General features: G+C 59.7%; 51 protein-coding genes and 7 pseudogenes (1 of these 58 running past the window's edge). 34 read left to right on the top strand and 24 right to left on the bottom strand.

What is annotated here, in order from left to right:
* The 6 genes from P3T23_RS11525 to P3T23_RS11500 all read right to left on the bottom strand — a co-directional run.
* Window positions 1-755: the 5' portion of a 3D domain-containing protein gene (locus P3T23_RS11525; RefSeq protein WP_429316296.1), read on the bottom strand. The gene continues 181 nt to the left of window position 1, outside the view; only the first 755 of its 936 coding nucleotides appear in the window; it begins with the start codon at window positions 753-755; its stop codon lies beyond the left edge, outside the window.
* On the bottom strand, window positions 752-1,276 hold the full coding sequence (locus P3T23_RS11520; protein WP_429316295.1) for a PAAR domain-containing protein: 525 nt from the start codon (window positions 1,274-1,276) through the stop codon (window positions 752-754). Before P3T23_RS11520 ends, P3T23_RS11525 begins: the two co-directional genes overlap by 4 nt.
* Window positions 1,276-1,776, bottom strand: a complete 501-nt coding sequence (locus P3T23_RS11515; RefSeq protein ID WP_429316294.1) for a PAAR domain-containing protein — start codon at window positions 1,774-1,776, stop codon at window positions 1,276-1,278. The genes P3T23_RS11520 and P3T23_RS11515 overlap by 1 nt, the downstream gene beginning before the upstream one ends.
* Window positions 1,777-1,789: 13 nt before the next feature.
* Window positions 1,790-2,305 carry a PAAR domain-containing protein gene (locus P3T23_RS11510; RefSeq protein ID WP_429316665.1) on the bottom strand — a complete coding sequence of 172 codons (516 nt, stop codon included), beginning with the start codon at window positions 2,303-2,305 and terminating at the stop codon, window positions 1,790-1,792.
* A 5-nt stretch (window positions 2,306-2,310) separates the two neighbouring features.
* Complete coding sequence (locus tag P3T23_RS11505; RefSeq protein WP_429316293.1) at window positions 2,311-2,874, bottom strand: hypothetical protein; 564 nt, start codon at window positions 2,872-2,874, stop codon at window positions 2,311-2,313.
* Window positions 2,875-2,952: 78 nt separating this feature from the next.
* Entirely contained in the window at window positions 2,953-3,648 is a 696-nt protein-coding gene (locus P3T23_RS11500; RefSeq protein ID WP_429316292.1) for a hypothetical protein, read from the bottom strand.
* Between the two features lie 285 nt (window positions 3,649-3,933).
* On the opposite strand from P3T23_RS11500, the gene P3T23_RS11495 reads away from it, so the two are divergent.
* Together P3T23_RS11495 and P3T23_RS11490 are read left to right on the top strand one after the other, a co-directional pair.
* Window positions 3,934-5,259, top strand: coding sequence for an integrase (locus tag P3T23_RS11495; protein WP_429316291.1), 1,326 nt, complete (start codon window positions 3,934-3,936; stop codon window positions 5,257-5,259).
* Between the two features lie 586 nt (window positions 5,260-5,845).
* A pseudogene (locus P3T23_RS11490) lies at window positions 5,846-5,929 on the top strand (GntR family transcriptional regulator); the annotation flags it as partial.
* 280 nt (window positions 5,930-6,209) lie between these two features.
* Here P3T23_RS11490 and P3T23_RS11485 read toward each other — a convergent pair.
* Complete coding sequence (locus P3T23_RS11485; protein WP_429316290.1) at window positions 6,210-8,099, bottom strand: putative bifunctional diguanylate cyclase/phosphodiesterase; 1,890 nt, start codon at window positions 8,097-8,099, stop codon at window positions 6,210-6,212.
* Window positions 8,100-8,230: 131 nt separating this feature from the next.
* Between P3T23_RS11485 and P3T23_RS11480 the strand changes: the two are divergent.
* A pseudogene (locus P3T23_RS11480) lies at window positions 8,231-8,404 on the top strand (SGNH/GDSL hydrolase family protein); the annotation flags it as partial.
* A gap of 409 nt (window positions 8,405-8,813) precedes the next feature.
* Here the strand turns inward: P3T23_RS11480 and P3T23_RS11475 are convergent.
* A complete protein-coding gene (locus P3T23_RS11475) occupies window positions 8,814-9,005 on the bottom strand; it encodes a hypothetical protein (RefSeq protein WP_429316289.1) in 192 nt (63 codons plus the stop codon).
* An 890-nt stretch (window positions 9,006-9,895) separates the two neighbouring features.
* Here P3T23_RS11475 and P3T23_RS11470 point away from each other — a divergent pair.
* Window positions 9,896-11,809, top strand: a complete 1,914-nt coding sequence (locus tag P3T23_RS11470) for an SMP-30/gluconolactonase/LRE family protein (RefSeq protein ID WP_429316288.1) — start codon at window positions 9,896-9,898, stop codon at window positions 11,807-11,809.
* Window positions 11,810-12,389: 580 nt separating this feature from the next.
* On the opposite strand, the gene P3T23_RS11465 is transcribed toward P3T23_RS11470, so the two are convergent.
* The 3 genes and pseudogenes from P3T23_RS11465 to P3T23_RS11455 form a co-directional block, all read right to left on the bottom strand.
* The gene (locus P3T23_RS11465) at window positions 12,390-13,484 is read right to left on the bottom strand and encodes an SDR family oxidoreductase (protein WP_429316287.1); all 1,095 of its coding nucleotides are present in this window, start codon (window positions 13,482-13,484) and stop codon (window positions 12,390-12,392) included.
* Window positions 13,485-13,679: 195 nt separating this feature from the next.
* Window positions 13,680-13,808 (bottom strand): annotated as a pseudogene (locus P3T23_RS11460) (LysR family transcriptional regulator); the annotation flags it as partial.
* A gap of 56 nt (window positions 13,809-13,864) precedes the next feature.
* On the bottom strand, window positions 13,865-14,701 hold the full coding sequence (locus tag P3T23_RS11455; protein ID WP_429316286.1) for a hypothetical protein: 837 nt from the start codon (window positions 14,699-14,701) through the stop codon (window positions 13,865-13,867).
* Between the two features lie 307 nt (window positions 14,702-15,008).
* Between P3T23_RS11455 and P3T23_RS11450 the strand changes: the two genes are divergently transcribed.
* A complete protein-coding gene (locus P3T23_RS11450; RefSeq protein WP_429316285.1) occupies window positions 15,009-15,488 on the top strand; it encodes a hypothetical protein in 480 nt (159 codons plus the stop codon).
* A gap of 104 nt (window positions 15,489-15,592) precedes the next feature.
* Window positions 15,593-16,342 carry an SDR family NAD(P)-dependent oxidoreductase gene (locus tag P3T23_RS11445; protein ID WP_429316284.1) on the top strand — a complete coding sequence of 250 codons (750 nt, stop codon included), beginning with the start codon at window positions 15,593-15,595 and terminating at the stop codon, window positions 16,340-16,342.
* A 168-nt stretch (window positions 16,343-16,510) separates the two neighbouring features.
* Here P3T23_RS11445 and P3T23_RS11440 read toward each other — a convergent pair whose 3' ends face one another.
* Entirely contained in the window at window positions 16,511-18,259 is a 1,749-nt protein-coding gene (locus tag P3T23_RS11440) for an FAD-dependent oxidoreductase (RefSeq protein ID WP_429316283.1), read from the bottom strand.
* Between the two features lie 188 nt (window positions 18,260-18,447).
* Here P3T23_RS11440 and P3T23_RS11435 point away from each other — a divergent pair, with 188 nt between their 5' ends.
* Window positions 18,448-18,609, top strand: coding sequence for a hypothetical protein (locus P3T23_RS11435; RefSeq protein WP_429316282.1), 162 nt, complete (start codon window positions 18,448-18,450; stop codon window positions 18,607-18,609).
* A gap of 23 nt (window positions 18,610-18,632) precedes the next feature.
* Window positions 18,633-19,523, top strand: a complete 891-nt coding sequence (locus P3T23_RS11430) for a hypothetical protein (RefSeq protein ID WP_429316281.1) — start codon at window positions 18,633-18,635, stop codon at window positions 19,521-19,523.
* A gap of 269 nt (window positions 19,524-19,792) precedes the next feature.
* Here P3T23_RS11430 and P3T23_RS11425 read toward each other — a convergent pair whose 3' ends face one another.
* On the bottom strand, window positions 19,793-20,095 hold the full coding sequence (locus P3T23_RS11425; RefSeq protein ID WP_429316280.1) for a hypothetical protein: 303 nt from the start codon (window positions 20,093-20,095) through the stop codon (window positions 19,793-19,795).
* 37 nt (window positions 20,096-20,132) lie between these two features.
* Here P3T23_RS11425 and P3T23_RS11420 point away from each other — a divergent pair, with 37 nt between their 5' ends.
* Window positions 20,133-20,612: a hypothetical protein gene (locus P3T23_RS11420; RefSeq protein WP_429316279.1), complete on the top strand. Its 480-nt coding sequence runs from the start codon at window positions 20,133-20,135 to the stop codon at window positions 20,610-20,612.
* A gap of 38 nt (window positions 20,613-20,650) precedes the next feature.
* Here P3T23_RS11420 and P3T23_RS11415 read toward each other — a convergent pair whose 3' ends face one another.
* The 3 genes from P3T23_RS11415 to P3T23_RS11405 all read right to left on the bottom strand — a co-directional run bounded on the left by P3T23_RS11415 (window position 20,651) and on the right by P3T23_RS11405 (window position 24,576).
* Window positions 20,651-21,013: a hypothetical protein gene (locus P3T23_RS11415; RefSeq protein WP_429316278.1), complete on the bottom strand. Its 363-nt coding sequence runs from the start codon at window positions 21,011-21,013 to the stop codon at window positions 20,651-20,653.
* Window positions 21,014-21,618: 605 nt separating this feature from the next.
* Window positions 21,619-22,356: a GNAT family N-acetyltransferase gene (locus P3T23_RS11410; protein WP_429316277.1), complete on the bottom strand. Its 738-nt coding sequence runs from the start codon at window positions 22,354-22,356 to the stop codon at window positions 21,619-21,621.
* A 1,110-nt stretch (window positions 22,357-23,466) separates the two neighbouring features.
* A complete protein-coding gene (locus tag P3T23_RS11405; protein WP_429316276.1) occupies window positions 23,467-24,576 on the bottom strand; it encodes a TQO small subunit DoxD in 1,110 nt (369 codons plus the stop codon).
* 345 nt (window positions 24,577-24,921) lie between these two features.
* Between P3T23_RS11405 and P3T23_RS11400 the strand changes: the two genes are divergently transcribed.
* The 5 genes and pseudogenes from P3T23_RS11400 to P3T23_RS11380 form a co-directional block, all read left to right on the top strand.
* Complete coding sequence (locus P3T23_RS11400; RefSeq protein ID WP_429316275.1) at window positions 24,922-25,176, top strand: hypothetical protein; 255 nt, start codon at window positions 24,922-24,924, stop codon at window positions 25,174-25,176.
* Window positions 25,177-25,353: 177 nt separating this feature from the next.
* Complete coding sequence (locus tag P3T23_RS11395; RefSeq protein WP_429316274.1) at window positions 25,354-26,118, top strand: ferredoxin--NADP reductase; 765 nt, start codon at window positions 25,354-25,356, stop codon at window positions 26,116-26,118.
* A gap of 58 nt (window positions 26,119-26,176) precedes the next feature.
* Window positions 26,177-26,737 carry a DsrE family protein gene (locus P3T23_RS11390; protein WP_266260651.1) on the top strand — a complete coding sequence of 187 codons (561 nt, stop codon included), beginning with the start codon at window positions 26,177-26,179 and terminating at the stop codon, window positions 26,735-26,737.
* 80 nt (window positions 26,738-26,817) lie between these two features.
* Window positions 26,818-27,831 (top strand): substrate-binding domain-containing protein, encoded by a 1,014-nt coding sequence (locus P3T23_RS11385; protein ID WP_429316273.1) that lies wholly within the window; start codon window positions 26,818-26,820, stop codon window positions 27,829-27,831.
* Window positions 27,832-27,915: 84 nt separating this feature from the next.
* A pseudogene (locus tag P3T23_RS11380) lies at window positions 27,916-28,832 on the top strand (LysR substrate-binding domain-containing protein); the annotation flags it as partial.
* Window positions 28,833-28,857: 25 nt separating this feature from the next.
* On the opposite strand, the gene P3T23_RS11375 reads toward P3T23_RS11380, so the two are convergent.
* The gene (locus P3T23_RS11375; RefSeq protein WP_429316272.1) at window positions 28,858-29,757 is read right to left on the bottom strand and encodes a LysR family transcriptional regulator; all 900 of its coding nucleotides are present in this window, start codon (window positions 29,755-29,757) and stop codon (window positions 28,858-28,860) included.
* A gap of 413 nt (window positions 29,758-30,170) precedes the next feature.
* Between P3T23_RS11375 and P3T23_RS11370 the strand changes: the two genes are divergently transcribed.
* From P3T23_RS11370 to P3T23_RS11360, 3 genes are all read left to right on the top strand, one after another.
* Window positions 30,171-30,530 (top strand): DUF4148 domain-containing protein, encoded by a 360-nt coding sequence (locus P3T23_RS11370; protein WP_429316271.1) that lies wholly within the window; start codon window positions 30,171-30,173, stop codon window positions 30,528-30,530.
* Between the two features lie 70 nt (window positions 30,531-30,600).
* A complete protein-coding gene (locus tag P3T23_RS11365) occupies window positions 30,601-30,924 on the top strand; it encodes a DUF4148 domain-containing protein (protein ID WP_429316270.1) in 324 nt (107 codons plus the stop codon).
* Window positions 30,925-31,128: 204 nt separating this feature from the next.
* Window positions 31,129-31,323: a hypothetical protein gene (locus tag P3T23_RS11360; RefSeq protein WP_429316269.1), complete on the top strand. Its 195-nt coding sequence runs from the start codon at window positions 31,129-31,131 to the stop codon at window positions 31,321-31,323.
* Here P3T23_RS11360 and P3T23_RS11355 read toward each other — a convergent pair.
* From P3T23_RS11355 to P3T23_RS11345, 3 genes are all read right to left on the bottom strand, one after another.
* Window positions 31,279-31,578 (bottom strand): ADP-ribosylglycohydrolase family protein, encoded by a 300-nt coding sequence (locus P3T23_RS11355; protein ID WP_429316268.1) that lies wholly within the window; start codon window positions 31,576-31,578, stop codon window positions 31,279-31,281. The genes P3T23_RS11360 and P3T23_RS11355 overlap by 45 nt on opposite strands.
* A 409-nt stretch (window positions 31,579-31,987) precedes the next feature.
* Window positions 31,988-32,257: an ADP-ribosylglycohydrolase family protein gene (locus P3T23_RS11350; RefSeq protein WP_429316664.1), complete on the bottom strand. Its 270-nt coding sequence runs from the start codon at window positions 32,255-32,257 to the stop codon at window positions 31,988-31,990.
* A gap of 1,107 nt (window positions 32,258-33,364) precedes the next feature.
* Window positions 33,365-34,102, bottom strand: a complete 738-nt coding sequence (locus P3T23_RS11345; protein ID WP_429316267.1) for a hypothetical protein — start codon at window positions 34,100-34,102, stop codon at window positions 33,365-33,367.
* Between P3T23_RS11345 and P3T23_RS11340 the strand changes: the two genes are divergently transcribed.
* Window positions 34,101-34,415, top strand: coding sequence for a hypothetical protein (locus tag P3T23_RS11340; protein WP_429316266.1), 315 nt, complete (start codon window positions 34,101-34,103; stop codon window positions 34,413-34,415). The two genes, P3T23_RS11345 and P3T23_RS11340, sit on opposite strands and share 2 nt — an antisense overlap.
* A gap of 985 nt (window positions 34,416-35,400) precedes the next feature.
* Window positions 35,401-36,480: an SAM-dependent methyltransferase gene (locus P3T23_RS11335; protein ID WP_429316265.1), complete on the top strand. Its 1,080-nt coding sequence runs from the start codon at window positions 35,401-35,403 to the stop codon at window positions 36,478-36,480.
* A gap of 399 nt (window positions 36,481-36,879) precedes the next feature.
* On the opposite strand, the gene P3T23_RS11330 is transcribed toward P3T23_RS11335, so the two are convergent.
* Window positions 36,880-38,262, bottom strand: a complete 1,383-nt coding sequence (locus P3T23_RS11330) for an MFS transporter (protein ID WP_429316264.1) — start codon at window positions 38,260-38,262, stop codon at window positions 36,880-36,882.
* 1,035 nt (window positions 38,263-39,297) lie between these two features.
* Window positions 39,298-40,881 carry a hypothetical protein gene (locus tag P3T23_RS11325; RefSeq protein ID WP_429316263.1) on the bottom strand — a complete coding sequence of 528 codons (1,584 nt, stop codon included), beginning with the start codon at window positions 40,879-40,881 and terminating at the stop codon, window positions 39,298-39,300.
* A gap of 1,058 nt (window positions 40,882-41,939) precedes the next feature.
* Between P3T23_RS11325 and P3T23_RS11320 the strand changes: the two genes are divergently transcribed.
* The 4 genes from P3T23_RS11320 (at window position 41,940) to P3T23_RS11305 (ending at window position 47,242) form a co-directional block, all read left to right on the top strand.
* On the top strand, window positions 41,940-42,680 hold the full coding sequence (locus tag P3T23_RS11320; RefSeq protein WP_429316262.1) for a cysteine hydrolase family protein: 741 nt from the start codon (window positions 41,940-41,942) through the stop codon (window positions 42,678-42,680).
* Between the two features lie 385 nt (window positions 42,681-43,065).
* Window positions 43,066-44,472, top strand: coding sequence for a cysteine--tRNA ligase (gene cysS, locus P3T23_RS11315; RefSeq protein ID WP_429316261.1), 1,407 nt, complete (start codon window positions 43,066-43,068; stop codon window positions 44,470-44,472).
* Between the two features lie 202 nt (window positions 44,473-44,674).
* Window positions 44,675-45,106: a hypothetical protein gene (locus P3T23_RS11310; protein ID WP_429316260.1), complete on the top strand. Its 432-nt coding sequence runs from the start codon at window positions 44,675-44,677 to the stop codon at window positions 45,104-45,106.
* 375 nt (window positions 45,107-45,481) lie between these two features.
* Entirely contained in the window at window positions 45,482-47,242 is a 1,761-nt protein-coding gene (locus tag P3T23_RS11305; RefSeq protein WP_429316259.1) for a pyrroloquinoline quinone-dependent dehydrogenase, read from the top strand.
* 560 nt (window positions 47,243-47,802) lie between these two features.
* On the opposite strand, the gene P3T23_RS11300 is transcribed toward P3T23_RS11305, so the two are convergent.
* Entirely contained in the window at window positions 47,803-48,165 is a 363-nt protein-coding gene (locus P3T23_RS11300) for a winged helix-turn-helix transcriptional regulator (protein WP_429316258.1), read from the bottom strand.
* 112 nt (window positions 48,166-48,277) lie between these two features.
* On the opposite strand from P3T23_RS11300, the gene P3T23_RS11295 reads away from it, so the two are divergent.
* Together P3T23_RS11295 and P3T23_RS11290 are read left to right on the top strand one after the other, a co-directional pair.
* Entirely contained in the window at window positions 48,278-49,012 is a 735-nt protein-coding gene (locus tag P3T23_RS11295) for an SDR family NAD(P)-dependent oxidoreductase (protein ID WP_429316257.1), read from the top strand.
* A gap of 56 nt (window positions 49,013-49,068) precedes the next feature.
* A pseudogene (locus P3T23_RS11290) lies at window positions 49,069-49,533 on the top strand (NADPH-dependent F420 reductase); the annotation flags it as partial.
* 30 nt (window positions 49,534-49,563) lie between these two features.
* On the opposite strand, the gene P3T23_RS11285 reads toward P3T23_RS11290, so the two are convergent.
* On the bottom strand, window positions 49,564-50,157 hold the full coding sequence (locus P3T23_RS11285) for a TetR/AcrR family transcriptional regulator (protein ID WP_429316256.1): 594 nt from the start codon (window positions 50,155-50,157) through the stop codon (window positions 49,564-49,566).
* Window positions 50,158-50,314: 157 nt separating this feature from the next.
* Here P3T23_RS11285 and P3T23_RS11280 point away from each other — a divergent pair, with 157 nt between their 5' ends.
* The 9 genes and pseudogenes from P3T23_RS11280 (at window position 50,315) to P3T23_RS11240 (ending at window position 57,157) form a co-directional block, all read left to right on the top strand.
* Entirely contained in the window at window positions 50,315-51,067 is a 753-nt protein-coding gene (locus tag P3T23_RS11280) for an SDR family NAD(P)-dependent oxidoreductase (RefSeq protein WP_429316255.1), read from the top strand.
* Window positions 51,068-51,325: 258 nt separating this feature from the next.
* The gene (locus P3T23_RS11275) at window positions 51,326-51,739 is read left to right on the top strand and encodes a nuclear transport factor 2 family protein (protein ID WP_429316254.1); all 414 of its coding nucleotides are present in this window, start codon (window positions 51,326-51,328) and stop codon (window positions 51,737-51,739) included.
* 107 nt (window positions 51,740-51,846) lie between these two features.
* The gene (locus P3T23_RS11270; protein ID WP_429316253.1) at window positions 51,847-52,479 is read left to right on the top strand and encodes a class I SAM-dependent methyltransferase; all 633 of its coding nucleotides are present in this window, start codon (window positions 51,847-51,849) and stop codon (window positions 52,477-52,479) included.
* Window positions 52,480-52,649: 170 nt separating this feature from the next.
* Window positions 52,650-53,322: pseudogene (locus tag P3T23_RS11265) on the top strand (LysR family transcriptional regulator); the annotation flags it as partial.
* Window positions 53,318-53,491: pseudogene (locus P3T23_RS11260) on the top strand (NAD(P)-dependent oxidoreductase); the annotation flags it as partial. The pseudogenes P3T23_RS11265 and P3T23_RS11260, both read left to right, overlap by 5 nt.
* A 366-nt stretch (window positions 53,492-53,857) precedes the next feature.
* Window positions 53,858-54,202, top strand: a complete 345-nt coding sequence (locus tag P3T23_RS11255; protein WP_429316252.1) for a DMT family transporter — start codon at window positions 53,858-53,860, stop codon at window positions 54,200-54,202.
* Window positions 54,203-54,385: 183 nt separating this feature from the next.
* On the top strand, window positions 54,386-55,141 hold the full coding sequence (locus P3T23_RS11250; protein WP_429316251.1) for a hypothetical protein: 756 nt from the start codon (window positions 54,386-54,388) through the stop codon (window positions 55,139-55,141).
* A gap of 313 nt (window positions 55,142-55,454) precedes the next feature.
* Window positions 55,455-56,213 carry an adenylate/guanylate cyclase domain-containing protein gene (locus P3T23_RS11245; protein ID WP_429316250.1) on the top strand — a complete coding sequence of 253 codons (759 nt, stop codon included), beginning with the start codon at window positions 55,455-55,457 and terminating at the stop codon, window positions 56,211-56,213.
* A 335-nt stretch (window positions 56,214-56,548) separates the two neighbouring features.
* Entirely contained in the window at window positions 56,549-57,157 is a 609-nt protein-coding gene (locus P3T23_RS11240; protein ID WP_429316249.1) for a DUF5625 family protein, read from the top strand.
* Window positions 57,158-57,671 lie beyond the last annotated feature (514 nt).

Raw genomic sequence — 57,671 nt, 5'->3', positions numbered from 1 at the left:
TTCGGGATCACATTGGGATCAACGGCAATTGAATGATTCTCTGTGACGAGACCATACGCGCCTTGCACTGAGTCCGTATAAGAAAATGCCACACCGTCTGGGTTGTCTAAATAATCGCGATTGCCACGATTGTTGCGATGCCAGCCTGAATTTACCTGAGTTGGTCGAATATATCGACCATTTGACGCTTTCCCTGTGCCTTGCATAACTACGCCGCGTGCGCTGTATAGAAAATCTTTCTTGTGGTAATCATTCGTGCCGCGTGCAAGTGCTGGCTCTCCTGTAAAATCGCTTTCAAAGCAAACATGATATCCAGTAATGAGGAAAGTGCTTTCATACCATGCCTCTTTCAGCGTTACACGCAAAGGCGCCGCCGTTATATTATCGTCCACCACTGATAACGACAAATCACCCGGCTCGCGCGATTCGAGTATCACCATTGCGCAACCGTCTGAATCAGTCGGGCCTGAAACCCGTACGGTATCATTTGCACGATTGCTCTTGATGGATAGCGTACGACCAGAAATGGGAATGTCACGGCTTCTTAGCGTAGCTTTGATCGGCAGGTGGTACAGAATCTTTCCATGCTGCACATGCGAGGATGATGGAATCAAAGGCAACTTGTCGCCGTATTTGTTATCGGGGAGGTCCCACGACAACAGGTTGGCGGAAATTCGAACTTCAACGCATGAATTAGGGTTGGTGTTTGTACATGCGGTGTCGTGAACCGTTACCCATTGTGTAGAGTCCGTCATTTTAATTGTTTCTCCAGTTGAAGTTTTAGCGCTGACGACCCTTGCGTCAATACGCGTTGCGTTTGGCCCGCTCCGTTTGTCGTCCCAATGAAGACTTGCCCGCTATCCGTGACGATGCGATAACGCACATTAGAAAGTGGGCGGCGTGCGTCATCAAGCAAGGTGAATTGCTCGTCATGCTGTGCAGCGGGCGCAGGTTCGCGCAAGGACTCGGCGGTTGTTGCGGTATTCGAACCGCCAGGGTCTTTGTGAATAAAGCACCCGACATCCTCACCCGCGATAACGCGATTCTTGCCACACGGGCATAGCACTCGATCGCCCTGGATAACCACCTGGGTTCCGTGCTCGCTCATCCCTTCGCCGGTGCCGAACATTGGCCACGAACCTTTGCAGTTACCACACGTTGCATGTTCGCCGTGGAGTGCAATTTTTTTCGTGTTGTCGTGAATGTTCGCTCTTACCGCCAGAACTTTCCCCCCTGTGGTCGTGGGGTCGCCAAATCTGACTACAGGAATACGCATCAGGTGCCTCCGCTGATTTCGAGGGTTAGCCGCCGCGCGTCTTCGGTGTTGATTCGCTGCGTGCGCCCCCCGGCATCTGTGACGCCACTTGCTACGACGTTCGAGCCGATGCGCACGCGATAGCGCACATTCGCGAGCGGTTGGCCATCGCTATCTTTGAGCGTGTATTGCTGGTCACGGATAAGAGCCTTTGACAGCGGCGCGGCTGTTGCCTCGCCTTTGCTCTCGGAATAGAACGCCGAAGATGAACCGGCCGCGAGGACAAAATTCTTGCCGCAGGGGCATAGAACGCGGTCATAGTCTTTCACTAGCGGAAAGCCGTCATCCATCCAATCGCCTGCGGTGCCGTATATCGGCCACCCGCCTTTGCAGTTTCCGCACGTCGCATGATTTTCTTTTCGCGCGTATGCCTTACCTTGTTCGTTATAGCTTCCGCTACGCGCAATCACAAACCCGCCGGTTGTGGTGCGGTCCCCATCCGCTACAAGTCGATCAAACATGCTTGCCTCCTGTTCAATGCGCTACTTCGAGCCTTAGCCGTTGGCTTCCGTCCGTCGTGATACGTCCCGTTCGCCCGTTCGTATCAGTGACCCCGCTTGCTACGACGTTCGAGCCAGTACGCACGCGATAGCGCACGCCGCGCATCGGTTGCCCGTCATCATCGGTAAGTGAGAACTGTTCGTCGTGCGTGGTTTGCGCCGCGATACCGGGTGCACCGACGGCGGTACGTGTTGTCGCACTATCATCGACCCATGACCTCTTTTGCGTCGTCGCGATCATGCGCGGTGGATTCGGGCATTTGCATTGCAGAATGTCGCCATCAAGTGCGATTTCATGACCACAGACGTAACTGCGACGTGGGCCGCCAGCCTTGGCGATTTGTCCCATGCACTTGCAGGCTTCGCAATACGCTTGTCCGCCTATGTACGCCACGTGAATGCCCAAAATCGTGCGCGTTACGCTTAGCAAAAGCGGGACAATGTGACCGCCCGTCTCAGGTTGATCGCCTACACCGAGAATCAGACGCATCATCTCTATACCCCTCGTACTTCCAGTCGAAGCGCATGCGCATTTTCGGAACTGACACGCTCCGTTCGGCCCTGTGCGTCTGTGACACCCGCGTACACCTTGCCAAAGGCAACGTGTACGCGGTACCGCACGCCGCTAAGCGGTTGGCCGGTATATGAATCCAGGAGAGTGAACTGCTCGTCATACACAGACGGGGCGCTCCGTGGTGCATTGCGACTAAGAACCTTCGCGCCGTCACCATCGACCGTGATCGTGAACTTGCGCCCATTAACCGCGATGATTCGCGGGTGCTGTTCGCATTTGCATACGACCATATCGCCGCCCACGGCCTGGCGTCTCATGCCGTTCACGACATCCAGCAGCCGCCGTCTATCCGGGACAGGTGCCCCACCGGTGATCACACCCATCGTCTTGCACCGCTCGCACCAGGCACTGTCACCGACGAACACCAGCCTTCGATCTCTGCCGTCCTCGCCCTTGACCGTTCCAACGCGAACGCTGGCGAGAACGTAGCTTCCCTTGCCGCTGTCCAGAGGATCGTCCTCTACTGCCGCATAAAAAATCGCCATGCGCTCAGTCTCCTGTATGTCGCGTGATAACCACGCCGCCCGCTGTTGTCTTGTCACCAAACACAATCAGAAAACGTTTCACCTATGCGGCTCCTTTGCCTGGTCGAAATCCACGAACAGCCAGTCACACGACTCCGGGTCATAGATCGCGCACTGGTCCATGGATGTTTTGCCGATCTCTTCAAAGAGGACCGTGGGCGGCATTCTCGCAATCGCCTGTTCGGCTGCATCAGCAATCTCTGCGGAGGACCAGCTATCCATCGCTTCCAGCGTTTCAGAGAAATTCGGCAGGCCCGCTTTTACGAGGGTGTCTTCAATCAGGTCAACGACTCGCCCCGAAAACTGGATGGAAAAGTGGTCCCACAGATCACGTGGTATCTCGAACGAATCACCCGTATAGACCATGATGGGTTGAGCGCGTTTGCCGATGACAATCCGGCCCCGGTCTGCCGCGAAAGCGTAATTGACGGAGACGTTCAGGCTTCCGTTCTGCTCCAGAAAATGACGGGTATCGACACATCTGAAGTCAATCGGCCAGAAGTGATCGTCGCCGTCGTGCAGATCCGTCGACCCCATGACGGCATCGAGCGGACTGAGATAGGTGCAGATCATGCGTCCGTGGTCTGTACGGTGACAAAGCATCTGCATGTCCCCGCAGTAATTCAAACCGGGAGGCACCGAGGGCGCATCAAGCGGCTTGTGCACCATCGCGTAGAGGTGCAGTGAAGAGTGCAACTGGTAGGGACAGCTTTCGTGTTCAACGTCACTCAACATCTGTACTCCTAATCTTAAAATACCTGTTTCGCATAAACGTTTTACTTGCCGCTTATGTCTGGCAGATTAAAGGCGAAGCAAGCTGATACTGCAATAGGGTATCGTGGTCGGGTCGGCCAAAGTGTCAACCTTTGTCAAGGCTCTTGCGCTAGCGCTGTCTAACCGCACGCGAGCCTGAACGGGTGCTACGGATGCGTTTGCGAGCAGCTTCTGGCGCGTTTCCAACGGCAAATGGGCCTGTTGCCGGCCCGACACGCCTGAGTTGACCGGCGCCTGGGAACGGGGATGGGTGATCATCACCGGATGATCGTCAACTTGAATGAATCACAGATCCGCGCCCTGGACCAGGTGCGAGCCGTCCTGGACGGCACGCAGACGCTCGACTTTGCTCCCGCCGCAAGCCCCAGCAAACGTCGCGAGTGGGTCGGCTCGGTGCTGCGCCGCTTCCGTTATAACCAGCTCAAGCGGCCTCATCGTGGGCTCGTCCTGCGCTATCTGCGGCGCTTCAGTGGCTTCAGTCGGACTCACATGACACGGCTGGTGCAACTCTGGATGCTCGGGCACAGGCTCGCGTGGGTGAAGGGCACGCCCGCGAATGCCTTTGCCCGCCGCTACACGGATGAGGACGTGTTCACGCTCGCCGAGACCGAGCGCGAATACGGCAGGCTTTCCGGCCCGGCAATGGTCGTGGTGTTGCGCCGGATGTATCAGGTCTACGGCGACGAGCGGTTCGAGCGCCTGCAGCACCTTTCAGCATCTCACCTGTACAACCTGCGCCGCTCGCAGGCTTATCGCCTGCATCACACGACCTACACGAAGACCCGGGCGAACCCCAAGGGCGCGGCTATCGCCGTGCGCCGGGCTCCTGCGCCAGAGAACCGCCCCGGTTTCATCCGCATCGACAGCGTTCATCAGGGCAACACCGAGGATCAGCGCGGCGTGTACCACATCAATGCCGTCGACTGCGTCACGCAATGGGAGGTCGTTGCTACCGTGCCGACACTGGAGCGCGAACACCTGCTCCCGGTACTGCGCGACATGATTGACCAGTCTCCATTCCGCATCCTTGGCTTTCACAGCGATGGTGGTTCGGAGTACATCAACCACGAGGTCGCCAGGATGCTCAAGGAGCAACTCATCGATTTCACCCGCTCACGCCCACGGCACTGCAACGTCAACGCACTGGCCGAATCCAGGAACGGCAATGTCGTGCGCAGACAGTTTGGCTATGCGTACATACCGGCCGAGTGGGCGAAGCAGTTCAATGCCTTCTGCGTTGATCTGCTCAATCCTTTTTTGAACATGCACCGGCCCTGTCTGTTCGGCACCGAGGTCCCTGATCCGAAGAAGCCGGGCCGCACCCGTCGGGTCCATCGGCACGAGGACGTCATGACGCCCCTCGAAAAGCTCGCCAGCCTGCCAGACGCGGGCCGCTTCCTGCGCGAGGGCATCACGCTCGATCAACTGCAGCAGCAGGCGCGCAGCCAGACCGATGTCGAAGCCGCCCGTCAGGTTCGCGAGGCTCGGGAACGTCTGATGGGCAAGGTTGCTGGCCAGACCCAGCCCCGGTATGCCGACGTGTGGAGCTTTGCCCGATCCCGCAGCGCATAGTCTGCGTCACTCTGCTCGCGAGGGGGAAGCCACTACGGGCTACGCCCTTCGCGGCTTCCCCCTCGCAACCGACGTCCCCGTACCATAGAATGCAGCTCCCTTTAACGATCACCCAACCCCACGTCCTCCGACCTTTACAGGCTCCTTTGAGTTTTGGAAAGTACTCCGGCCAAGCTCAAAAACCGGCTCGGTCTTGCCCGACAAGGGCTTCAAGCTTGCGCAATAATTGTGCCACTAGCGAGGCTGGGTACCCCCGCAGACAAGAGAGATTGAGCGGACCGCGGCGCCCGTGAGCGCGTGGGGCAGCGAGCGGCCATGACGGGGCGTTCGTTTCCATGTCGCTGGCGCCATTCGAATGACGCGTCCGTCCCATTGGTCTCAGAAAAATCAAACAGGCGCTAATGGCCCCTTAGCCGCCTTAGCCGCCAGTGCAAGCAAGAGCGCGAATGCCAATGGCATCTTGATTGCGCAGGTCAATCGCGCTCCGACGTGCAGCCGGACTGCTACGAAATTCGCCAGGCGGCGCTCAGGTGTTGATCCAGACGCGCGCCTGCTCCAGCTCGTTGACGCGGAACGCCTTGACTTCGGCCTTCGCAAGCATCTGTCGGGTACGCTGAATCAGGTCGATCAGATCCGCGCGAGTCATCCGAACTTCCTGACAGACGTCTGAAATTCGCTGCACCTACGGCAGCTTTGCGGCGTCGTAGCTCAGTGAGTGCAACCGTTTAGGGTTGGTCGATGCCTGCCATCGCCCACAGGAATGTGAGTGCGCCGCCGTGCGTTGCTGGCAGGCATCGACCAACCCTTAACGCACTGAGACCTTGCCGCTCCGAGGCCCGGCAACCCACGGGAATCTCTTGCGCCGGTGACACAATCATTTCGATGACTTCTGTGGCAGGCGGTGCGCGACACTGAAACCGTTAAAAATGGTGCGGCCAGCCGCGTGCGGCTCAGACGATGACCTTAGCGCCACGCGTTGCGAGCGGCGGTCGCGGCAACGGGCCGCCGTCGGCGAGCAAACGCGTGATGCTCTCGGCATCGAGCGGCTTGCTGAAACGAAACCCCTGCGCTTCCATACAGCCGAGAGCTAGCAGGAACTCCTGCTGCGCGAGCGTCTCGACGCCTTCGGCGATGACGGATAATCCCAGCGCCTTTGCGACCGTGACGATCGCCGTCACGATCGCACCAGGGTCGCTTTCCCCGACGCCATGCAGGAACGCCCGATCGATCTTGATGCGATCGAGTGGCAGCGCGCGCAATTGACTGAGGCTCGAGTAGCCCATGCCGAAATCGTCGATCGCCACGCTGATACCGGCGCGGCGAAACTCGTGAAGGCGGCGCACGGCGATCTCGGGTTGCTTCATCAGCGCGGTCTCGGTGACCTCGAACTCGAGTTTCGTTGGATCGACGCCCGTCTGGCGGATGATGGTCTGAAACGTCTTGACGATATTCGCGCGCTGCAACTGCAGCGGCGAAAGATTGATCGACATGCGCATCGGTGCGAGACCCATGCGCCGCCAATGGACTGACTGACGGCAAGCCTCGCGCAGTACCCACTCGCCGAGGTCCGCGACGAGCCCCGACGTTTCCGCAATCGAGACGAATTCCTCTGGGGCGATCTCGCCGTAAACCTCGTCGTACCAGCGCACGAGCGCTTCGACGCCAAGCACGCGACCACTGCGCATGTCGACTTGCGGCTGGTAATGCAGCCGCAGGGCACCTCGTCCGATCCCCCTTCTGAGGCGTGCCGAGAGGATAAGCTTCGCATCGGCCGCCGCACGCATTTCAGGCCGATAGCGTTCCCAGCAGTTGCGGCCGCGGCTCTTGGCAGCGTACATCGCCATGTCCGCGCACCGGATCAACGTTTCCGCATCGCTTCCATCCATCGGAAATACACTGACGCCGACGCTCGCACTGACGACGAGCTCATGCCCGCCGACGAGCGCCGGCTTCGCCATCGCCGCGAGCACGGCATCGGGCAGATCGAAGCTTGCCGCCTCGTCTCGCCCACCCGGAGCAATGGCGATGAACTCGTCGCCGCCATAGCGACCGACGACGGCGCCTGGACCCGCGCAGGCCTGCAGACGCTCGGCAACTTCGACGAGCAACAGATCGCCGACGCTGTGCCCGAGCGCATCGTTGACGGTCTTGAAGGCATCGAGGTCGAGGAAAACGACACAGACAGATCGGCTGTCCCAGCCCGGCTCGGAGAGCAGGGCGTGCAATCGTGCGGCGACCGCCGCTCGATTCGCGAGCCCGGTCAGGTGGTCGCACTCGCTCAGCTCGCGCAGACGTCGTGAGCGATCGAGAAGCTTCACCGAGACGTCATGGGTCGTTTTGGCGAAGACGAGCGGATAGACGCAGATGACGGGCAGCCAAAGCGGCGCGATCCGTGCATCCAGTGGATATAAGGCGATACCTAAGGTTGCCATCCCGACGAGAACACCTGCGGCACTTGCGCCCACCCCAGCGACGAAGAGAGGCCACCCGCCGACCGCCATGTTGTCGAGCGCAAACATCAACAGGATGACGACCGTCGCGACGGGCTCGAAATGAACGGCCGCGACGAGCCAGCCGCCGAGTGCCGAATCGAAGAGCATATTCCATCGCTCTTTGCGGGGCGCATCTGCGACGACAGGGCGCACGCGCCGGTAGGCGACATGCGGCCAGATAAGGCAGACGGCAAAAACGCCGAAGAGGAGCCACACCGACGCATGCTGCACGTGCAGCAGGAACAGCACGGGTAGAAAGCCCATCGCATAGCCGAGAATCCGGAGCACGTAGATGCGCCGCACAAGGCCAGCGGTCCAGACTGCGTCGCCCTTGGCAGACGTGAGCACGGGTCTCCTCGATCAGTTCATACGATCTAACGAGAGTAGACCAGATCGGCCGATCGAGCGAGTGCGGTCAAAAATTGGGGCGCGTTCGGAGGGTTCCGAATGCGGACAGTCTCGGCGACATGCTGTTGTGTCCGGCGAAAACGCCCGATGAGACGGCCTTGCTGTGCTCGCAGGCTACCTACGTCACGGCCAATGCCGATCAGACGTACATGTTCGCCGACGAGCTTCATCCGACGACGCGTCTGCATGCACTGTTTGCCCAGTTCGTGGAGCAGCAGATCGCCGGGAGCGGTCTTGGTCACTGAGCCTGGGAAAATGGCGACTCGTCCACAGAATCGTCGGGATCTCGCACGTTCCGTCCGACCTCGTCTTGCTATCGCATTGAGCGGCGAGTGATTTTTAGCCGATTTTCAGGAATGTCGAGTCATGCGGTAACGGACGACGACGAAGTTAGCGACGCCGAATGGCTTGCATAAGCGCTGAAAGCGATTCCGCATGTAAAAAAGGCCGCAGACATCGCCGCGGCCCGAAACACACACGTCGCGCAAGGGGCGCTGACGAAGGTTCCATCGTACACATCCGCGTTTCTGAAGCAATCAGGTATCTCGTCTGAATTTATGCGAAAGGCCGCATTGGCGCATCTACCGTGGGGCGGGCTTCTGTCAATCGCGGCCGCAGACGTTGCAGAATGGCCACAGGGCCACTCGTCCGGCATCAGGATCGCGAATCCGGACTTTTGTTTGGCCGGGCCTGCGCCGGGAAATCGTAGTACTGCGTCGATGAACCAGCGTCCGGGCTGGCGATATTACCTTCGCGTTTGTCGATCCACTCAATCGCCCAGTGGCGCGCAACCTGGATCGCCTCGTCTTCGCTATCAAACCAGGCAAGCTTGCGCTCGATATGCATTTCAGTGTCCACATCATCGTCAGGCGACGCTCGGATGATTCGCGCGTGCGCGAAGAACCGACCAAGCGAGAAATCCGGGGTCGCGTCAATGACCCAGCCGCGGTACTCGTACTCCATGATTACCTCCGATACCTGGCTAATCGAGATTCGAACAGGCAAAGCATGGACTCATCAGGCTGTATCCGCTAAACCTCCGAGGTTGAATTGCCGACGTCGGGGCCGGCGAGCAGGCAGCACGTTGTCTTCAGGCTGCAATACTGTTATAGATCCGCGCCAGTGCTTCTGCACATCGACAATCAAAAGATGCCCTTGCAGCCATGCTGCCGCCTGCTCGCTTGACATTGGCCCGCTAATGGGTGTGGGTCGTCTTCTGCCAAAAACATTTCGACGAAGCGGCCATTCGCCGACCGCAATCCGGAGGACACCTGTATGACCGGAAAGGTCGACATGGCGCAGTTTGAAAGAGTCGCTCGCCGGTGGATCTGGTCTCGCCGACAGTTGCAAGCGCTGCTCGGGCTGAGGTCTGGCATGTCTACCTTTACCGGAAACGCGAACAACTCAACTTTTCCCCCACCTCGCCGATATACCGTTCGAACGCTGTATCAGGTTGGACAGACGCGACACGTGTCGGAGCGGCGAGGGACGGAGATGATTTCCTGCGAAACGCCGCTCGCCGAATGGGCGAGCCACGCCGGGCACGCGTCGAAGAAGACCCTTCCAGATCGAAGAATCGTCCAGCCCCCTGGCGGGCATGTCGGCACGACAAAGTAGGCAGCCACATGAGCCATCAGTCGGCGTCCACGTAGACCACACCAGGTTGTCAGCGCTGCGAGCACGGGCGAAACCACAATCCCCAGTTTAGATGCCTGAGGAGGGCATCCTTCACGATCATGAAACGAATCTATGCGTCATTTCTTGCCGCAGTGCTGATCGCTACGATTGCGCCAGCGTGCCAGGCGCAATCCGGCACCGACTGGGTGGCGAACACATTTGGGACCAATACCACCCGCGTGGGTAACGCCGCCCGTTCCATGTGGATAGCGCCCGAGGGCGTCATCTATACGGCGTCCATGTGGGACGAAAACGAAGGCGGTATCGCGATATACCAGAATGGTCAAAGCATCGGGTCCATAGGGAGACAAAGCGAGTTTCAGGGTGGCGCCATTACCGGTAATGCAACTTCAATCTTCGCCGCTTTGCAATTTAACGCCACTTACGGCAGCGGCGCGGTGGGGCGATACGACCGAACCAGTCGCACTCGCGATCTACTCATCTCCGTCAGCGCGACAACGACTGAGCGGCGGGCTGATGTCATCACCGGACTTGCGACGTCGGGCTCGCTCCTGTATGCGAGTGACTTTCCTGGTAATCGTGTCCGGGTCTACACCACCGGCGGCGTCTGGCAGCAGGATATCGCCGTCTCAGCCCCTGGCGCGCTGGCCGTGGACAGCGCAGGAAATATCTGGGTTGCTCAGAAGAGCGCGGGCGCGATCGTCGAATTCAGTCCGGCCGGCGTGCCGCTGAACACCATCCAGATGTCCGTCGCCTCTCGACCGTCCGCGCTGTATTTCGATTCGGCGACAGCGCAACTCATGATCGGCGACGAGGGCCCCGACATGAACATCAAGACCTACAACATCTCGAGCACTCCATTTCTGGCCAGTACGTTTGGCATTCGGGGCGGATATCTCGACACCACGGCTGGAATCAAAGGTCAGGTGGGTGACAAGCGGTTCACCCGCATCACCGGCATCGGCAAAGACTCAGCCGGCAACCTGTACGTGCTCAACAACCCATGGGGCGGAACCTGGGACCTCGGCCGCGACGGCGGCACCGACATTCACGCTTACGACCGCTTCGGTAATCGGCAATGGACGCTTCAGTCCCTCAACTTCGAGGGGATTGCCGCTCCGGACCCCGGTACAGACGGCGCCTACCTGTACGGAGGCACCAACATCTACACTGGCACCGCCGGAGGAACCTTCGTAGCGAACACCGTCGATCCGATCGACTATCCATCCGATCCACGCATCAACATCAACGACCCGGGACGCGGTGAGCACTTCGGTCAACTCGCCGCCGTCGGAGCTAACCGGATCCTTGTGGCGGCCGGCCAGAATCCCGATATCTTCTACTTCTTCCACTTCAACGCTGCGAATGGCTACATCGCCATACCGGACGCGTCGATTCCGGGCACCGCGTTCAATACGGCCGCAAGGATCAGGGATGGATTCTGCCTTGACAGCAAGGGAGACGTCTGGGCGGGTTTGGACAAGACGAATGCCATCTGGCACTACCCGCTGACCGGCTTTGATGCGAACGGTAAGCCGAATTGGGGAGCCGGAATTTCAACGCCGATTCCGGGCACTATCGCACCCCTGACGCGAATCATCTACCTGCCGGGTAGCGACACCATGATCCTGGCGCAAGGAATTGTTGGGAGCACAGACTGGACGTCAATCGGAACGCGGGTCGAGGTTTATCACGGCTGGCTCGCAGGCAACACCACCGTTCCCAATCCGGTGATCAACATCACCAGCGCCAATCCCAAGTCAATCACGGCAGCCGGCAACTATCTCTTCGTCGGATACGTACACACCGTGCCCAACATCGACGCCTTCAATCTGACCACAGGCAGCCTGGACACCACGTTGATCAACAGCAGCCCCAATACCGTGTACGTCGGCAATGACGTCGATTCGATGTACGGCCTCAGAGCGTACCTTCGGTCGACCGGGGAGTACGTCATCACAAAGGACAACTACAACGGCTCCAGCATCATTGTTTATCGTTGGACACCCTGATCAACCATGCTCGTCGCGCCTTTGGCCCCGTTGATTGCCTCACGTCATGTCACCTTATACACATTGTTTCTTTCCGCACACAATCGGACTCCTACCCAGCAAGTTGGAGTCTGCCACGGAAGCCAGGCAAACCCGCGAGGCTTGGAATAAAGGCAAGCTGACTGGTCAAAAGCTGCCGCTGAAGCCGAACGATGCATACGCTCAGGATACGGACCTTCCTGCACGCGACAACATATGGTCGGCGATGCGCGAACATCGTTCTGGCGATGCGCCTGGGCGCCAGGCTTGGACGCGAACCCAGGTAACGTCGCCGTCTCGCAAGCCTGCTCGAGTCCGACACCCAATCGGCGATCGTTGTTTGTCGACTTGCGCAGCGCATTGTTGCGAATGTAAAAACCCAAACACCCGGGAAGCGTTTGACGCGTACCATGCTGACGCATGGTCACGGAAAACTGTCAGAGCCGGCATGCTCGTGACACACTTCGCCGATTTCACGATACGCGCGGCGAGTCTCGAAGCCACTACGCCCGATCCTCGCCGTGCCAACGATTCAACCTGGCGATCTGTCCGCCTCGACTTATCACAGTGCGGGCGGCAGGAGCTTCCGGTCTATGAAAGACTGGAGCGCGTCGCAAAATGCATCCCGGGTGTCGACGGCCGCATTGAATCCCGCTTTGCGAAGCTTGATGGTGCTGACGAAAGCAACCGGGCCCGCCGGTGCGCCGTATGCAAACGCAAAGTCCGCATGCTGATCGCCCTGTCCGACGAACGCATGAAGATCGCCACTCGCAAGGCCGTACTTGTCGACGATCTTCGCCCACACGTCGGCGTTGTCGCGAATGTACTGCGCGATACTGACAGGCTCATCTGCTCCGACGTTCGCGCCCAGCGTCTTCGCCATCGCCGGCCACACGCTCCGCCATTCGAAGACATCGCCGTTGGTGACGTTGAAGATCTCGTTCTCCGCTTGTGGAGATTGCGCCGCCCAAACCATCACCTGGCCGACGAGATCGGCGTCGGCCATTTCCCACACGAACGATGGGCCGCCAGGAAAGCCGAATGCTTCGCCCTTTTCGCGGCGGATAGCTGCGTAGACGCCAATGGCCGGCAGCACGTTGAGCGCGCCAGCTGTCTTCCCGGTGACGAGTTGCGGGCGCAGCACAGTGTATGTGAAGCCGTGCTTTTGACCCTCGTCGTGGACGTAATCCTGTTGGTCGAAGAAGAAGTTCGCGTGATTGTCGCGGGGATCGCTCTCGCGTGCAGGGATAGCGATAGGGTGAAGGTGGACGCCGTATGCCTTCGTCCCCTGCAGGATGGATACGTGCTTGAGTGTCGACTTCCCTGAAACCAGAGGCTCGATGACGTTGCGCAGCATCGTATTGTTGATTTCGATCTGATCGGCGTTCGACCAGCCGCTCACCAGATCATCCGCGTTCTCGTAGATTGCTGCATACGCAACATGCGTGATGCCGTCAAGCGCAGACAGCGCTTCACGGGCGGCGTTCTCGTTGCGCAAGTCCACCGGGATAAATTCGAAGTCGCGGCCACTCGGCAGCTCCGGCTTGCGCCTGGAAATGCCGACAACATCCCAACCTGCTGAGAGGAAGCCTTCGATAGCGGCTACGCCAATGAGTCCGCTCGCACCCGCCACCAGAACCTTGCTGCTGTTGCCCATTCCATTTCTCCAATTCGATCATTTCTGTACCAGCTCAAAGCTCTCGCGCCGCATATCGCGCGATATATTTGAGTGACCTTCCGACGTCTCAGTCGGTTGAACGAAATTTAGTCTCTAACAGGAGTTGGCAGTAGTAGATGGTGCGGAATTCCGGTTATTCCATTGAGTAATGGGTTCGGTCGATACGACTCGCTATTACGCCCGAGCGAGTGCCTCTTCGACGAATTCAACGAATGCGCGCGCTTTCGCCGGCACCAGCCGCCCTGATGGAAAGACGGCCCACAGATCGAGCGCGGGCAAAGTCCAGTCGGTCCATACTGCGCGTCTCCCGCTTTGTTCGAGGTAGTCATTTTGCGGGCGCCGGCGTGCGCAACGACGATTCAGTCGCCGAAAAACTCGATTGCCTGCCCGTTCAGCCGAGGATGATCGACGACCACACCGAGGCAGCGCCCGCTTTCATAGTCGAATGCGATCACGCCATCCTGCGCCGTGCAATACAGATGGCCATCAGGTCCGAACCGCAAACCGCGCGGACGGCGAAACGGCACCCCGTCCGGAGGAGAGAAGACGCGCACCAGCGCCCCGCTGCTTGCGTCGTATTCTCTAACAGATGTCGCGGCTGCGGGCGAATCGAACGGAAACTCGCTCGACACCAGTACATTGCCCCCGGGCGCGATTGAGAGATCCAGCGGACTCATTGTGTCGGTGGCTGCGAACGTGCAGTTCCTGAGTGCGCCGCTCAACGTGAACTGCAGAATCGCATTTTCGCCCCGCCCATCCGGTCCGACGCCTGACGCGAGAAACAGCCCGCCATCATCGGCGAACGCGAAGCCGCGCGGAAACGGGGCGATGCCGCGCTGCAGTATGGGCGTGCCGATGCCATCGAGATCGGGCGGGAATGCGGCGATGGTCCTTTCCGTCCGCAATCCCACGTAGTAGCGTCCGTCCGGTCCGAGGTTGCCGCCGCCGGCATTTAGGCCCGGGATATGGCACGTGTCGTATTGAACTTCGCCCCGCGAGTCGAGCGCGAGAATGCGGTCGTCGCCGCTGTTGACGTAGAGCAACTGCTGGTTCGCGCTCACGCGAAGTCCACGCGGATCGACGATACGTAAGTCGTTGCTGAAAGCGCCTTGCGCCGTCCCATCCATCGAGAACGCCAGGAGCTGGCCGTATCCATCGCCGTTCGCCCCGCTGGCGCTCGTCACCAGTATCTTCATCTCGCCGTTCCCTTTGCTGATTGGCCGTCGAGACTGCCGCGCACCCCGCGATGGAAGTTCGGCGTCGATTGCGGACATCCGGCCCCTGTCCCGTTCGATGACTCGACGTGCCGATCATGTCTGCATATCCCGCTTTGCAACAGGCGCGTATCGGGCATAGCTGACATTCCGCTCAGGCATGGTGGTCTGGTCGCGGTTCACGACATGCCCGCACGGAATGACAGTTATCGCTGGCAGCCCTCTTCTGCACCGCCGCTATGGCGGCCATGATTCGCTCATCGTCAACGCTCCCCAGAGGGATGAACGAATGAACAAGCTCTTCAGCCGTACCCATGTCGGACCGGCGCATCCGGCCAACACGGGCGGCGTCACGCCTGTGGCCCCTTCCGCGTTGCGCTCGCTCGAACACGCGGCCATTCGCGACGGGGACGGCAACATCACCGAAGCTGAACTGGTCGTGCCGCGCGCGCTCGAGCTGAACGAAATTGCGGGCATCGTCGAGCAGGAGACGAGCGCATCGGACGTTACGTCCAGGGACATGCGCCGCATTTACCAAGGCACGATTATCGCCGCGGGTGGCTTTACGGGGGAAAGCGCCGAACAGATCTTTGTCGACGGCCATGCGGACCTCGTCGCGTTTGGGCGCATGTTTATTTCGAACCCCGACCTGCCCGAACGTCTGCGCGCCGGCAAGCCACTCACTCACTATGATCGCTCAACATTCTACGGCGGCGATGCACGCGGCTATACGGACTACGCCTCTCATTCCGAGGTCGTTGCTGCGTAACCGCGCTTCGAAAAGGGCAGGCCAAAACGGGCTCAAGCACCGTTTTGGCCGATTGGCCTTTCACATCACACTCATTTTTTCCCAAACACTCGTTGGAGCGCATCATGGATCGACTCACGAACAAGACGGCCGTCATTACGGGCGGCAGCAGCGGCATCGGCCTTGCCACCGCGCAACGGTTTGTCGACGAGGGCGCTTATGTGTTCATCGTTGGCAGGCGGCAATCGGAACTCGACAAGGCGGCGCAGCAGATCGGGCGCAACGTGACGGCCGTGCAGGCCGACGTGACCAGGCTTGACGACCTTGATCGCCTGTTCTCCATAGTCAGGCAAGAGCGTGGCAAGATCGACGTGCTTTTCGCCAATTCAGGTTCGATTGAACACCGGACGCTTGACGAGATCTCGCCCGAACACTACGACGCAACCTTCAACGTCAACGTGCGTGGACTCATTTTCACCGTGCAGAAGGCGTTACCGCTGATGTCCGCTGGAGGCAGCATCATCCTGACCAGTTCCATCGCAGGAGTCAAAGGCCTACCGGCCCACGACACCTACAGCGCGGCAAAAGCAGCCGTTCGCTCACTTGCTCGCACATGGACCATCGAATTGAAGGACCGTGGCATCCGCGTCAATGCCGTCAGCCCTGGCGCCATCGACACGCCGATTATCGAAAGTCAGGTTTCCACCGCCGCCGAAGCGGACGAGTTGCGCGCCCGGTTCGCCGCCGCGACACCGTTGGGACGCGTCGGTCGCGCCGAGGAAATCGCGGCCGCTGTATTGTTCCTTGCATCCGAGGACAGCAGCTTCGTCACAGGTATCGATCTGTTCGTCGACGGTGGCCTCGCACAGGTGTGAATGCTCAACCTCACCTCTTGAGATTGGCCACAGCGACGTTAGGTCGGCAAACGCAGGGGCGCTGCGGCGCAGGTTGATAAAATACGATCTCGCCGAAATGTTGCGGCCTGGCCAATTCGAGCTTGTTGACGACGCCATCAAACTGGTAACGCGCTGACGAAACGACCGCTAGCGAATCACAGCCGAATCGGCATGCGCCGCCAGAAAAGTATGAATCTGCGCTATCACGGCAGCTCCCTCACCCACGGCCGCCGCGACACGCTTCGTGGATCCCGATCGCACGTCACCAATGGCGAACACCCCGTCTACACTGGTTTCCAGCGGCAAGGTGCGCGTTACAGCCTCCGCTCCGACGTCAGCGCCCGTTAATACAAATCCTTTCGATTCCAGCAATACACCGCACCTTCGCAGCCAGCCCGTATTAGGCTCAGCGCCGATGAAAAGGAAAAGATGATGCGTCGCGACGTGCCCGTCGAGACCGTCGCTCCGCCGATAGTGGACACGCTCGAGTCGTTCATCGCCTTCCAGTGACGTCATCTTCGCGCCTGTGTTGATCGTCACGTTCGGCAGCGCTGCAATACGCTCAATCAGATAACGTGACATGCCGCGCTCGAGATCCGTGCCGCGAACGAGCACGTGCACGTGGGCAACCTGCGAAGCGAGAAAAGCGATCGCCTGTCCCGCCGAATTCCCGCCGCCGATCAGAAGCACCGGCTCATTGCGGCACAGCCGCGCTTCAATTGGCGTTGCCCAATAATAAACACCACGACCTTCGAAGCGCGCAAGGCCGTCCACCGCCGGACGCCGGTATTCAGCACCGCTCGCAATCACTACCGTACGGGCCGCGATATGTTGAGAGTTTGCAAGCTCGATTTCGAGCGGATAGCGGTCGCAGTGCAAGGCCTTCACTTCGATCGGAATTCCAATGTGCGCGCCGAATTTCTGTGCCTGGTTAAACGCTCTCCCGGCCAGCGCCTGACCCGAGATTCCGGTCGGAAAACCGAGGTAATTTTCGATGCGCGAACTCGTGCCCGCCTGGCCACCCGGCGCCCGGCAATCGAAAACGGCTACCGACAAACCTTCAGACGCCGCATACACGGCCGCCGCGAGTCCGGCCGGCCCAGCGCCCACAACCGCGACATCATAAATGTGTGCAGGATCGAATTCCGGAATAAGTCCCAGGCACGATGCCAACTGTGCCTCATCGGGATTGCGCAGCACGGTGCCGTTCGGGCATAAAACGAGAGGCATGTCGCTGCTCAAAGGAGTCAAACGCTCAAGCAAGGCGATGGCCTCGGCATCATGTACGTCAAGCGTCATGTGCGGATGGCCATTTCGACGCAGGAAGTACTGGAGCGCGAGCAGCCGGGCATCGTCGGGCGCGCCCACGAGCACCGCCCCCTGTCCGCGCTCGATGGCTGCGACGCGCCTCAAGATCAGCGCGCGCATGATCCTTTCGCCAAGCTCGGCTTCGGCGATCATCAACGCGCGTAACCGGTCGGGCGGAATAACCAGTGCCTCGACATTTTCCGTTACTTCCGCATCGACCAGCCCGGGCTTACCTGAGAGCATGCAGATGTCGGACGTGAACTCGCCCCGTTGCACCCTGGCGCGAAGCAATCTGCGATGGCCCAGTCCGTCCCGGCGGGCATAGCGTATCGTCCCCGACAGCAGCACGAACATGCCGGGGCTTGCGCCGCCTACCCGGTAGAGCATTTCGCCGGCAGCGTAGCTGCGCGGCGCGCCGAACCGGATGACACACTCGATTTCAGATTCGGTCAGCACCGGAAACATCTGGTCGTAGCGCGGATTGCTGCGTGGAGTCTGTTCCTCAAGTGCAAAGTCATCCGTGCCTTCTGTCCCGGCATCGGGTTGGCGCTGAGGCACATCACCGTGAGAAGTAGCGTCGTTGTTCATCGCAAGCCTCTTCGCCGCATGCCTGAACACGGGACCGGGTCGCGATCGCGGCAGACGTCATCGCGACATTTAACGCCCGCGCTAGCAGCTTATTACATAGTCAGAACGAAGAGTTAGGCAATTGCATACAACGGGCTTGTCAGCATAATGCTGGGCGTTCAAAAGACGAATGACGTCGTCAGTTGCCTATGGCCGGTGCGCTGATGCGCTATGGCGAGCGGATCTTGCGCGTGATCGCCGAAGCGAGCGGGCAGCGCGTGATCATCGAGTCGGTGGACGAGGATGGCCGCACCTTCCGCGGCACGGTGAAATGGATTAGCCTGACTGCTCTTCACGATCAACTTTTCTGAGCGCGATAAGGATGCAGCGGACCATGCAGCAGCTCGATATCTTCGCCGACAGCCGTGATGTGATGTTGCGCAACGACCTGCTGGAGCAGCTGCAGCGGCGCGACGCGGTGGCGGCACGAACGGCACTGGCGCAGCTCGCGAGCGAATACCCGGACGATGGCGCAGTGCCCGCGATGAGCGTGCTGGTTCGCGAACTCGAGCACGGACCGACTGCGCCCCTGGTTGACCATGCGGCGCTGGCCACCGCCCGCAATCACCTGGAGAACGAGGTGGCGTCCGCCGCCCGGCGCGTGCTGCCCACGCAGGCTGTCCAGCCGTGGCTCGCGCCATTCTGGCGAGCGCTCGCCCAACGGGCCGCGACCCTGGCATTTTGCGGCGCCGATGCCGGGAACCACGCAGCGCCGCTGTGGCTGCTGGCCGGCGACTGGGCGGCCGCCAGTGATGCGGTCGAGGGCATTGAATCGTGGTGGCGCATCCCCGCACCGCTCGCGTGGATGACCGAGGCGCGCTACCGGGCGGCCGGACTGGATGCCACGTGGCCACTGCTCGCGGAACTGGCGTGGCTGGCGCCCGCACGGTTCGCGGCGTTGCTGTCCGTGCTGGGCGACGCTTCGCTCGACGCGCTGCGCAGGCGCTTCGATGCGGAGTTTCCCGGCACGGGCGAGGTCGACGATGACGCGTGGTTCCCGGCGTGGCTGCTGGTGATCAAGCCGGCGCTGGCGGGCCGGCTGGGCAAGGCGCGCGTCCAGCGTGAGCAGGCGGCGTCCCGCGCGACGGCCCTGCTGGGGGAGATCCTGCGCCGCGAGCATGAGGGCGACCAGCACGAACTGGTCAGCCTGCGCCAGGAACTGAGCCGCCTGCATGCGGGCCTGTTCGACGCGTATATGGCGACGCGCAAAGTGCAGCATCGGTGAGGCGGTCAACCCGACTATGCTTTGTGGCACGTCGCGGTGCTACCGGCATTGCGTCGTTCACGGCACCAGACAGGCCGTGAGATTTCGCATCGGTGTCCCACTGAACCGCCGCGCCCGAACGGTTCTCCCCGCCTCTTCATAGGGCATGGCCCGGGACGAAGCAAGACGTGTGTACTTGATCGCTGCCGCATCTGTCGCAGTGCGGCATGACCCAATCTGCCCAATATGCGGGACGGCACCGCGGGACTTCGTCCAGCGACATGACGTTGTCATGGCCCGGGCAGGAACTGGATATCTCCATACCAGACGCGAGTCGTGGTACCAGTATTGTCGGCATCGGTCAGCGGGTCGCAGCCGGTAATCCGTCCGGGGTGCGCGCCCTTGCCAATAAGTTGCTCAATGAGGAAGAGTCCTGAATTGCCGCGCCGACCTTCAGAACTTCGGCAGCCCCAGGCGGCGAAAACGGCGGCCGAGATAGTCATGTGGATTTGCCGGAACTGCAATGCACGTTTGCCTTCGATGAGGTCGAAGCGAAGCCCAAGCTTACGAAAGCGGATTTCACGGGCAGGCAATGCGATTGCTCATAATTCGGCGGTTCGGCAGTGCGTGGTGAAAGGCATCGATCGCGGCGCAGGCGCTAAACTATTAGTGTCGGTATCGTCCGAGGAGGTGTCCAACATGGCAATCGAAGTCAAGGATCCCAACTACGAGCTCGGCGAGAAGGCGACATATGTCACCGTCAACGGCGTCAAGTATGCAATCGTGCGCGCGGACGCCTGGTTCGACCAGATCGGGGCCGGGAACGCCCCTGCGTCGGGCGGCAAAGCGCTGTCGCTTCCGCTGGGGGACGTAACCAGGGGCAGTGGAAAATTTCACGGCGTGAAAACCGTCAAGCTCGCCCTCAACCCTGACCTTCCGGCCTGTCACGCAGCGGTGCACAGGGCGACTTACTACCCTGCAGATCAGGTGACGTTTACGGCCGTCTCCAGGAAGAAGCTGCGCCCCGGCAGTTCGGCGCATAGCAAAACTGATCGTGTCGGGCGCGGCAAGGTCGGCGTGGGCGGCATGCGCACCAAGTCGCACAGCTGACGGCGCGCGGGTCGAGTCGCAACTTCCTGGTCGAGGGACTAGCGGGACGCGTCCCGCTTTTCCTTGATCGCCTTCGCCTTGTCCTTCCGCCAGCTCAGGAAGTTAGTCACCGCGGCCGCGATGAACGTGACGATAGTGGAAGCCGACGACGCAATGAGTGTCTTTTCCTCAGCATCTGGCGAAGGCGTTGCCGGTTGATATGGGGAAGCGGATGAAAATGGGACTGCCGGGACGCTTCCCGACAAGGGTTGTGATGTGCTTTTCGACTGCACGACGGTTACTTGCGGCAGCTGGTTCCTCGACATGTAACGCACGAAAAGGGCGGCTGTTATGCAAAAAAAGCCCACAAAGAGACCGAGGAATAACCGACAAAACAGCTTGAGCCTGGTGGAGTTTGCCACGCCTGCCTCCGTCTTCGTCGACGGTTGCCGCACTCCTATATTGCGCCAGAATCTCGCGGAAATTGACATCCCACGCGTTGAAAGACTGGAGGGCGGCCCCAGGGGCGCATTGCCGAGACGCGACGCGTTCAGGGTATTCATTCGATTGGTGCGAAAACTGGCGTAACAGCGTCAGAAGCCGCTTGCACCAAGGCTATACGACTTCTCAGCGTTTTCGTATATGACCGATTCGCAATCCGTTGAACCGGCCGCCACGCGATCTGCTGCGGCGTTCCGTCGAGCTGCCGGCGAACTTTTGCCCGGGAACGCGGCGCAACATACGCGGCATGCCCATTACCCTATCCGATAGTTCGACACTCGGTTCGGTTACGGCCCATTCGATCTTGGCGTCCTTCGAGCCTACCCAGAATCCGTCCGGCTTTTAAGGAAACTCCGTCCATCGCACTACTGCGACGTGAACATTTGTGGCGAGATCTCTTCTGCGGCGAAACTGCTTGCCATCTCCAACGGCAGCGCACAATACACTTGCGCCAAGAACCTGCATCGGGCGCTTCTGCGAGTAGTTACAGTTTCTTTGCGCTCTACGGAACAGAATCAAAACGCGATCAATCGTCCTGTCCGCCGCCATCCCTCTGCCGCGCGATCAGATCCGCGAGCCGCTCAACCTGCTGCCCCTTTGCATCGAAATTCCCGGCATCAAGCCATCGCTCATAGCACGAGCGCAGCGCGGGCCATTCGCTGTCGATGATCGAATACCACGCGGTATCGCGATTGCGTTCGCGATACACGATCGCCTGGCGGAAAATCCCTTCGAACGTGAAGCCATAGCGCAGCGCGGCACTGCGCGATGGCTCGTTCAACGAATCGCATTTCCATTCGAAGCGTCGAAAACCGAGTTTGTCGAACACTTCGCCCATCAGGAGGAACATCGCTTCGGTGGCGATACGCGTGCGCTTCAGACGCGGCGAGTACGTGACGTGACCGACTTCGATCACCCCGTTCGCCGCATCGATCCGCATCAGCGCGAGCGTGCCGACAGCCTTGCCGGTCGCGAGATCGATCACCGCGTGGTGCAGCGGGTCCGTCGATGCGGCCATGCGCGTCAGATGCTCGCGGTACGCGACGAGACTGTCGAAGGGGCCGACCGTCAGATAGGTCCAGTCGCGGCCATCGGCGGCCGAGCTGTAGGCCTCGTACAGGTCTGCTGCGTGGCGCTCCACGTTCACCGGCTCGAGCCGGCAATAGCGGCCCGTCAGCGGCTCGCGGCCAGGCACCTTCGCGCCTTTCCACGCGGGCACGGGCGCGCCGATCGGTTGCCCGAGCCCGTTACGTCTGGATTCCACGTCCGTTCTCCTGTTGATGATTGAAGCCTGAAACGGTTGACTGTTGATGGAGAACGATACGGCAAACGTGGTATGTTCAAAAGAACCACGAATAGCCAATTCGATAGGTCCAGCCGACATGATCGAGATTATCGTGCCGCTTTGGGCGAAACTGTCCAGCAAACACGCGTTTGGGTGGCGCAGAACGAGTGGACAACTGTATAACTCGGGCCTGCACCTTCGGTTCAGACTTAAGCGGCCGGTAATACGCAGTGCGTTGCAGCGCCTTGAACCAACGGCACCGCTTCGAAATCGAGACGGTAATACCTTCGACATGCAATCACTGGCGGATCGTCTCGAGCACTTCCCGTCCAAACCCACCAGGAACTGCAATTTTTGCGAACGCAGTTCAAGCATTGCTTCGCCGTATGCTTCGGCAGTTCCGTGATCTGGCGCTCGTACTGTTCCTTTTCACCAGACACGGACGAACAGTCTGGAATCAGGGAAAGCCGGCAAGGCCGGCGTCTGACGAAGTAATATTTGTCGCACGATAACGACGCTACAGCTGATTGCCTCAAGCGATTGAGAAGCCGCCCTTGCTTGTGTCACTTCGAGCGCTCGCATATACGCGGGCGCAAAGTGCTGCAGTACAACTGTACGAGGGGTCGCGTGCCATCAACTGTCGGCGACTGCCCAACTAGCGCTGCACTCGCCCATCGGATCGTTATTGATCTTCGAAAATTAACTGAAGCGGCCACGCCGCGATAACCCGCGATATCGTCGCAACCCGTCTGCCTCGGTGATCACCGGCGTCGCAGGGCATCCGTCGCTATCCTTCGGCGAAGACACCTGCAGATGTCTCAAGGTCTTAAGGTTTGTTCGACGCCTGCCCATGTCCGTGGGCTCGGGGCGCGCGACGGCGCGTGCGGTTTAGTCCGCTCGGCCTTTGCGGTCGTTGGTCCATCAACGCGTCAACGACCGGTATAGGTTCCTAAGCCGACGACAGTGAGCAATCTTGGTGAGCGGCCGCTTTGACTGTCGTCGAACGGCGGTGCACGACCCCACTCCGGCCGCTGGATCCCGCGCCTCCTTAGCGGCAACTTGACGACTGGTGGCGATCGATCGGTCCCATCAATGCACGACCCCTGATGCGTCTTGCAGAGATGTCGAAAAGACGCGTCCATCGACATCCGTCAGTTGCAGTGTCCGCGCGCTGGCGATAGCGTCCGTATGAACGGCCGCCGCCGGTAATGTAATGGTCGAAGCGGCGCCCATCGCCGCGCGCAGACCGAATGGACCCGGGCCGAATTTGTTGTAGGCGTAGTCGTTGTTGAACGCGGTCTTTGGCATCTTTGAGAGTGCCTCGGCGTTCCATTGCGTGACGGGTGTCCTGTTCGCATCGAGCAACGCAGCCGCGACGACGTGCACCGGCGCTTCAGGGGTCCCGGCATCGAGAGTAACGTGAAAGCGCACGCTTCCATCAGCTAGAACAGCCGCGCGAGCCAACGTCAGGTGATGGGCGGTCGGGCTGATAGGGCCGCTATGAAATGGCGTCACGACGGAGCCGCGGTAGTAGCTGTACGTCCCAACGTTGAACACGAGCACAAAGGTCAATACCGCGAGTGCGAGGTTGCGAAAACCCGTATCCGAAAGCGGCAGTGCCTTGCTTCCCGATGCCCATTGGAGCCAGCCGCTGCTCGCCCGTTGCGGCTTGTTGCGCAGCAGGACATTGTCGAGCGACCAGGCCCCGCTGCCGCCCAGCATCAACGTCGCACCCATCGCGAGATTACAGGCCGCCATCGTCCATTCGTCGATGCACGTCGCCCCTTGCCAGCCGAACATAAGCATCAGCAATACAGAAAACCCCATTGAAGCGAGTGCCGCGGCGCGCGTGAAGAGGCCCGCCATCAGCATGAGCCCGACGATCAGTTCGGCAGCACTGAAGAGAATGACGCCGCCGTACAGCAGATAGAAGTGATGCAGCATGAAGCTGATCACATGGTCCATACCGAGCAGCGCGCCTGGCATCGCCGTCTGGAACTTGTTGGCCATCCAGTGTGCGGCATGCGGATTGAGCTTGCTGGGCCCATAAATGAATCGCCGCGAACCGCCTCCCCAATAGATGAAGCCCTGAATGACACGGACCGACACCAGGGAAATGGCAGAAATACGCCATGTGCGCTGGTCCCGCTCGCCCACAGCGCGCTCGTGACTGACTGCAGGGTATGCAATTGAACTCATGGAAGAACCTCTGAAGTGAATGTGCGTCATCTGACCGGAGGTTTGCGGCCCGCTCTGGCAGCGTCACCGATCGACCAATCATCGCTTTGCAGCGTATCGAAGGAAGGGGGGCCGTAAAAATACATTAATTGCATCGGCGCCATAATTTTTTGGTATTTAACTTAATGACATCGCGTTTTTATATTTGCCCATCGACGAGCACATCCATATAGACGCAACGCATGGCAGAGATATCAGTATTGTATTTTTCCTGAATGACCGACGTCCCTACACTGGGTCCATGCACTCCCGACAATTAGTCGATCGCAACGGGCGGCATACTCAACCCAAGTGTAAGGACCAAAAATGAGCAAGCTCTTCTGTTCCACCGCCCCTGTCGCATTGATACTCACGGCATCGCTTTTCTGTTCGGCAGCCAATGCTGCTCAACAAGACGCCGGTGCGTCGCAACCGCAAGTTTCACAAACCCAACAGGCACCCTCCGACCCCGCTGTCCAGCAGGCGCACGGGCTAACGCGCAAGCAGGTCTATGACCAACTCGTTCAGGCAGAAAAGGACGGCTCGCTAGCACGCCTCGATGCCACGCTGTACGGACCGTGAGCGTAGTGCGCACTCGCGCATGCATCGATGATCGTTCCTTCCCGATGTCGAGCGGTGCATCAGCTTTACCTGCCCCGCAACAGATAAATACCGCAGTGCCGGGACCGAGCGCGGCGAGGCGGCCGGACAAGTCCGCCCGCCTCGCGATCACCTACCGTTCGCCTCACTTTGCAAGCCATGAGCAACCTGAATCTGCAAACCGTATTATCCGTTCGCCACTGGACGGATACACTTTTCAGCTTTACCTGCACGCGCGATCCGTCGTTTCGCTTCGAAAACGGCCAGTTCACCATGGTGGGTCTCGAAATCGACGGCAAGCCGTTGATGCGCGCCTACAGCATTGCAAGCGCGAACTACGACGAAGAGCTGGAATTCTTCAGCATCAAGGTTCCGGATGGCCCGCTCACGTCGCGGCTGCAGCACCTGAAGAGCGGCGATCCGCTGCTGGTTGGCCGCAAGCCGACCGGCACGCTGATCGTCGACAACCTGCTGCCTGTGTTGTGGCTGCTGTCTACCGACACGGGTCTCGCGCCATTCATGAGCGTGATTCGCGATCCGGCGGCATACGAGCGTTACGATCACATCGTGCTCGCCCACACCTGCCGGTACGTCCGTGAACTTGCCTATCGCGACTACATTATGACGACGCTCCCTAAACACGAATTCCTCGGTGAGCAGGTGCGTGAGCAACTGATCTACTACCCAACCGTCACTCGCGAGCCGTTTTCTAACAGCGGTCGCATTACCGATCTGATCGACGCCGGAACGCTGTTTTCCGACACCGGACTACCGCCATTTTCGCCCGAACGCGACCGCATCATGCTGTGCGGGAGCTCCGCGACGCTGCGCGACACGCGCGCCTTGCTCGAGGCATGTGGCTTCGATGAGGGCAGCCAGTCGGCTCCTGGACACTATGTGGTCGAGCGGGCCTTCGTTTCATGACTCGGGCGGCAAGCCAGCGTCATTCACCTTTGATACATCGCCATTGAGAGAATTCGTCATGAACAGAATCAAAACTCTTTTCGCTACCGCGCTCGTTGCGGTTGCGTCCGCGTCAGCGCTCGCAGCGCCGACCGATCCAGCCGGCTTCTGGACGACACCCACAATTCAGGGCTACGGCAACATGCACTATCTGCCCGACAGCGCGTTCAAACCACAGCCTGGCCATACCTACAAGGTGGTCTTTGCGCTGACTGAGGCCGCCGCACAGCCTGACAAGGCCAACCCAGCGCTGGATCACGTGGCGCGCACGGTCAATCTCTATGCCGCTTCAGGTGTACCACTGGCGAAACTGAAATTCGTAGCTGTGGCGTATGGCGCGGCGACACCGATCGCGCTCGACGATGCGCACTACCGGGCAGCGTTTGGCGTGCCCAACCCCAATCTCCCGCTGATTGCCGAACTCAAGAAGGCCGGCGTGACGATCGCGGTATGCGGGCAGGCAGTGGCCGAGCATCATTTCCAGTACGACTGGATCAATCGCGATGTCACGCTTGCGCTGTCCGGCCTGACCACTGTCACTGCGCTCCAGCAGCAGGGTTACGCGCTGATGCAGCTGTAACTGCACGTTCGTCGCGCGTGCGGGTAGTGCGAACTGCCGTGCAGTGCGCGTACCTTCGTTGATCATCTGGAGTCCACTGTATGTCAACCATCAACCGAAACACGCTTGCCTTGTGCATGATGAGCGCCATCGGCGCCCTCATCATCGGATCTGCCCATGCGGAGGGCGAGCCGGCACCCGGCACCGCCGGCATCGCGCATAGCCAGGGCGTCTATCCACCGTGGCAACACGGTGCGAACAATGACAGCCCGGTACGCGGCCTGTCGTTCACCGAACCCGACGCGGACAATCTTGCCGATTTCCATGGCGACCCGGTTCATCCGTCGCTCGCGCTCTATGTCGGTGGCAACTACTTCTTTGCGATGGCGCCGCTCGTGCAGGCGTTCGAAGCGCGTTACCCACAGTACAAAGGCCACGTCTACTGGGAGACGATTCCCCCGGGCCTGCTGGTGAAGCAGATGGCAGACGGCGGCACGGTCACGGTCGGCAACATGACCTGGACTGTCCCGGCTGACGTGTATCTCGCTGGGCTGAAGGCCGTGCAGAAGCAGATTGACGTCGGACGCCTGCAGGCGCCGGCAGTGCCGTATGTGACGAATACACTGACCATCATGGTGCCGCACGGCAACCCTGCCCATATCTCAGGACTCGCCGATCTCGGCCGACCCGAGGTCCGGCTGGCGATGCCGAATCCCAAATTCGAGGGGATCGCACGGCAGATCAAGACCTCGCTCGAACATGCGGGGGGCGACACGCTGCTCAACGACGTGTACGGCACCAAAGTCGCCGACGGGTCAACCGTGCTGACGCACATCCATCACCGGCAGACGCCGCTGTGGATCATGCAGGGCAAGGCGCAGGCAGGTGTCACCTGGCAATCCGAGGCGATGTTCGAGGAACAGGCCGGCCATCCCATCAGTCATGTGGACATTCCTACGGCCGACAACACGACGGCGATCTATGCGGGGGCCATGACAACGCATGCGCCTCACGCCGAGGCGGCTCAACGTTGGCTGGACTTCATCCGCTCGCCCGCAGGGCTCGCGATCTTCGAACGGTACGGGTTCAAGCCCTACCAGGCTAACGCCGGGTGAACGCGCCTGCCACCAGCTTGCATCTCGTGCCGGGTTGCCCTCGGTAACCCGGGATCCAGTCATCTTCCAGTCCGGGATCGCTCCGTGAACCTTCATCAATTCCGATTCGTACGCGAGGCGGTTCGTCAGAAGCTCAATCTGACTGCTGTCGCCAAAGCCCTCTATACGTCACAGCCTGGCATCTCAAAGTCGATCATCGAACTCGAAGACGAATTGAGCATCGAGATCTTTACGCGCCATGGAACACGGCTGAGCGCCATTACTGACCGGGGCAAACTCGTCGTTGCGGCAGCAGAGAGGATTCTTCGCGAGGTCGAAGCCTTGAAGCGCCTCGGCGCGGATTATATGGCCGACGATCAGGGGGAACTGATCATCGCCGCCACCCATACGCAAGCTCGCTATCTGCTGCCCAACGCGATCGCACGGTTCAGGTCGCGCTTTCCAAAGTCCCTGGTTTCGATCCTGCAAGGCTCGTCCAGCCAGGTATCAGCGATGATCCGCAGCGGCGAAGCCGACCTCGTGCTGACGCCAGGGGGACCTGTCCGGAGACGACACGCTGCTGACGCAACCTTGCACGATCTCGCGTCCCGTCGCCGTGGTGCCGGCCGGTCATCCTCTTGCCGGATGGGCCCGGCTCGAGTCTGACGATCTCTCACGCTTCCCGCTGATCGTCGACGACATGTTCAGGCAGCGGGAGAAATTCAGGCAGGGCAACCGTGCGCCCAATGTCGTGCTGCGCGCTGCCGACGCGGAAATGGTAAAGACCTACGTCGCACTGGGGCTGGGCGTCGGTATCGTCGAGGACATGGCTTTCGACATGGAACGCGATTGCAGCTTGCGTGCGTTACCCTTCGAACACGTGCCCAGCTCACATACTGCCTATGTCGCGTTCAGGACGCGATCTTTCCATGCGAGGTTACGTGCGTACGCTAGTCGAACTGCTGTCGCCGGCGTCTTCGCGGGAACACGTCGAGCAGGCCATGCGAAACGCGGACGCCACCGTGACAGGCCTCGCGGCCAACAACGTCAGCGCGCTGCGGCATCCGCTGCGACCCGCGCCAGCACGAGGTCGAAAAAACCCTGCGTACTCGGCGATAGCGACCGCCCCTTGAGCCACACCATGTGCAGCGGGCGCTCGATGCGAAGATCGTCCACTTCGAGCACCGTCAGCTCGCCGCGGCGCAACTCGTCCTTCACACTGAGCAGCGAAACGTAAGCGATGGCGTGCTGGGCAAGCAGCATCCGCTTGATGGCTTCGGTGTCGCTGATGGACATTAGTGGGTCAATTTGCAGACCGATATGCCCGTAAGCCTCCTCAACAACCGCACGCGTGCCCGAACCGGGCTCACGCAGAATGACCGTATGCGCAGTCAGATCGCGCGACGATAGCTTCTGCCCGGCACGTGGATGTCCGGCCGCGACGACCGCGGCGATTTCGTCGGCGCCGATCGGACGGGAATGCAGAATCGTGTTATCGAATGGCCCCTCGATGAAGCCGAGTGCAAAGGCATGGTTGCACAAACCGGCTTCGACTTGCTCGGTGTTGGTAACCGTCAGGTCGATTGCGACCTGAGGGTGGCTGGCGTTAAATTGCGCAATCATATCCGGCACGAGATACACGCCGACCGTCGCGCTGGCGCCTATCTTCACATGCCCGGCGCTGAGACCGGCCAGTTCCCGCAGTTCCCATTCCGCCGCGTCGGCAAGCGAGAAGATCTGCTCGGCATAGCGGAACAGCATCGACCCCGCATCGGTCAGCGCGACTCCTCTCGGCAGCCGGTCGAACAGCACAAGTCCAAGCCGTTCCTCCAGTTCCCTGATTTCCCGCGTGACCGCCGGCTGGCTCACGCGCAGGCGTTCGGCCCCCGCGCTAACGCTGCCCGCGCGCGCGACCTCGAAAAACGCCAATAGATGAGTAAAGTTCATCGCAACTGTAATTCCCGGAAACTGCGCATGCGCTGGACCACGCCACACATGCCGTACCAGTCGCGAAGCCTTCCTTCGCAATGCAGTGCAGTCGCGTCCGCGCACGCCATTGGCGCCGATTCGCACTGCGTTTGCAGGCACAACCCCACATTCACCTTTCGGCGGCATGCGTTACAGATATGGATCGTATCCCAACAATATATTTTATTTCTGTCTTCCTGGTGAATACGATGTGTACATGGAGGCGCTAGACAAGATCTGCATATGCAACCGCCGGCTCACACAGATTTGCGCCACGAACGCGGCAGACGAGCATCGCCCTGGCAGTCCCTGCTGGGAATAGAGTCAGGTTTTCTGTGTTCACCATGACGTAGCCAGAGTCTATTTCTTAATCATCAATTTAGGAGTTCGAAATGAACAAGCGTTATGTGCTGAGCCTTTCCATGATCCTGCTCGCGTCGGCAGGCGTCGCTTCCAACGCGTCCGCCCAGGAGAAGACCCGCGCGGAAGTCCGTCAGGAACTGATCCAGGCAGAAAACAACGGCCTGCGTTTCGTGACCGACACGTCGTACCCCGACGTCAACCCGGTCTTTGCGCAACAGGCAGCCCAGCTCAAGCAGCAAAGCGAAAGCGGCACGGGTGCCGGCATGTCCGGTTCGAGCGCCGCCGGCCAGCGAGAAGCGGCAGGCAAAGCCGGCATCGGTCAAAGTCATGCGGCTATTCCTTCCTGCGTCGGACCGGTCAGCTTTTGTACGCCGTATTTCGGCAGCTGACGCAGCAACATGTCGCGCACGCCAACCGATTGCCCAGTACCACCCATCATTCATTGAAGGAGATCAAGTCATGAAGACGCTTATTTGCCTGACCCTCGTCGTCAGCGCGCTCGCGAGCCCGGCACTGACCTTCGCGCAAGCCAAATCCGGCCAGTTGACCCGTGCGCAGGTGCGCGCGGATCTCATCCGTGTCGAGCAGGCGGGCTATAACCCCTCAGCGGGCGACGATCCGGACTATCCCGCCGACATCCAGGCCGCCGAAGCAAAAATTGCTGAACAGGACGGTGCCCGGCTCGCGGCCGACGCCGTGGGCGGTATCGCGCAGGCCGGTTCCTCGCAGACAGGTATGGCGGCAAATGCAATTTCGCCCCGTTCCCTGTATGCCGGGCATTGACAATGTGTCAGTCCATTTGGGTGGTGTCCGGCAACCCACATTGGGCAAAGCGGAGACACGCCAGCAGCGGGTGTCTGCCACCGTCTACCGGCATGGCGAGCGACGAACTCGATGCGGCAATCCTGATATTGCGATCCGCTTTTGCTGACTGAAGCGTTCACAGTGACTTGCCGGCTTGTGCAGCCAAGCTACTGAGAGAAACCGATGGAAGACCTGATAAGTCGCGCGATTTACCACCCGCTCGTCGCGCTCCCGACGTTCTATCTGACCGATCTGATGTGTAACGTCGACTACAGCCTGGTCGGTGCCCTCCTGGTGTTGGCATCCGCATCAACGTTCCGGCTGGCGCGGCTTTCAAGCAGATGGTATCGCCGCAACAGAAGAGAATTCGGAAACTGATATTCCCTGGCACTGGCGTTCCGTCATGTGCGGTCGCGAAAATGTTGTTCGTGGGCACGCACGCTGATGTCCGCTGGTAGCCAACAGGCAAAGCGTCTGCGATCCATCATCGCTCCACGTACCGACCGGCACACCGGCATGTGACCGCCTGAAGCCGACAGGCGTTGTCATCTCAATCTGATCGCGTGGCGGAATCTGTTCTGGGGAGTGAAACTCATACAGAACGCCGACCGCATCGCCGACCAGTAGACCCACAAGACCGCCAAGTTCTGCATTGAACTAACTGACGGTGCTGTATCAATGAAGCGAAACCATTCTTATTTGTCAAATTCATTCCCCGACTGTTTGATTATTGAACGCATATGGAAGCATGGTTCGCGTGACCGATATGGTGAGGGAACTGTTGCAAAAAAGCGTCATCCTTCCGCCGAAAAGAGCCTATAAAACGCCGCTTTTCATCGCACACCGCCTCGGTAGCCTTGCAGGACGGGCGCATCGAAAAAATTACCGACTTCGCCTAAGTAAAGTAGCGTTTTACTGATTTAACAAGTCGCTACAATAGGACGACAGTATCGGCATAGCGAACGCAATAGTAGGAAGAAATGAGCAAGGTGACGCGACCGGGAGAAGTAAGTGGCAGAGCTTTTTAATGTTTTGGTTCGGCTCACCGTCGCGTTTGCGTTCGCGGTGGCCCTGATAACTTCATTCGTGCTGGGCGCCGAGGCGCTGCTGTGCATGCTGGGCCGTCGAAATGCGCGCCGCCGGATTCACGCGGAGACACACCGTCGCGAAGTTTGCTCATTGCTTCAGCAGTCTGAATGCCACGATCGAACACATCCCCATCGACCGCAAGATAACCGTCGTCCACCCATCGCAGCAGTTTGCCCGCGAAGTCGGTCAACGCGAAGCGGCCACATTCAAGCCTGCTTGCCAGCAGCCACAGGGCTTGTGCGCCATCGTCGGACCACGTACCGACCGGGGGACGCCGGCACGCGTTCGAAGAAACCCATCAGCAGGCTGCATTTCGATCTTGTGACGCGGCGGAATCTGATGAGGTGCGTGAAACTCGTATGGACAGCCGAGAGAGTCACCGACCAACAGGCCGATTAGTCCCGCTATCCGAGGATCAACACGCTCCCGAAGTGCGGTGAAGCCAGAATTATTCTTCATAGATCATGTCTCCGATTAGTACCGCCGGAACAACAACGACGACAAAGGGATGTAACTGACCTTGTCGCACTGAACCACTGTTACCCTCCCCACTCCCCGACAACCGCCTCACGCCGGAGAAAAAGCCAAGTGCTGGAAGTGCTGATCTGGAGGCGCAGGTGACGCCCCTCGATGATTAGATGATTTCATCGTAGGCCGTCTGTGTGGCAGGCGTCGCCTGAACGCACAGTGGGCGTTGCTCGACCCCGCATTTGCGCTCGATCCCGAATTCAATTTCATTTCTCAATGGCAGACGTGGATCTCGGCAACTGCGATTACGGGCGCAGTTACTGGCACAACTGCTTCGTCTGTCTCGCGTTCACCAGAGCAGGAATGAGCAGGTGGGCACCCATAGCGGATAACTGTCTGCCCGCGGGTGCGACTTACGACCGACCGAATCGGAAGGTGAGTGACCGTTGTACCTTCAAAAGCTGCCGATGAGGTGGCGCCTGGTCGAGCGTCCGGCTTGGGTCGATAGCGGCTATTCAACGACAGTGCGATTTCCATGCGGCATTACCCGTTTCTGACTAGTGAAGACGAATTCGACCAGGTCTTCTCTCGTATTCGTGACCGATGGCTTATGTACTGGGCCGATCCCGGTAAACAACGTGCCGGCGAACCTATCTGCACAACGATGGCCGGAGAGTGTATTCGACGATCCCGATGGTCATTTGCTTGAGGTCATGACCCGCCCTTAAAGTTGGCGCCTAAAGGTTTGGCGCCTAAAGGTGCACAAACGCATTGCTCCTCTAAAGCGATGCAAATCGTTTCGTCGCGACAGCCACATGAAGCGGCGCATCAATGTGGCCTCTCGAGCGGGCTGGCGCGTCGCTCATCGCGCGCCGGCGACGGCGTTTGTCGATGAAACGGCATGGCCAAGCGACAGGTAGCTCCGGTGCAGTAGCGATTCGATGGTTGCCCAATCGGCGTCGGTGACGCTGCCCGCTTCTTCACGGGCGTCGCGAAGCAGCATCGCTTGCGCGCGCAACTGGCCGTGTTCGAGTGTCGAGCCCGCGGGCACCCTATACAGCGATGCGGCAGCTGCACCACACGCGCTGCCCAACGCGCCGGGCGGATAACGTTCACGCTGCCGGTGCACGATCCACCATTCCAGTTCGAGCGCGGTGGTGCGCGAGACATCGAAGTCGCGGTTCCCCGTGTTGCGGATCAGGCTGAAATAGGTTTGCAGCGCCGGCAACGCTTTTTCGTAATCGCTGCGTTCCTTGCCCCCCTTGAAGGTGAATGCGGCTGATGCGCCGTAGTAAGCGCCGACGTACGACCTTAGCCACGGAAGGTGGTATTGCGTGCGCAGGGTTTGCGCCAGTTCAAGAAAGAGCGCCACGTGCTGGCGGTCATAGTAGGAGCGCCATATTTTCGTTTCGAGTGTCCCCGTCGCGATGGGATCGAAGCGGCTCAGGTCACGGTGCAACGGCCAGAAGAGATCGGCGGCGGCATAGCCGATCAGAACGACAAGCAGGGCCAGGATCGTCCGTCGCCAGCGTCCTGGTCCGGCTGCAAGGATCACGCGGTGCCGCAGGCCGTGGCTGCGGACGCGCCCGGTTGTGTTCATGTCGAATAGCGTCGATATCGAACGTGCGTTGAACCCTCTATTTCACTACGCGCCCCAGCACCTCGCTCAGTTCGGCGTCGTCAAGCACTGGGACGATGTCCAGCTCCATCAGATCGCTCCACTGATAGGCGAACTCGGTGAGTTTCTTCATATCATCTGTTTCGAGCAGATCGAACCCTGCGCCCAGATCGGCTCGCGTCCACCGGCCCACCAACCGGACGCCGTCAGGCGGGGGCCCGCCGGTTCGCTGAAAGCGCGCAATGGCTTCGGCACGCTGTTGGGTATCCCGGTGCCCAGTGGAAGGTCATCATGAATTTCATGGCTGTGTCTCCTGACGGTGGCTCGTCCACCTGCTTCAATTTATACGCCCGATGGCGGCATATGGATGCAATTGGGCGTGTGCACTGCAACGCAAGTCGACACAGGGAGCAGATCGGGACGAACGCTTACATCGGCAGGGAAACCGGCAGTCATTCTGTTTGCATGCGTCGCCTCTAAATACCCCCTTGCCGCGTATTCCGCCCGTCGTAGTGCCGTCATGTTGCTCACGACAGACAGCAGTCGGCCAGGAAGCGTCATTCGCCCGCACCGTCGCTCGGACATTCAGGCGTCGGTTCCACCGTTGGAAGCGGCCATTCAATTCGCGATGTGAACGTTGCTTCATCGGCCATAGCAGCTGGTCGCCTGGTGCAGGCACGCGGCTCTCGCGTCCGTTCCTATAGCGGTGAATTGCAAGGCTGAGTGTTGCACAGAGCTACTGGAACCAGCCGCCAACATCGTCCGTCAGGAAGCGGGTGGACGAAGGCGAACCTGCCGCGCGGTGGCCGATGTACGGTGAGGTCGCTCGCACTCAACTGGAAGTGGTGGGTCCTGTCCGGTGCGTTCCTGCCACTTAAATAATTGTCGCCACAGGCAATGCATGGCTGGATGGCGCCGATAGGACGGGACAATACGGTGTATGGAACGCACACGATGCGGCGGATCAAGATGTCACCGATCTATCGCCGCACCAGGATCCTCGGGGCGGTGCGACTGCTGCCCCCCATATGAAGCTGGAAGGCGCGGTGTGGTACCTCGGCATGGAAGTTGACGACGCGCTCGGATCAGTGTGATTGCCCGAAAAAGACGATTATCTCTGCAAGCGCTTGTGCTTCGTCCCGTTTCGCGGGATCCTGAGGAGGCCACATGTTCCACCACCGGAAGCACCCGGAGCGGTGATTCACCAATACGACTTGAACGACTAACAGGACAAGTCACTTCCAAGACATCTTTCCGCACGCAGAAGAGAGGACGAAATCGTGAACCAGGCAAAGACCATGTCGGGTGCCATGGAGGGCGCGGGCGCCTACAATCGTCACTCCACGCCTCAAGCCGGTGGTGCCGCAATCGCGCTGCCATGTCTGCAGGATGCAGTGGCGAGCGCGGTGCTCGAACCGGACGACCAACCGGTCGTGATCGCCGAGTACGGATCGTCACAAGGCAAAAACTCGCAGGCTCCAATGCGGGTTGCGATCGCCGCCGTGCGCGCCCGGGTCGGGCCGGACCGCCCAATCCTTGTCTATCACGAAGACCTGCCGGTCAATGATTTCAATTCCCTGTTCGAACTTCTGGAGAGCGACCCGGGCCGATATGTCCGCGACGACCCTTTGATCTACCCATGCGCAATCGGGCGGTCGTTTTACGACAGCGTTTTGCCGCCAGCATATGTGCATCTTGGATGGAGCGCGTACGCCGCAGTGTGGTTAAGCCGCGTGCCTGTCCCAATTGCGGGTCATATCTTTCTACCGTGCACGACGGGTGCTGCAAACGCTGCGTTTCGCGAGCAGGCTGCCAGGGACTGGGAAACGTTTCTCGCTCTGCGGGCCCGCGAGTTGAGGCCCGGAGGCCGTCTCGTCGTGGTGCTGCCGGGAGCGGACGACGATGGGCGCACCGGCCTAGAGGCGCTCATGAACCACGCGAACGATGCGCTGACGCAGATGACCTGTGAGGGCGCGATCACGACCGATGAACGTGCACGCATGGTGCTGGCGACGTTTGCCCGCCCCGTGCACGACCTGCTTGCACCGTTCGCGAGTAACGGCCAGTTTTGCAATCTCGTCGTCGAGCATTGCGAATGCGTTGCGCAGCCCGACGACATTTGGGATGAGTACCAGCGACATCAGGACCGCGCATGTATGGCGAGCCGGTACGCGGCGTTTCATCGCGCCACTTTCATGCCTTCGCTGTTACTCGCCCTCAGCCGACCCGGAGATGAGCCAAGAAAGCGCACACTCAGCGACCGCTTTGAGCAGTTGCTGAGACAACGGCTGATAGCCGCCCCGGCGAGGCTCGACGCAATGGTCGAAACGCTAGTTTTTGCGCGCGATGGTGCACGTTAGGCCGGTCGCCATGGCGAGAAAGCAGCGCGCGCTTTTGCACGGGAATCATTCGGAGCGCGTCGGCAACGCACATCTGTAACGCCCGGGCAAGTCGCCATCGATGCCCGCTCGAAACGCATCTTCGCTTTACCGACCAGCCGGTTCAACGCCGCGTTTCCAAATTGAAGTCGACGCCAAGCAAACCGGATTTGCTCAGAGCTGACCCGTAAATTCTGCCAGCACAGTTAGCGGAAAGCGCTAGCGTCAAGTTGACCCTCTGGAGCTTCATTTCAGTCAAGGACGGGAGCGCGGTAGCCCGCTGAATTTTCCGCGAGCTCGGAAAGGAACCTTGCGAGGCCGGCTGCGACAACGTTGCCGTCTACGTTATGTTGCGCGATGCACCCTCTCAGCCGCGTTGGGTTAATCGTTCTTCGGATCGCGAGGCGCGTCGAATAGCGACGGCGTTTGCACGGCCTTGCGTCTAGGCCCTGCGAGATAGTTTACAAAGAGTGCGGTGGCGGCAAACAGTGCCGGAAGGCCTGCTGCGATGAAAGCTTCATTCAGCCCGTAACGGCGGCGGAGTAATTCCGCAGCAGCCAGAGCGCCCACAATTGCACCAAACCGGCCGACACCCATCATCCATGCAATGCCGGTCGCGCGTGCCCTTGTGGGGTAGTAATTCGCCGCCAATGCCGACATTGACGCTTGCGCGCCGTTCATCGTGGTGCCCGCCATGAAAATGAGGCCAATCAGAGCGAGCAGGCCGGGAGCCCCGTATCCGATGGAAACTGTGAAGAGGCCGGTAGCAAAAAAGCAGGCGCTGACTATTAAGTTGGGGTTGAAACGATCCATCAGCCAGCCCGAGGCCAAGGCGCCGATTCCACCACCCAACGGGAAGAGTGCCGTAATGAGGGCCGCATGAGAGACGCTATGACCTGAATCGTGGATCAGGATGGGCAGGGAGTTGGTAAGTAAATAAAATATAACCAGCCCCATGAAATAGGCGAGCCATAGCATGAGAGTTCCAACAATATATGGCCTCGCCAGTACTATTTTGACCGAATCCGCAAAACTCGCTTTGTAGGTCTCCTCGCCAATAACGAATTGACTTGCCACGACCAGCTTCCCCGGGGCGATGCGGTCAAGTAAGGCATGGATCCGCTCGGCGGCAGCCCCTTTGGCAACCATGTAACGGACCGATTCCGGAATTCGGAAAATGAGGACAATGCCTAGCGCGATGGGAAGCACGCCGCCAGCAACCAGGACGCTGCGCCAGCCTAGTGCGGGAATCAGGGCTGCTGCCAGAAAACCGCCTCCAGCGGCTCCCAACGGAAATCCGCTAAGCATGGCGTTATTGACGAGGGAGCGATGGTGATCGGGAGCAAGCTCAGCCATCAGCGTCGCGGCACTGGGCATGGCTGCACCAATGCCAAGTCCCGTTATGAATCGGAGAATGGTAAGCATTTCAAGACTTTGTGAACTGGCGCTCGCAAGAGACGAAATGCCCAAAAACAGGACCGCAAGAACCAGCACAGTTTTTCGACCGAGTCTATCAGCGATCGGCCCCGAACTCGTTGCGCCTAACGCGAGTCCAAAAAGTCCAGCGCTAAGAACGGGGCCGAGCGAGGACTTTGCAATGTGCCAGTCCACGAAGAGCGCAGGTGCGATATAGCCGATTGCGGCGGTATCGAACCCGTCAATTGCAATGACCAGGAAGCAAAGTGTCAGTACCGACCATTGGTAGGCGGTAAAGCCCTGGCTATTTATAAACTCTTGAACGTTAACAGTCGGAGCGGAGTTCATTTTGTAATCCCATACCTTGCTCGGCCTCCAACCACATTCCCGTCGCAGCGCTTCACTCTCGCCACAAGACCTGGCTCACGTTAGGTGCGCTCTTAAATACCGGACTCACGTGGTTGCCACTCTGCCTCTCATGGAAGTGGGTATGATCTGACCCGCCGACAGGGCACCGCCCCGTCGCCCGGCGATCTACATCGCTCCCGCGGCATCATCGCTCCATGTTAAATCGCGTTCAGATGTTTGACGACGATTTGCTCCTCCAATAAGACGAGCGGGCTTGTGCACATTCAAAAAATTTTTTGCCAGGATTCCGCCTGCACCTGCGCCGCGCGAGGTGCTCGTTCAGGACGCACCTACCCTAACTGGGACGGGGAAGATCAGACGCGCGTTATTTCTGTTACCGGCGACGAGTTGACAATTATCAGCCCCGTCTCCGCCGTCGGCGATGGGACAGTTCACCTTGCGCTACGGCGCGTAAAGTAAGAGATCTGCTGTGAGCTGCCTGACGGCGCAATGGGCCGAGGAGCATGCCCACTGGAGCCGGCGCGAGCAGTCGACCCCTGATACGTGATGATCGAAGGGATCCATACGGGGCTGTGCAGCAAGGATTCGGACGGCTGGCACTCAAGCTGATCGAGGAACCCAAGAAAACCTGGCGCCGCATCAATGGCCCAGAGCAGATAAACGGATAAACGCGGCGCGAATGACAGCCACATGGCGGCCCGTAAGCGGATCATCGAGCGCCGCGCTTTCACCTCAACCCACTTGACGGACTGGCTCAGGGCATGTTGCAGCCGTTCGCGCCAGTCTGCTGTCTATGCTCTGCGAGTGGCCGCTCTGGCGTAGTGTCTGTGGCCGGTTGACGGGGAGCAGTTCAGCTGAGTGACAGCTTGCAGAGTATTAGCGGCCGAGTCGCCTGAGAGGTCGCTCTTTGTAAAACGTATTGAAGGTGAGACGCCAGCCGCATCGCTTTCATTTGTTTTCTTGAACCCCAGAATTCTCAGTACCGCTTGAGGTTTTACGCTAAAACTTGCAGGTTCACCTCGTCTTCGAGTCGACCTCGATTTTCGCGTTCTTCTGTTGACTGATCTCCTTCCGAACTCGCTGCAAATTCTCGTCGTCGACTTTGGTATAGTAATCGGCCTTCGCAGCGCGATACTCGAGAAGGGCGGCCTGGAAAGCGCGGGCGGCTTCCTCCAGCCGCGCCGGGTCTGACTCACGCTTCCCCAGGGCCTCGAGCGCGACGCCCAGGTTGTTCTGCGTTTCTGCCCAGTCGAGCGGCACTTTCTCGCGCGTACGCACCATCAGCGCCTCGCGATCGGCGGCCACCGCCTCCATGAGCGGCGCCGGGTCCGACTCGCGCTCCCCCAGGGCCGCGAGCGCAGCGCCCAGGTTGGTCTGCGTATTTGCCCAGGCGAACGGCACTTTCTCCCGTGTGTATTCCTTCAGCGCCTCGCGATGGGCGGCCACGGCCTCCGTGAGCCGCGCCGGGTCTGACTCCCGCTTCCCAAGGGCCGCGAGCGCGTTGCCCAGGTTGCTCTGCGTCATTGCCCAGTCGAGCGGCGCTTTCTCCCGTGTGTATTCCTTCAGCGCCTCGCGATGGGCGGCCACCGCCTCCGTGAGCCGCGCCGGGTCCGATTCGCGCTCCCCCAGGTCCGTGAGCGCCAAGCCCAGGTTGTTCTGGGTTGCTGCCCAGTCGAGCGGCACTTTCTCGCGCGTCCATTCCTTCAGCGCCTCGCGATAGGTGGCCACCGCCTCTGTGAGCCGCGCCGGGTCTGACTCACGCTTCCCCAGGACCGCGAGCGCGAGGCCCAGGTTGTTCTGCGTTGCTGCCCAATCGAGCGGCACTTTCTCGCGCGTCCGCTCCTTCAGCGCCTCGCCGTAAAAGGCAATCGCCTCCCGCAACGGCTCGTTCGTGCCCGACTGCTCGCCGTACCTCAGTAGAGCATTGCCGAGAATGATCTGGACGTTCGCACGCGTGGCCGCATTCCATTGATCCGCCGTGCTGCTTTTGAGGAGCGTGCGGACGCGCTTGATGAATGGGATGAGCTTGTCCGCCTGGTATCGCCCCTCGTGCGCCTCGAACTCGGCCTCGCTGGTTGCGACAAGCAGGCCGAGCACGTCGGTCAGGTCTTGCCAAAATAGAGGGGGGAGATTCTGATCGTCAATCGTCCGGTAGCGCCCTGCCGACGACGTCCTCGTCTCGTCTCGCGAAGTGGTTAGGTGAAGCCTAATTTGGCTCTTGCTGTCCTTTTCCCGGTCCGACAGATAGTCGCCCCATACCATTACATCGAAGCCGGACGCTTTGAGCAGAGCCCGGGCGCGCTCGTGACCCTCGCGCTCGTCTTCGGTAGAAATCAGCCGATCGAACGGCATGGTATTGACGATCGGAAACTTGTCACGGAGCGAGTCGCGGATCACCCCCTCGATTTGATGATTGTCGTCGCGGTCGAGATGAGCAATAGCGACGTTGAACTTGCCGGGGTCGCGCGGGGCAGCGATTTTTCGCTGAGGCGCGCGACGAGCGGCTCGATCCCAGGCAACTTGCTGACGTGATCCCACTGCCACCAGATTGCAGCAGAGGCTATGACGCCCACCCCAACCCAGCCGAAGTGTTTCCATACCCACTTCTGGATGAGCTTCCACAGGTCCGGCGGCTCAGGAGCAGACCGTGTTGAACGCTTTGACTTATTCTCAACCGGAGGTGTGGGAGGTGTGGGCCGCTGAGGCTGCTTTCTGGAGGGCATTCCATCCTCCCACGGTCACGGAAGTGTAGCGTCACGATCGGTTTGCAATCCACGCTACTGACACGCCAAAGTTCCCCGCTATCGCCCGAGAAAAACGGTTGGCGCCCTATGTGAAACATAGCGGAGCCGCAAGCCAAAACAAACCTCGCCAAAGCGGACTGTCCGGGTCACTGCACATGCGGTGCCGCAAACATGGTTCCCGTTTCAAGCTGCGAGACTGATATGTCCAAAAACGAACGAGGGCATGCGAAAACGCAAACCTACTCGGATTCCGGCGCGAGGACTGGCTGACGTCGTTTCACGTGCCGGCCCCCGATGCCCTACTGCCAGGCGACTCCAGCCACATCTTGAGCAGATGCAGCATCCGCCGACGGACTCGACGAGTACGTGTCAATCTCCAGCAGCATGTATCGGTCGAATGCCCAAATCAGGTCGGCGGCTAAATTTAGCGAGATGAAAAGCGTGCACCGACAAACGACCGCTTGACCTCGGAAGCCGCCGTTGACGCGGTGCCGGCTCCAACGGCGGTTGAGGGTCGCCTAAGGCCCGTCGCCACAAGCAAAATCCAATCGGAAATGGTAGCCCGACGCAGGCACTGCGTGCAGGCATTTTCATTGCTTTCTGTTCTGGCAGATCAATTCGGGATGGCTGACGCAACTGGCTTCGCCGAACGCTTCTGCGGAAGCCGCGAAGGAACGGCCGAACCAACGTACTGGTTCCAGTGCAGGCACCTGATGTTTCGCGATACTGCGGCGTCGCTGGTCGGAACCGAAAGATTCAGGAGTCGCTGCAAGGTCATTGACCGTCGTTTTCGCGCAGGCCGACATCAACCCGGGTAATCACAATACAGTGACCGGCCGGTCGTTCCCAACAGGCCAACGCGTACCCTCGCGCGCAACGGCGGCGAGTTCATTCTGAATCGAGGACTACGACATGCACCCGCTAGCACCCGCAAACGTCGCATTTGAAAACCTGTCGGCGACGATTCCAGGTATCGACTTCTCGGATCACACGGCTACGGCGCTAGTCGTGGTCGACGTTCAATACAGTGATGCTGCAGCCGACCGCGGCTGGGTGAAGGCATGTGAGGCGATAGAGCCCGGCTCGATGCGTTACTACGTCGAGAGGCTGGAGCACACGACCATTCCGGCAATCCGCACGCTGCTCGATGCGTTTCGCCGATCGCAAAGGCCGGTCATTCATCTGGCGATCGGCTCGGCGTATCGGGATATGCGGGATTGTCCAACTCGGTTTCGTGAGTGGTCGCGCATGCTGGAAGAAGCCGCCGGCATTCAGGACCTATGGTGGACGGGCAATCCGGATTACGCGTTCCTCGAGGAGGTCGCCCCGCTGGAGGGCGAAACCGTGATCCGCAAGACTACGCAAGGCGCGTTCAACGGTAGCGAGATTCAAAACGTGCTGGACCGTATGGGAATAAAAAACCTGGTTTTCACCGGAGTGGTGACGAGTTGCTGCGTCGAAACGACCGCACGGGATGCCGCTGACCGGGGATTCGGTTGCATGCTGGTTTCCGATGCGTGTGCCGACTGTGACCCGGCGATGCACGATGCTGCGCTATCGAACTTCGGGCTTTATTTTGGCCGGATTGAGCACACTGCGGATGAGCTCGTCAGGTTGTTGTCGGAAAAGGAGCGCAGTCAGGTAATCGCATAGTCCGCACTTGCGTCACCAACGGCCAGCTATCGGTTTCCGGGGCAGCGGCAAGTGGGTCCGGCTTTGCGAAGCGCGTGTGTCAGAAACGGGCAAATCGGTCTGTGGGGTGAGGCAGCACGCGGCTAGGAGCGGCCGTTCGGAAGTACTCGCTGAAAGCAGCCATTCGCCGGTATTGACCTGCGCAGCCAACAGACGCTAGCATCGTCCCATGCTTGGTCAAACCAAATTCCTCTCTTCGCTGGTCCGTGCATGTTGTCAGAACGTGCCGGGGGGAAGATGCGTTTAGCGATCTAGCTACGCGTTAAATCAATCGCCTTCTGGCCGCCCGTTGCAAAACCGGCGGCCTTTTTGTTTTGGCCCGACACCTTCGGAACGGAGAGACTCCATGCCACTTGCGCTGTATGACACCTGGTCGCGTACCGTGCGCCCGTTCACGCCAATCCACGCCGGTCAGGTCGGCATGTATTGCTGCGGTCCCACCGTCTATGACCATGCGCATATCGGCAACCTGAGAACCTACGTGTTCGAGGACATCCTGCGCCGCGCACTGATGCGCAACGGATATGACGTCCAGCACGTCGTCAATATCACCGACGTAGGTCATCTGACTTCTGATGCCGATGAAGGCGAAGACAAGATGGAAAAAAGCAGCCGACGGACCGGACAATCAGCATGGGCCATCGCTCGGCGCTATACCGAGGCCTTCGTCGCGGATTGGCGCGCCCTGCGACTTCTGGAGCCGACGGTATGGTGCCGTGCGACCGAACACATCGCCGAACAGATCGCGTTCATAGGCGAGCTGGAACGAGCCGGTTATGTGTATCGGACCAGTGACGGCCTATATTTCGACACAAGCAAGCAGGACGACTACGGCTATCTGGCCAGGCTCGACCATGCCGGCCTGCAGCCGGGCAAGCGCGTCGCAATTGGCTCCAAGAAGAACGTCACGGATTTTGCGTTATGGAAGTTCAGTCCGGTTGGCGTTACTCGGCAGATGGAATGGGATAGCCCATGGGGGCGCGGATTTCCGGGCTGGCATATCGAGTGCTCGGCCATGTCGGCGAAGCACCTTGGCATCTGGTTCGACATCCACTGTGGCGGCGAAGACCATATCGCCGTGCATCACAGCAACGAGATTGCGCAGACCCAGGCGGCCCACGGCACGCGGCTTGCGAACTTCTGGATGCACGGACACTTTCTGACGCTCGATGCCGACACGAAGATGTCAAAGTCGAGCGGTGACTTCATTCGACTGCAGACCTTGCAGACTCGGAAGATCGATCCGGTCGCGTATCGTTACCTGTGCCTGACAGCCCATTACCGGACCAAGCTGCATTTCAGCTGGGCGTCTCTCGATGCAGCGCAGACAGCCTTGAACCGGCTGCGGCATCTCTATTCCGGCTGGCCCTACGGAGGCCTCGTCGATCCGGGTTTCGCCGCGCGATTCGACGCCGAAGTGAACGAGGATCTGAATCTGCCCAGGGCTGTGGCCGTGCTTTGGGAGCTAGTCAAGAGTGACCTGCCACCCGCGACGTTGAGAGCAACCGTGGACAGCTTTGACACTTTGCTGGGTCTCGGGTTGCGCGATTGGAGGCCGATTGTGTCCGACATTCCGGAAAACATCCGGGTGTTACTCAGCGAGCGCGAGCAGGCCAGAGCGGAAAGGGACTGGGCCAAAGCCGATAGCATACGGGAGACGTTAAACGCACAGGGCTGGAGAGTCGAGGACAGTAAAGAAGGACAACGACTGATCGGAATCACTCCGGGCCCGACAGAGTTTGGCGATGAGTGACTACTGCATTGGCGCCAACTGAGTGTCCGTTCTGCACATGCTTGACTGACCGGTCAGAGTCGACCCGAGCCGGTCACTGTTGGACCGGGTGCGGCCAGTTAGAAACACTCGACGTCTCGACCAAAATTGACGACAATGTTCCCGAGGAACGACTGCGGGTCGTGCTCCGTCGTCGGGGATGCCGCTGAATCTAGAAGAAAAGATGAGACGACTGTTTCTCGCTGCGCTCGCAGCCTGCTGTTTCGTGACTTGCGTTCATGCGCAAAGCAACGCGTCCGGCCCGCTCGTCACGCCCTCGGGCAAACTGCAATTCGTGCGCGTCGACCGCGATTTCGTGGGGATACTCGACAAGGAAATTTTCGATCGCTTCGGCGCGAACACGCTCACGCATTTCGATGACGTCGGCAACGCAAATCACGCTGTCACGCGCACGCTTGTGCAGACCGATTCCGGTCCGGTGCTGTACGACTTTCGCCACCATCCGCCACTTGTGCAGCGCTTGGGTAAGCGCATGGCGGTCAAGCGTGTGTTCTGGCAAGACGATGAAGTCGTTATGCAAAGCTTGCAAGGCTGGTTCCGATTCAAAAGCGGCGTGTTGACGAAGCTGCAGTCGTCTACGACCACTTTCCATTGATTGCGCGCCCACCCCAAACCCACGCTTCGCCAGTGATGACATACATCGGCTCGCCGCGCACGCCGTTGCCATTCTGCAAGTTGCCTTAATCTCTTGTGGGTCGAGCTGAGCCCGTCGACGTGGGACAGGTTTCGGCTAGATTCGGTCGTTCGCCAGCTTGCGCGGGCTGACATGCAGATGGCGGTTCCACCTTGGAAGCTGCCGTTGAGGCCGCGCTGGGGCGACGGCATGAAGTGTGGCGGCGTAGTCCAGATCTTTACGTCTTTCGGCTATTGAAGTTTGTCGGTGTCGGTGGATACGCAAACGACCTAAACTTCTAGGGTTGCCCTGCCCCTGGTTCGGATCCGGACGTTTCCTCGTCCCGAGGAGATTACCATGCAGTCTAACCGCCATAGAGGGCGCGATGGCGCGCTTCGTCGAACGTTCCTGTTCGCCTTCCTGGCTACGCTGACGGTGGCTCCAGCCGGCGCCCTTGCACAGCCCGAGGTCACCGGCGGATCGGTCCGCATGCATCTGTCGACGCTAGCGCCGCCGAACCCGACCGTCACGCAGAGCCAGTTGGACACTGCATCGTCCAATGCGGCGGATTGGCTGCTTCCTAACGGCTCGTATGCCCAGACGCGGTACTACCCGGGCGCGCAAATCAACACCGCCAATGTGGCGCGCCTGAAGCTGGCGTTCATCTTCCAGACGGCAGTCAACGGACCACTGGAAACCTCACCATTGGTGGTGAACGGCGTGATGTTCCTGACCACGTCGTTTGATCATGTGTACGCGATCGATGCAGCGACCGGGCGGGAGTTCTGGCACTACCAGCACAAGTTGGGGCCGGTTACTACCTTCTGCTGCGGGCCCAACAACCACGGCGTGGCGATATACGGCGACAGGCTCTTCATGGGCACGCTCGACGCAAAGTTGGTTGCGCTCGACGCCGGAACTGGCAAGCTCCTGTGGGAAACCGAGGTCGGCGATCCCGAGCTAGGCTACAGCGAGAAGATGGCGCCGATTGTGGTCGATGGCAAGGTATTGATTGGCACCAACGGGGGTGAGTACGGCGTTCGCGGCTTTGTGAAAGCGTTCGACGCCAACACAGGTCAACTGCTTTGGACCTTCTACACGATTCCCGAATCCGGACAGGAGGGCGTGTGGGCGACCAGGGATGCGACCGGCCGGGACCTTAAACGCAATATCGATGCCGAGAAGAAGCAACTTGCTGAGAAGGGTAGCGACTTCTACAAGACGCTGGGCGGTGGCGTGTGGATGACACCAGCGATCGACCGGGAAACGCGCACGGTGTACTTCGTGGTTGGGAACCCCTCGCCTGACTTTTATGGCGCAGTTCGTCCCGGCGACAATCTGTTTACCGACTCGACGGTGGCGGTCGACCTCGACACCGGCAAGTACAAGTGGCACTACCAGTACATCCCGCATGACGTGTGGGACCTCGACGCGGCGAGCCCGCCGATCCTGGTGGACGTGCGCGACCGCGACGGACGCATGGTATCTGGGGTAGTCCATGCCGGAAAGACCGGGCATGTCTATGTGCACGATCGCACATCGGGCCAGCTAATCCGCTTCTCGCCGGCGATGATCCCGCAAGAGAACATGTGGACGCTGCCAACGCCGCAGGGCGCGCGCATGCTGCCGGGTGCGAACGGCGGAGTCAATTGGTCGCCGACGGCGTACAGCCCCAAGACGCGTCTCGCATATGCGGCCAACCTGCATCGCCCGTTGACGTACCAGGTCGAGGACACGCCGTATCCGGGCGGCGGCAAGATGTGGCTTGGCGGTTCATTCAAGACCATTCCGAACGAGCAGCAGTGGGGCAAGCTCGCAGCGGTGAACGTCGACACCGGGAAGATCGTCTGGTCGTTTAAAACCGATCAGCCGCTGATCGGCGGCGTATTGGTGACGGCGGGCAATCTCGTCTTCAATGGAGAAGGCAACGGCCTGTTCCGCGCATTTGATGCGCGCACCGGCAAGAAGTTGTGGGAGTTCCAGTGCGGCGCCGGCGTCAACGCCCCAGCGGTGTCGTACTCGGTGCACGGCAAGCAATATGTGGCGGTTGCAGCCGGCGGCAACCAGCTACTTGACTACAAGCGCGGCAACGCCATTGTGGTGTTCGCGCTGCCGTAATGCGCACACACTACGCTGCCTGCCCTGACGGCCCCCCAACTGCTGAGCGGTGTCGTATTTGGCGCAGCGTGTCAGTCTTTTATGCTGTCGGGCAAGGCGAAGATACCGTTGCGCCACCGGAGTGTGGCCCGCACGCTTGGACGGCGATACAAACGTCGGCTATACCCGAAAGCTGCCGTCGAGGCTGCGCTATGTCTACCGGCGGAAAAGGGTCGCCTACTGCCGTTCGCGACAATGGGCAGGTCAGATTCGCACAGCAAGCGGCAAGGAACGGCCACTTTCGGTCGTTCGACCTTGCTGCCTAGATCGTCGACAACAGCTTGAGCGAGAGCAGGACTTTTCTTTGAGGCAACGGTGGCCAGGCGAACTGGCGGAGATCGTTTAAACGGAGCGACTTGGCTTGGCGTCGTGCGTCTAGGGATGCTTGAAGAGTCGCTGCCACAAAACATGGGCCAGAGCGCCCAAACCGCGCATCCTGATAGTCTGATCGCAAGAATTTGACCTGCCGCCCTCCTACGAATGTGGAGGGTCGTCCGACTCAGCGGTTCTTCAGCATCCTGCTAGGGCAAAGCGTCGCGCTTGGCGAAGATGCTTGCCATTTCTTCCGCGTGCTGGGTTCCCCAGGTGCACAGCGGGACGATCGCGTCGGCCAGGCTGCGACCGAGCGGGGTCAGCGCGTAGTCCACACGCGGCGGTACCTCCTTGTAGTCGGTCCGCGCCAGCACGCGATCGGCCTCCAGATCCTTCAATTGCTGGATCAGCACCTTGTCGCTGACGCCCTGGGTCAAGCGCTTGAGCTCGCCGTAGCGCTTCGGGCCGTCGCGCAGGAAAAACAGGATCAGCGGTTTCCACTTGCCCGAGATGATGCGGAGCGTGGCGTTGAGCCCGCAGCCGGTGTCGCAGATTTCAGGGGGCGTCGTCATTTTTTGATACTTACCTAAAAGTGCATACTTGTTGTTAGGTTATTAGAACAGCATACTTACCTCAAGTAAGCAGTTCCCTGCTTCCGTACAACTTCAACAAAGGATGCATGACATGACCAGACTGAATGGAAAGACGGCCGTGATCACTGGTGGTGCTACCGGCATCGGCCTTGCCGCGGCAAAGCGCTTCATCGAGGAGGGCGCCTTCGTCTTCATCTTCGGCCGGCGGCAGGAAGCGCTCGACGCCGCTGTGGCTGAGCTCGGGCCCAATGCCCGCGCGGTGAAGGGCTCGGTCTCCGTTCTGGCTGACCTCGACCGGCTCTACGCGGCGGTGAAGGCCGAGCGCGGGACCCTCGACATCGTCTTCGCCAATGCTGGGACGGGAAGCCCGCTTCCGCTCGGCAAGATCACCGTCGAGCAGGTTGACGAAACCTTCGACACCAATGTGAAGGGTACGATCTTCACGGTGCAGAAGGCGCTGTCGCTGATGAGCCCGGGCGGTTCGATCATCCTGACCGGATCGAGCGCTGGCACCACGGGCGCCCCGGCGTTCACCGCCTACAGCGCGAGCAAGGCGGCGGTGCGCAACCTCGCGCGGACCTGGGCGGAGGACCTGAAGGGCACCGGTCTCCGGGTAAACGTGCTGTCGCCTGGCGCGACCGCGACCGAACTCGCGAAGGAGGCGCTGGGCGAGGAAGGCCAGAAGGCCTACGGTGCGATGACCCCGCTTCAGCGTATGGCCGATCCGTCCGAGATCGCGGCGGCGGCTGCCTTCCTCGCGTCGTCGGACAGCAGTTTCATGACCGGCAGCGAGGTTGCCGTTGACGGCGGCCTGGCGCAAGTCTGACGTGCTTCGCCCTACGGCGCTCCATTCGATATTTGGAGCCCGTGGGCGTGCTAAACCCAAGGAACATTCCCAAAACCCTGGCGGAAGCCGTCAAGGCGGACATCATCTTTTTGGCTGTCCGTTTCGAGTCGCACCCGGAGGTCGCAAAGTCGCTTCCCACTTGGCAGGGGAAGACCATCGTGGACGTGACCAATGCCTACGGCGTGCCCCCCGAGGAACTGGGAGGGCAACCTTCTTCCAAGGTCGTCGCGCAGGCCTTCACTGGTGGACGACTGGTTAAGGGCTTCAACCATTTGGTCGCTGCCGTCCTTGGCCAAGATCCGGCCGTACATGGCGGCAGGAGAGTTGTGTTCCTGGCGAGCGACGATGACGGCGCAGCAGCGGAGATTGGTGCGCTTGCGGAAAATCTCGGCTTCGCGCCGATCAAACTTGGCGGCCTTTCGGACGGCGGACTGCTTGTGCAGGCGCGCGGAAATAGCTGGGGTCAACTGATCTTTAAGGATTTGGTTAAGTTCGACTGATCCCCAGCAATCCTTCTAGGCCGATCTGACTCAGCGCATTGCCTTTTTGACATCTTTCTTTTTGACATCGTTGCTGGGCCAGTTTGTCAGGATGGCGCTCGTAATAAGGTGAACAAGATGATCTGCCCGTGGCGCGAATGAGGGCAGATCGACAAGCCAGCCGAGCGCCGCCATCAGGCCGAACATGTCGTCCCCATTCATATCGGCACGTGCTGTCCCTTCGGCTTGAGCACGCAGCAACAGTCGTGCACTCGCTGAGTGCACTGCTGCACATGAAGCGTAAAGCGCGGAGTCCGGGTTGGTATGAGCTGCCGCCATCAGGGCGACAACGCCCCTATAGCTTTGGGCAAATGCCATCCATTCGCGAAACCAAGACACGAGCGCTTCGTTAGGTGAATTCGACGTTTCGAGTTCGTCTGCCTTCTGCGTCAGTTCGTCCAGATTCGTACACAACAACGCTTCAAACAAGGCTTCTCGCGTCGGGAAATGACGCAGCAGTGTAGCCAACCCGACGTCAGCCCGGCGGGCGATATCTCGCATCGACGCGTCGACACCGTGCTTGGCGACAACGTCGCGCGCGACTGCAAGTAGATGGCTGTAATTTTTTTTGGCGTCGGCTCGCATGGGGTCCCTTGACAAACGGATCACTGATCCGTATATTTGGATCACTGGTCCGGATGCTGTGAATCAGGATCTGGATCGGCGATCCAAATGATACAGCGCCTTTGTACCAATGGGAACAGCGGCGCTGCCTGACACCACAAACGAAAGGCGAAAGATCGTGAAAAAATTAGAAGGTAAGGTTGCAGTCATCACGGGCGGAAGCAGCGGGATTGGCTTGGCCACAGCCAAGCGCTTCGTGGAAGAAGGTGCGCACGTCGTGATCACTGGGCGACGAGAGAAAGAGCTGAAGGAGGCCGCCGCCGCCATCAAGAGAAACGTTACGACGGTCGTGGGCGACGTGTCGCGCTTGGAAGATCTGGACCGGCTCTATGCCGTCGTGAAAGAGAAACATGGTCACATCGACGTTCTCTTCGCGAACGCGGGCGCAGGGACAATCGCACCGCTCGCGGTAGCTACGGAGGCCCATTTTGACCAGACCTTCGACGTGAACGTGAAGGGAATGTTCTTTACGGTACAGAAGGCCCTTCCCCTCTTCAAAGACGGCGGTTCGATTATCCTGAACTCTTCTGTCTCAAACGTCCTCGGGCTTCCAGGATTTACTGCTTACGCCGCGAGTAAGGCGGCTGTACGCAACTTCGCGCGCGGCTGGACTATGGAATTGAAAGACCGCAAGATCCGCGTGAATTCTATGAGTCCCGGAGCGATCGACACCCCGGCCTTGGCGACGACGACGGGCCTCACCGCTGAACAGGCCGAGCAAGCAGTCGCACAGTTCACCGCGCAGATCCCAATGGGCCGCAGAGGCATGCCCGAGGAAATCGCGGCAGCAGTCGCGTTCCTCGCCTCCGATGAAAGTTCTTACATCACCGGTGTGGATCTCGCCGTCGATGGAGGCATGGCGCAGGTCTGACCCCGGCGCGCTCCCGTGGCTGGCCCACAAGCCCCGCCAGTCGTGGGACCACGTTTCTCACACTTTAGTTTCAACACAAGGTCGGAGAAACATTATGAGCTATGCAATTGTAGGATTCGGCAATATCGGCCGGGCTCTTGCTAAGGCGTTTGACCGACGTGACCGACGACAAGCTGATCGGGGTGACAGATATTGACGGCGAGTTCTGATTGAGACACTTCGCGCGCGATCCGATCCGAGAGAAATGGAGAAATTCCGATGAGTACCGATAAGAACGTCCAGACCGTGAAGGACTTCTTCGCCGCGATCGGCCGCAGCGACAGGAAGGGTCTGCTGGCGCTGGCCGCCGAAGACATCGAGTGGATCATTCCGGGCGAGGACTGGCCATTGGCCGGAACGCGCCACGGACACGCGGGGCTGGCGGATTTGCTTGAGACCGCATCCAAGTCGATAGAAACGTCCATGGAACCCCGGGAGTTCATAGCGCAAGGAGACAGGGTCCTGGTCGTCGGCTTCGCCAGGGGGATGATCAAAGCCACAAACAAGACGTTCGATGACGACTGGATCTTCGCCATCACGGTCCGTGACGGCAGACTGACGAGCATCCGGGAGTACATCGACACGCAAGCACTGGCGCGGGCCTCGCAGATGGACACGGCCGGGCTGGCGTAGCGCTGGCCATCTGCGGCCATCGGGTCGGGGTAGACGGTGGATCAGCCGTGGATCGTCCCCTCGCATGCCGCGCGCTTCTCGAATGCCCAACCGTAAAGGAGATCCCTATGTACGACCAATCCAAGCTATCCGAGTTGATCCGGTTCGCACGAGTCGATGCGGGCTCCACCGTAATCGACGTTTACCCAGGCGACGGCGACTGGACCCGTCTCTTCTCCGACATCGTGGGACCCGCAGGACGGGTCTTCAGCTTCGTACCGGCCGAAGTCGCCCACTTCAAGAACGATCCGGTCGGCCGCATGCGGACGCTTGCGACGGAGCCGGGCCGAGAGAACGTGGAAGCCGTCTCGGCAGACCTCGTAGCGATGCCAGAGGTCACGCAACCAGCGGATGTCCTCTGGCTGCATCTGTTCTATCACGACCTCCATACAGCGCTGATGCAGGCCAGGGGCGCGACGGCGGCCCACTTCAATCGAGTGGTCTACGAGCAGCTCAAGCCCGGCGGGTACTACGTCATCGTGGACCACGCCGCCGCCGTCGGGCTGGGCACGAGCGACGCCCAGTCGCTGCATCGGATCGAGCCTGCGTCCGTTCGCAAGGAGGTGGAGGCGGCCGGCTTCGTACTGGACGCGGAAAGCACCACGCTCGCGAACAAGGACGATCCGCACTCGATCAAGGTGTTCGATCCCTCGATCAGGGGCGAGACCGATCGCTTCGCCTATCGGTTCGTGAAGCCCTGACAGGTCCCGGCGCCAACTTCATGTCGACCTCCCCAATGGGTGCAAACAAGCCCAATGAAGACATCGAGGAAACTGCTTGCCGCTCGTCTGGTGGGGCCCGCGCGACGATGGCAGCGAAGGCCGCTGAAGCGTCATAGCGCAACCGGAATCGGCGCGGAGGATTCTTGCCTATGGAGCTACGTCACCTTCGATGTTTTATCGCGGTTGCCGAAGAGCTTCATTTCGCGCGCGCCGCTGAACGGCTGCACATCGAGCAATCGCCACTGTCGCGCGCCATCAGGCAACTGGAAGATGATCTCAACGTTCGCCTGTTCGATCGTGATACGCAGGGCACGCGCCTGACCTGGTCGGGACAGGTCTTTCTGGAGGACGCTCGGCGCGTGCTGGCCGCCGTGGAGCAAGCGCGGGCAAGCGCCAAAGCGGCGGCTACTGGGTATCAGGGCATGCTGCGTATCGCACTGTCCGATGGCATCGTGCAGCCGCGCCTGAGCGCCTTGCTCGCGCTATGCCGCGAGGAAGAGCCGGAGGTGGACATTCGCCTGTTCGAGGTGCCGCTCGCCCAACAATTGAGGGCTTGCGTGATGACCTACGATGCCGGTTTCGCGAAATCCTAAGAACCTGGGGAAGGGCTCATTGTCACGCCGGTGTGGAGCGACCAGCTGGTCATCGCCGTACCGGCGCGGCACCCGCTGTTGGTGCATGGAGAGACACCGCTAGAAGATGTGTGATGTGTTGCGCTACCCGCTGGTGCTGTGCGCCTCGGATGCATGCGAAGGTTACAGTCAGCAGATCGCGAAGGTACTCGGTGCCTCAGAGCGTAAGCCTATGGTGGCCGAGCATGTTCGCGCGCATGAAACGCGGCGCTTATCTGATCAACACTGCACGTGCGGAGCTTGTCGATCGCGACGCGGTCGTGGATGCGGTCACGTCCGGCCATCTAGCGGGCTATGCGGGCGACGTGTGGTTTCCTGAGCCGGCGCCTGCGGACCATCCATGGCGTACGATGCCGTTCAAATGGAAAAGTTGGCTGCTTAGACAGCGCAATTCGGGCCGAGGTCGGGCAAGTGGCTCACGGGCGTTGGCCAAACTTCCGGGTTCGGCCACAACCGGCCGGTCAGTTCGGACGCGCGAATCGTTTTCAATCGGGCATCAATTCCACCAATTCGAAGAACTCGATTGTTGACAGCCATTAGCAAGGCGGATATGGGTTGGCTGCGAACGTAGCACTGGTTGGCCCCGGAATGACCTCAGGATCGCTGCACTCCATTCGGCCCTTGCGACCCGACTCCTTCACGTCACGGTTCCAATTCCAGACTGCGGCAATGGTATTCTCGGCGTGACGCGCATATGAGCTTCCCGATCCGAAGGAAGATAACCAATGATCTCGATTACCAATTCGTTTGTGGCATGGACCGTGGTATTAGCCTCGGGGCTGCTGGAGATCGTCTTCTCCGTGGCCATGAAGTTGTCCGATAGTTACACAAGGTTGGTACCGGGTGCGCTGTCTATCATTGCAGCAATAATGAGCGTTTGGTTGATGAGCTTCACGCTCAAAATTCTTCCGCTCGGGACCGCATATGCTGTCTGGGCCGGGATCGGTGCCGCTGGCACAGCCTTAGTCGGATTGATCTGGTTTCACGAGTCGGCCTCGCTCGGTCGCCTGTTATGTGTCGGCCTGGTTATCGCAGGTATCGTTGGATTGCAGTTTCAGGAAGGCTCTTGATGTCGTTCCGCGCCGGACGAATGGCGGCTTCCGGCGATCTCAACTGTCCGTAGCGGGTCGACTTGCGCCTGCCAGCCTGCCCGTAAACGGCCATTCGGCAGCCGAGGACGCCAGTGATGAGTGAACCGACGTAGCGACCGGAAGTGTGGCTGTCACGAGTAGCAATTTAGAGGCCTCCGCACCATGAAGACTCACAATACGTGTTTCGTCCGCCCGGCGCTGGCTGCACTTTGCGTGGCTTCGCTCGCAACGCTCGTCGCGTGCGGGGGAAGCTTCTGCGTCGGCGTCGACGGCTGTGGCGGCGGAAACGGGCAGGCAAGCGTCGCCATATCCGGCACGGCCGCCACCGGCAACGCGCTCGCCAGCGCGATGGTCGGTTTCAGTTGTGCGCAGGGTTCGGACTCCACCTTGTCAGACGGCGGTGGACACTACAGCATCACGTTCAACGCCGCGCTTCCCTGCATCCTCACCGTGACCTCCGGCGGCACGACGCTGCATTCGCTGGCATTCGCCGGAGGCACCTTCAATACGACACCCGAGACCGAACTGACGCTCGTCTACCTTGCTTCGCAACTCGGGACGACCGAGACAAGTCTGATTGCGGGTTTCCCGAGCAACTCACAGTTCCAGCAGGTGCTTTCAAACCCGGCCGATGTGCTGGCTGCGCAATCGGCCGTCGTCACGAATCTGCAGCAGCACTATGCGGTCACGCTGACGGCACCGGCGTTTCTGACGACACCGTTTATTGTCGGGCAAGCAGGCGTCGACAGCGATCTCGGCGCGCTGGCGACAGCAGGCGCCATTGACGCCAATGGCATGCCCGATCCGAGCGCCGTCTCCCTGCTGTCAGCGGCAGGTCTCGCCCATCCGCTCACGACGACGTCCACACCTTCATCCGGCACTGGCGGCACGGGCAGCGCCACCGGCGGCATGATGTGACGTGTGGCGAGCCGCAGGAAAAGGGAATGGCCATTCTTTACTGCAAAGCCGCCATGGCAAACTGACTCGGCGAATAGCCGAAACGGGTCCCGAAACTGACCTTGCCTGTCCCGAAAGCCTGGTCGGTTAGTTAGTCACTCAAACCTGTTTCAATCCCGGGATTTGCGGCCCATAATCGGGATCACCTGCCTCCCGGCGCGTCGGTGCCGTAAGGAGCCGAAGCAGGAGGATCAGATATGTCCAACAAATCATCGATTCGCACCCTACCTGGCAGGGCAACCAACGCGACCAGCTATCGGTTAGGAGGGCTTTGATGAACAAATCTCCCTCGAAAATCTGCAAAGGGTGCTGGCAAACTCTACATTTCCCGGTGGCATTGCGCGGTCCGCTCTCCATTCCGTTCCGAATGGTCGGTCTGCGGCCGAGCCGGATGAATCCAAACATCTGCACGTTCTGCGAGTTGGCCTTCACCCGTATCATGAAGGCTCGAAATGTCACTATCGATGCCACCGTACTCTTCGCTGATCTGAGAGGCTATACGAGCGCATCCGAATACCTGGCTCCGGATCAAATGACATCAACGCTGGATGCCTTTTATGATGAGTGTGCCGAGGCGATCTGGGAGTATGACGGATTGCTAAACAAGACAATCGGCGACGCCATCATGGCAGTGTTCAATTTTCCGATCCGACAGGACGATCACGCAGCACAAGCATTGCGCGCAGCGCGACAAATGCAGCGCCGCTGGGGTGTCCGGCGAAACGAACTTTCGAAAGGGTTCGACCTGGATGAAGGAGCCCTGTGTATTGGCATCGGGATGGCCAGCGGTAGCGTCAGTTTCGGTGAGTTTGGTCAGTCGCATCGCGATTTGACGGCGATTGGAACGGTCGTAAACACCGCTGCCCGCGCACAGTCTGTCGCGCGAGCGGGTCAGATATTGGTCACGAGAGCCGTTCGGGACCAATGTGAAAACGCCGTTAGCAACAAGGGAGCGAAGTACGACCTGAAGGGTTTTGCAGCGCCGACCGAACTCTATGATGCCGCGGAATATAATGCTGAGCGCCGGGTCTAATGGATCGAATATCGGTAACGACACCGCAGCCTTCACCACCCCGACAAATTCCTGGCCGGCTTGGCACTGTTCAACGCGTCGCCAACGCGTGCGCAAACGTAGGGCGCTCTGCTTGCTCGCAGTCTTGCGGCTTTGTTACGTCGAATTTCGCTGCTGCTAGTTCCGCTTTTGGCCCGGTTGCACCCGTCGAGATACGACGCCGCAAAGCTGCCGCTGGCACAGGGCGAATGTTTTCGACCGGCGAATTCCGGTGAAGGCGCTGGATGCGTACATTCGGCCACAAACGGACGTTCGACATCGATGCCTAGACCGTTGACAATCTGTATCGACATACGATGGATATCGGACTTCAGTACAATAGAGAAAAAGCACGGGGGTCAACAATGAAAAATTTACCTCACCTTGCTCGACCTGCGATCCTTTGGATTTTCACGTGGTTTATTCTGCTGGGCACCACGCAGTCAATGGGCGAAACAGCCCGAAATTTGCCCGACACCATCGCCCCATTCGACATCAGTCGCTCCGATTCCACCATTCGGGTAGATATTAAAGTCGCAGAGCACCGTCCATATGAGTTTTACCTCAACGTTTATTACAAGGGGCGTGTCGAACAATCGAGAGTAATCGAACTTGTTGGCAACGGTTCACGATATCCTGACGGCCGCTATGGGCGCCCGGGATTGACCGTTCCTATTCATTTAAAGATAGTCGATAGTTCTGGGTCGACGATCGTTGACGACGTCCGCAACGTTGAAGGTGTGGATATACACGGATTTAATGGTGACCACGACGGTTACTATTCGCGGTACATGTATGGCGTCGAACTAAGGCCAGGCATCTATCACGTGGAGATTAATAGCGTAAAGGAGATGCCAGAATTTTCTGGAATCTCATGCGGAGTCCATATTGGATGGCACCCGAATACAAAACCAATCAGCGACTAAGGAAAAATGCGCAGTCAAGGATAGGTGCGATGTCGTTGCGTCGATCGTCGGGTTTCGCTCAAGACTTTTGGTATCACGAACCGACGTGTATGTATTTCTCTCGCCGAGAACCTCCTGCCGATTTTCAGAACGGTGTCGCAGCGATTTCTGCGGTGTTTTCGACCAGTAATCTATAGCTGAACGATGCAACGAGCCGCTATGCTAGCACTCAGTGACGGGCCATCTGCGTCGCGCCAACGGTCGATGTTCGTGAGCGGCCGCTTTCGGCAATTTTGAGCGACCGCAGAGGGTCGATAGCGCCTGTTCGATTTCTCTGAAAGCGGTCGTTCAAAAAGAGTGAAATAGATGGGTGCTCGAACGGCCGGACTGGCCGAGGAACCGCCATCCAATGCAACCTGGCCGTCAATTCACGGCCGGACAGCGATACGGGGCGACGGTGACCGGCACCCAATGAAGATGAATCCCAGGGCACCGGCGTCATCGCCCATCGACTATTCGCCAATCTTCCTGCTGA

Origin of the sequence: Paraburkholderia sp. GAS448, assembly GCF_050435685.1 — a bacterium.
Lineage (GTDB): Bacteria > Pseudomonadota > Gammaproteobacteria > Burkholderiales > Burkholderiaceae > Paraburkholderia.
The sequence above is the reverse complement of the archived record's forward strand: the minus strand, read 5'-3'. Positions and strand labels throughout refer to the sequence as shown.

Coding starts and splice junctions, on each gene's coding strand:
- P3T23_RS11440 (WP_429316283.1), bottom strand. CDS start 18,259: ATGAACAACGACGCTACTTCTCACGGTGATGTGCCTCAGCGCCAACCC.
- P3T23_RS11500 (WP_429316292.1), bottom strand. CDS start 3,648: ATGTTGAGTGACGTTGAACACGAAAGCTGTCCCTACCAGTTGCACTCT.
- P3T23_RS11305 (WP_429316259.1), top strand. CDS start 45,482: ATGCAGTCTAACCGCCATAGAGGGCGCGATGGCGCGCTTCGTCGAACG.
- P3T23_RS11435 (WP_429316282.1), top strand. CDS start 18,448: ATGGCCGGTGCGCTGATGCGCTATGGCGAGCGGATCTTGCGCGTGATC.
- P3T23_RS11400 (WP_429316275.1), top strand. CDS start 24,922: ATGAGCAAGCTCTTCTGTTCCACCGCCCCTGTCGCATTGATACTCACG.
- P3T23_RS11455 (WP_429316286.1), bottom strand. CDS start 14,701: ATGAAGATACTGGTGACGAGCGCCAGCGGGGCGAACGGCGATGGATAC.
- P3T23_RS11520 (WP_429316295.1), bottom strand. CDS start 1,276: ATGCGTATTCCTGTAGTCAGATTTGGCGACCCCACGACCACAGGGGGG.
- P3T23_RS11285 (WP_429316256.1), bottom strand. CDS start 50,157: ATGCGAGCCGACGCCAAAAAAAATTACAGCCATCTACTTGCAGTCGCG.
- P3T23_RS11340 (WP_429316266.1), top strand. CDS start 34,101: ATGTCGAATAGCGTCGATATCGAACGTGCGTTGAACCCTCTATTTCAC.
- P3T23_RS11405 (WP_429316276.1), bottom strand. CDS start 24,576: ATGAGTTCAATTGCATACCCTGCAGTCAGTCACGAGCGCGCTGTGGGC.
- P3T23_RS11515 (WP_429316294.1), bottom strand. CDS start 1,776: ATGTTTGATCGACTTGTAGCGGATGGGGACCGCACCACAACCGGCGGG.
- P3T23_RS11395 (WP_429316274.1), top strand. CDS start 25,354: ATGAGCAACCTGAATCTGCAAACCGTATTATCCGTTCGCCACTGGACG.
- P3T23_RS11375 (WP_429316272.1), bottom strand. CDS start 29,757: ATGAACTTTACTCATCTATTGGCGTTTTTCGAGGTCGCGCGCGCGGGC.
- P3T23_RS11450 (WP_429316285.1), top strand. CDS start 15,009: ATGAACAAGCTCTTCAGCCGTACCCATGTCGGACCGGCGCATCCGGCC.
- P3T23_RS11275 (WP_429316254.1), top strand. CDS start 51,326: ATGAGTACCGATAAGAACGTCCAGACCGTGAAGGACTTCTTCGCCGCG.
- cysS (WP_429316261.1), top strand. CDS start 43,066: ATGCCACTTGCGCTGTATGACACCTGGTCGCGTACCGTGCGCCCGTTC.
- P3T23_RS11390 (WP_266260651.1), top strand. CDS start 26,177: ATGAACAGAATCAAAACTCTTTTCGCTACCGCGCTCGTTGCGGTTGCG.
- P3T23_RS11495 (WP_429316291.1), top strand. CDS start 3,934: ATGGGTGATCATCACCGGATGATCGTCAACTTGAATGAATCACAGATC.
- P3T23_RS11255 (WP_429316252.1), top strand. CDS start 53,858: ATGATCTCGATTACCAATTCGTTTGTGGCATGGACCGTGGTATTAGCC.
- P3T23_RS11320 (WP_429316262.1), top strand. CDS start 41,940: ATGCACCCGCTAGCACCCGCAAACGTCGCATTTGAAAACCTGTCGGCG.
- P3T23_RS11330 (WP_429316264.1), bottom strand. CDS start 38,262: ATGAACTCCGCTCCGACTGTTAACGTTCAAGAGTTTATAAATAGCCAG.
- P3T23_RS11430 (WP_429316281.1), top strand. CDS start 18,633: ATGCAGCAGCTCGATATCTTCGCCGACAGCCGTGATGTGATGTTGCGC.
- P3T23_RS11240 (WP_429316249.1), top strand. CDS start 56,549: ATGGATATCGGACTTCAGTACAATAGAGAAAAAGCACGGGGGTCAACA.
- P3T23_RS11345 (WP_429316267.1), bottom strand. CDS start 34,102: ATGAACACAACCGGGCGCGTCCGCAGCCACGGCCTGCGGCACCGCGTG.
- P3T23_RS11470 (WP_429316288.1), top strand. CDS start 9,896: ATGAAACGAATCTATGCGTCATTTCTTGCCGCAGTGCTGATCGCTACG.
- P3T23_RS11325 (WP_429316263.1), bottom strand. CDS start 40,881: ATGGAAACACTTCGGCTGGGTTGGGGTGGGCGTCATAGCCTCTGCTGC.
- P3T23_RS11300 (WP_429316258.1), bottom strand. CDS start 48,165: ATGACGACGCCCCCTGAAATCTGCGACACCGGCTGCGGGCTCAACGCC.
- P3T23_RS11295 (WP_429316257.1), top strand. CDS start 48,278: ATGACCAGACTGAATGGAAAGACGGCCGTGATCACTGGTGGTGCTACC.
- P3T23_RS11465 (WP_429316287.1), bottom strand. CDS start 13,484: ATGGGCAACAGCAGCAAGGTTCTGGTGGCGGGTGCGAGCGGACTCATT.
- P3T23_RS11310 (WP_429316260.1), top strand. CDS start 44,675: ATGAGACGACTGTTTCTCGCTGCGCTCGCAGCCTGCTGTTTCGTGACT.
- P3T23_RS11250 (WP_429316251.1), top strand. CDS start 54,386: ATGAAGACTCACAATACGTGTTTCGTCCGCCCGGCGCTGGCTGCACTT.
- P3T23_RS11475 (WP_429316289.1), bottom strand. CDS start 9,005: ATGCATATCGAGCGCAAGCTTGCCTGGTTTGATAGCGAAGACGAGGCG.
- P3T23_RS11445 (WP_429316284.1), top strand. CDS start 15,593: ATGGATCGACTCACGAACAAGACGGCCGTCATTACGGGCGGCAGCAGC.
- P3T23_RS11385 (WP_429316273.1), top strand. CDS start 26,818: ATGTCAACCATCAACCGAAACACGCTTGCCTTGTGCATGATGAGCGCC.
- P3T23_RS11360 (WP_429316269.1), top strand. CDS start 31,129: ATGGAAGACCTGATAAGTCGCGCGATTTACCACCCGCTCGTCGCGCTC.
- P3T23_RS11270 (WP_429316253.1), top strand. CDS start 51,847: ATGTACGACCAATCCAAGCTATCCGAGTTGATCCGGTTCGCACGAGTC.
- P3T23_RS11370 (WP_429316271.1), top strand. CDS start 30,171: ATGAACAAGCGTTATGTGCTGAGCCTTTCCATGATCCTGCTCGCGTCG.
- P3T23_RS11365 (WP_429316270.1), top strand. CDS start 30,601: ATGAAGACGCTTATTTGCCTGACCCTCGTCGTCAGCGCGCTCGCGAGC.
- P3T23_RS11245 (WP_429316250.1), top strand. CDS start 55,455: ATGAACAAATCTCCCTCGAAAATCTGCAAAGGGTGCTGGCAAACTCTA.
- P3T23_RS11505 (WP_429316293.1), bottom strand. CDS start 2,874: ATGGCGATTTTTTATGCGGCAGTAGAGGACGATCCTCTGGACAGCGGC.
- P3T23_RS11510 (WP_429316665.1), bottom strand. CDS start 2,305: ATGCGTCTGATTCTCGGTGTAGGCGATCAACCTGAGACGGGCGGTCAC.